Genomic DNA, 54,260 nt, shown 5'->3' on the forward strand with positions numbered 1-54,260 from the left:
GTGCATCCCGGCCCGGTCGTCGTCCGCGACGGGATCGACGGCCTCGGGGTCGAGGACGACGGCGTCCCAGCCGTTCTCCCGGTACTCGTCGGCGATCGCCGACGCGTCCGCCACCAGTTCGTCCCACTCCGGCGCAGTCGTCGGTGCGCGGTTCTCGTCGCTCATCGGGACCGCCCTCCGTTCGATCGGGTGTCCATACCCCACCAACGGGTCGAGGGCGAAAAACAGTGTTCACCGACGACCGCCGGACGGGGCCGACGATCGCGGGTCCGGATTCGCCGGTCACCGATCGTCGTCCGCGTCCTCGCCGACGTTCTCGACGGTGATCGAGCCGTGATCGTCCCCGACGAGGGCGTCTTCGATCGCGGTCCGGATCCGCGCTGGATCTCCGGGGCCGCCCGCGGCCTGCACGCTCCCGACGGTCGCCGGGGTCAGCGGAACCCCGAGCGCCCCGTAGACGTCGGCGAGGGCGCTCGCGAGTTCCTCTCGGCCGGCCACGAGCAGAATGCCGGCGACGAGGGCGGCCCCGCGCCGGACCCGCTGGGCGATCCCGACGAGTTTTCGCCGTCGGCCCTGTGCGTCGATCGCCGACAGCGAGTGAGTGCCCGGACAGAACGCGTCGTCGGGCTCACCCCGATCGATCTCGAGGCCGAACTCCTCGAGGACGCACTCGAGTGCGCCCGTGAGGCGATCGTACCGCTCGTCGGTCCCCTCCCGGAAGTCGTCGATCGGCTCGGCGCGGGCGAACGCGATGGTCGTCTCGCCGTCGTAGGCGACGGCCCGGCCGCCCACGCTCCGCTCGACGGGCGGGAAGCCGTGCTCCCGGGCGGCCTCCCGGGCGCGATCGTAGCCGTCGAGACGGGCGTCTCGGCGGCCGAACGCGACCTGCCGGTGGGGAACCCAGACGCGAACCGCGGGTTCGCCGTCGTCGGCGACCGAGAGGAGGTGCCGGCTCACGTCGCGATCCGCCTCGATCGTCCCCGCCCGTCCCCGGAACACGTGCATGCCGGGAGCGTTCGTCTCGATGCACCTAAACGCTCCCGGCACGTCCATGCGGACGACTGTGACGGCCGTCACGCTCCCCGCGTCGCTGTTGACCCAGTACGAGCGCTTCTCGCTCTACAACTCGCCCTACCGCGCCCACGAGGAGGGCCGCGCGATCGACCTGTACCCCGGGACCCTCCGCGACGGCAGGACGACCGCCGCGCCGAGTCCCGTCTCCGGGACCGTCCTCGAGACCCGGACCGTGACGGCACCGCCGAAACCCTACGCGCCCGCCCACGACCACCTGATCCTGATCGAGTGCGAGGGACCGGGGGATCTCGCGGGACTGACGGCCCGCGTGCTCCACGTCGACCCCGCGGTCGCGGCCGGCGATCGGGTCGCCCGCGGAGACTCACTGGGCGACCTCGTCCGGGCCGGTTTCTTCGCGCCGTGGGTCGACAACCACCTCCACGTCGGCTTCCGCCCGCCCGATCGGAACCCCCACCGAGCGTCGGGATCACTCCCGATCGATCTCGGGATCGACCTCGAACCGCTCCATTGGGACGGGACCGGCACCGTCGTCGAAACCGGCGACACCTACGCCGTCCTCGATGCGCCGACCCATCCCGATCCCGGCGAGGCGTTCGTCGGCGTCCGTGCGGAGGTGGGCGAACCGAGCGGCGCGAGGCGATCCAACGGCGGCGTCCTCGACGGCGGACTCCCGCACTACGACGGTGGCGGTCTGCTCGATCGGGGCCGCCCGGTTGCGGACGGCAGCCCGGTCTCCCTGAACGGCGATCGACTCGGCGTCGTCGACGGCCGGACGATTACGTGGGACGACGTGACCGTCACCGCGAACGGCGGCCCGATCACCGGCCTCTCGCTGTTTTGCGCCCGCGACGCCGACTTCGGCGCGAAACTGATCTGTCCCGATCGATCGTTCGACGTCGGCGAGTCGGTCCGGGTGCGGGTCGAACGCGATTCGGCGACGGGTGGCGATCGATAGTTCTGCCAGGTCCCGTTCTGTCCCGTCCTACTCCCGGCGCTCTCGATGGCGGTCTTTCGCCCGCTGGTAGGCCTCGTCCTCGCGAACGCGCTTCCAGTATTCCTCGAAGATGAGTGCCGCCGCCCGTTTGTCCTCGTCGGCCCACTGATGCGGTTCGCGCTCGGTTCCGTCCTCGTCGTACTTGCGACCACCCGGGTACTTCGCGTACCGCATCGCTCTGGTGTACCCCATCTGGAGGTATTTGCGGGCCATGTCCATCCCCGGGAACTCGCCGTCCTCGCGGTAGCCCTCGTAGCGATCGTAGATCGCTTCGGCCGACTCCTGGGCCGCCTCCTCGTCCGTGTACGACCACAGCGGCAGCAACTCGCTCTTGTACGGTTCGACCTTGAAGACGTCTTCTTCGCCGCGGCCGATCTCGTACGCGTCGGGGTTTTCGCGGAAGTCGACGTCGTATTCCGGATCTTCAGTCACGTCGACCACCGTTCGTCGCCGCGACCGAACGAAGCGAGGACGCAGTCTTTTTTGGTCCAGATTTTTTGCGTGAGCGGTGAGCTCGCGACGCGAGCGAACCCGAACGGAAAAAAGGTGGTTGCGAGACGCCTTCTTCGCCGCGGCCGATCTCGTATGCGCCGGGGTTTTCGCGGAAGTCGACGTCGTACTCCGGTCCGTCGTCCGTCGAGTCCGACATACGTGTTCGACGGGCGCCAGACGAATGAATCCTCGACAACGGGAAACCCGCGAAACGCAGGGATCAAGAGCGTCGCTAGCAGACGACGGGTCATGAGCGCGGACCAACCGGAGTCGCCGGACGGCTTCGACGACCTCGAGGAGTTGCTACAGGGATACATCAAGGAGTACCAGGAGTTTCTCTCGTGGATCGGGACGGAGGTCGACGACGTCGGCTCCGGGACGATGACGCTCTCGATTCCCTACGACGAGAAACTGACGAACGTCCGCCCCTACGTCGATTCGGACGCGCGCCCGGACATCCACGGCGGCATCGCGGCGACGCTCATCGACACCGCCGGCGGGTTCGTCCTCCGGACCGAACTCGAGAACCCGATCGCCGTGAGCATCGCGACGATCAACCTGAACGTCAACTACCTCCAGCCCGCGACGGGCGATCTCACGGCGACGGCCGACGTGATCCGCGTCGGCGGCACCGTCGGCGTCAGCGAGGTGACCGTCGAGAGCACGACCCCCGATGGCGAGACGCGAGCGGTCGCGACCGGGCAGGGCGCGTATCGGATTTTCCGACAGGAGTGAGCGGCGGACGGCGCGTGTCGACCGTCGGTCGCGCGTGACCCGTTCCGGCCGATCGGTCCGGCCCGGACGACCGTTCTGGACCGTCGGTCCGATCCGGAGCACGTTCCGGAGTGACTAGGTACTTCCTTCCCCCTCAGCGCTTCGACGAACATCTTCCCCACCTGTTCCATCTGAAGGGAATTTATACGCCCCTCTAATAACGCGCTGTTCCGAGCCCCGGGTGTAATCGGCGATCCGCTGCACAGAACCGCGATCGACGATCCACTTCCAGACCGATGACCGACACACCCACTTCGACCGATCGAGACCGGACCGAGACCGACGCGACGGCGGCCGACCGCGAGCCGCTGTTCGATCGCATTCCGCGACGCGACTTCATGAAGGCCGGCGTGGCCGCCGGCGCGATGGGGTCGTTCGCCGGCTGTACGGGGCTGCTCAGCGACGACGACCACCCGTCGGCGGCGGACGTCGATGCGAGCGTCGCGCCCGGTGAACACGACGAGTACTACGCCTTCCTCTCCGGAGGTCACACGGGCGAGATCCGCGTCTACGGCATCCCCTCGATGCGCCAGCTGATGCGGATCCCCGTGTTCAGTACCGAGAGTGCCCGCGGCTACGGCTACGACGATCGAACCAGCGAGATGCTGGAGGAGGCCGGCGGCTACACGTGGGGCGACACCCACCACCCGCGACTCAGCCAGACGGACAACGACTACGACGGCCGCTTCGCCTACGTCAACGACAAGGCCAACGGCCGGATGGCCCGGATCGACCTGAAGTACTTCGAGACGGACGCGATCGTCGACGTTCCCAACACGCAGGGGGTCCACGGAGCCTGTGCGCGCCTGCCCGACACCGATCTCATCTTCGGGGTCGGCGAGTTCCGCGTCCCGATGCCCAACGACGGCCGGGACCTGGACGACCCGGACGAGTACACCTCGGTCCTCACGGCGATCGAGCCCGAGTCGTTCGACGTCGCCTGGCAGGTGCTCGTCGACGGCAACATGGACAACGGCGACGGCGGCAAGAACGGGCGCTGGTTCTTCGCGACGGGCTACAACAGCGAGAACGGCGTCACCGAGAGCGAGATGTCGGGGTCGGACACGGACTACGTGAAGGCGTTCGACACCCTCGCGATCGAGGACGCCGTCGAGGCCGGCGAGTACGAGGAGATCGGCGGCGTCAAGGTCGTCGACGGACGCCAGGACAGTCCGCTCAACGGCGGCTCGGACCCGATCGTCCGGTACGTGGACGTACCGAAGAGCCCCCACGGGGTAAGCGTCACTCCGGACGGCGAGTACGCGATCGCGAGCGGGAAGCTCGATCCGACCTGTTCGGTGATCGACATCGAGATGCTGGGCGACGCCGCGGATCCGAACGACGCGATCGTGGGCCAGCCCCGCGTCGGCATGGGGCCGCTCCACACCGCCTACGACGGCCGGGGACACGCCTACACGACGCTGTTCATCGACTCGCAGGTCGTCAAGTGGGACATCGAGGACGCAGTCGAGGCCGACCTCGGTTCCGAGGAGCCGGTGATCGAGAAGATCGACGTTCACTACAACCCCGGGCACCTGATCGCCGCGGAGTCCTACACGGCCGATCCGCAGGGCGACTGGCTGGTCTCGCTCAACAAGCTCTCGAAGGACCGGTTCCTCCCGGTCGGCCCGATGCACCCGGAGAACGACCAGCTGATCTACATCGGCGACGACGACGCGGGGATGAAACTCGTCAAGGACACGCCCTCGTACGCCGAACCACACGACGCCTCGATCGTCAGTGCGGACAAGCTCGACCCCGCCACGGTGTACGATCCGGAGGACTACGACGAGGAGTTCGTCGGGCCGGAGGACAGCGAGATCGTCCGCGAGGACGGCCGGGTTCACGTGAAGATGTACTCAATGCGCAACGAGTTCGGCTACTCGGACGTCACCGTCCAGGAGGGCGACGAGGTGACGTTCACCGTCACGAACATCGAGGAGACCGACGACATCCTGCACTCGCTGGCGATCCCCGAGTACGACGTCAACATAAAACTCGCCCCGCAGGAGACCCGCGAGGTGACGATCACGGCCGACGAGCCCGGCGTCTACTGGATGTACTGTGCGTTTTTCTGTAGCGCACTCCACCTCGAGATGCGCTCGCGACTGCTCGTCGAACCCGCGGAGTGATCTCGATGACCCGCCTCACTCGGCTGCTCGAACTCAGGCGCTTCCTCCCGCTGACAGCCGCTGGACTGTTCGTACTCGCACTGACGATGCCGGTGTGGCGGATCGTCCTCACGGCGCCACAGTACATGGACCCGCTGGTCGTGGAACTCTACGCCTACCCGCGACTGGGTGGCGACTTCGGTGAGGTGCACTCCCTCAACAAGTACGTCGGGTTCTACTACCCCGATCCGGTGTACGTCGATCCGAACTACGACGTCCACGAGAAGGCCGTCGCCGTCCCCGAGTGGGTACTCGGTCCCGTCGTGTTCGTCGGCCTCGCGCTGGCCAGCGCCGTCGTCGCCTGTCTCCCCTCGGGCCGCCCGCTCCGTCGGGGAGTGACCGCCCTGGTCGCCGGGACGATCGCGATCTTCGGCGCGATGCTCGCGATCATCCAGTACCGGCTCTACCAGGCCGGCCACTCGCTCGATCCGGACGCGCCGCTGTCCGGGGTCGAGGGGTTCACCCCGCCGGTCCTCGGGACCTACGAGGTGGCCAACATCAGCGGCAACGCCTGGTTCGGTCCCGGCGGGTACGTGACGCTGATCGCCGTCGGCCTGCTGGTCGTCGCGTTCCGCTTTCGGGATTCCGGAGCGACGGTCCGGGACGTGCCGGCGCTGTTCCGGTCCGGTTCCGACCGCGTCCGCGCCCGGATTCGTGGCTGGTGCGATCGATCCGGGCCGGACGATCGATCGGGTACGGACGGAGGAGCGGGGACGAGATCCGACGAGACGCCACGCGCCGAATCGCGCGCTACTGATCCCACTCGCTCGACCCCGGAGGGTGAGTCCCCGTGACCGAATCCTGGTTCGCCGTCGCCGCCGCGGTGATGCTCGTCGGGTCGCTCGCGGGTGCAGCCGTCGCCGCGACGGACGACTCGACCGACGGAGAGAGCGTCGACGGCTGGAGCGCGACCGTTCCCGACGTCCACGACGTCCCGGAACCCGACGAAGACGGTACCGCGACCGTCGGCGATCGCGAGTACGACTCCCTGCAGGCGGCGATCGACGCCGCCGACCCCGGCGATACGGTGCTCGTCGCGGGACGGTTCGACGAGCGCGTGACCGTCGAGACGCCGGCCGTCACGATCGAGGCCGTCGAACGGGACGGCGCAGTGATCGACGGCGGCGGCGAGGGGACCGTCGTCGACGTCCGTGCCGACGGCGTGACGATCGCGGGGGTCTGGATCCGCAACTCCGGCACCGACCAGACCGACGACGACAGCGGCGTGGTCGTCAACGGCTCGAACGCCACCCTGTCGGAACTCCGGCTGACCGACGTCGACTTCGGCGTCTGGATCGGCGCAGTTGACGGCGTGACCGTCGAGGAGAGCATCGTCGCCGGTCGCGAGGACGTCACGGTGCCCGAACGCGGCAACGGCATCCACCTCTGGGAGACCACCGACGCCGAGATCAGGAACAACTACGTCACGACCGTCCGCGACGGGATCTACTACCAGTGGGCGGAGGGCGTCGCCGCCGAGGGCAACGTCATGTGGGAGATGCGCTACGGCGTCCACTACATGTACTCGAACGACAACGTACTCGCGGACAACGTCGCGTTCGACAACGACGTCGGGTTCGCCCTGATGGTCTCGCAGGAACTCACGCTCCGGAACAACACCGCGGCGAACAACGACGGCTCGAGCGGTCACGGCATCCTCGTCAAGGACGTCGAGAACAGCGAGATCGTCGACAACGACCTCGTCGGCAACGGCAACGGACTGTACGTCTACAACGCCCAGCACAACCGCATGGCGGACAACCTCGTCCTCGAGAACGACGTGGGCGTTCACATCACGGCCGGCAGCAGCGGCGAACTCGTGACCGGCAACAGCTTCGTCGCGAACGACGCCGCCGCGTTCGCGGAGACGAACGCGCAGGTCAGCTGGAACGACACCGATCGAGGCAACTACTGGTCGGACGCCCGCGCCGTCGACCTCGACGGCGACGGAACGAGCGAAGCCCGCCACCAGCCCGCCGGTACCGTCGAACGGGTGGTCCACGAGAACCCGCAGGCGGCCGTCTTCACCGAGAGTCCCGCGTTCGACGCCGTTCGACTGGCCGAGAGTTCGTTCCCGATCGTCGAGACGCCGGGCATCGTCGACCAGCGACCGCTGGCCGAGCCAGCACACGAGGACTGGAGGTCCTACTATGAACATCACGATCACTGACGTCCACAAGCGATACGGCGACGTCGTCGCCCTCGACGGCCCCTCCTTCGAGGTGCCCTCGGGGTCGACGTTCGGCGTCCTCGGGACGAACGGGGCGGGAAAGACGACGCTGTTCGAACTGCTGGTCGGCCACGACCGGCCCGACGAAGGCCGGATCGAGGTCGGCGGCCTCGACGTCGAGCGCGCGGGCCACCGCGTCCGCGAGCGCGTCGGTTTCCTGCCCGAACACAGCGGCTTCCCGGCGTCGATGACCGGCCGCGAGGTGCTCTCGGTGCACGCCCGTATCCGCGGGCTCTCCGGCCGCGACGATCGGATCGCGGCGTGTCTCGACCTCGTCGACCTGGCCGATGCCGCCGATCGGCCCGTCTCCGGCTACTCGAACGGGATGGGTCGACGCCTCGGCCTCGCGTCGGTCCTGCTCTCACAGCCGCCGGTGCTCGTCCTCGACGAGCCGACGGCCGGGCTGGACCCGCGCGGCGTGGCGGCGTTTCACCGCATCGTCGAGCGCATCGACGGCGAGACCGACGCCACGGTCGTCCTCTCCTCGCACGTGCTGAGCGAGGTCGAGCGCCTCTGTGACGAGGTCGCCATCCTCCAGGACGGCCAGTTGCGCGCCGCCGGGCCGATCGACGATCTCCGAACCGCGCCCGGCCGCGTGACGGTCTCGTTCCACCCTGCAGACGATCGCGAGGCGCTCCTCGCGGCCGTCCAGGGGCGGGGCGACGTCACCGACGCCGGCGACGGGATCGACGTCGAGTGCGACCGCGAGACGGCGTTCGATCTCGTCGCGGGGATCGACTCCGATCTCGTCGATCGGTTCGAGGTCCGCGAACCGGGTCTCGAGGCGGCGTTCCACGAGGCGATCGCCGGGGATCGGCCGGCGGCGGCCGGGGAGGTGGAGCCGTGACGGGTGACCTGCCCCGACCCGACGAAGATGCCAGCGTATCGGCCGATCGAGACCGACCCACCGATGGCGGCGGACCGACAGATCGCCGGCCCGACGGCGAACGCGGGGGCGAACCGCGACCCGACGGCGGCTACGAGGCCGAACCCGGGGCCGAGGCCGCGATCGGCACCGGGCTCGCCGCCGAGTCGGGGCGCTGGTACCGGCAACTGTTCGTCGTCGCCGAGACGGAGTATCGGCTGGCGGTCAGGAACCGGTGGGCGATCGCGCTCACGGCGATCTTCGCCGCGTTCGCGCTCGGGCTGACGACCTTCAGCGGCTCCTCGGTCAGCCCCCAGGGGTTCGAGCGTGTCGTCGCGAGTCTCGCCGTCCTCGCGGTCTACCTCGTGCCGCTGGTCGCGTTCGCGTTCAGCTACGACGCCGTCGTCGGCCGGGAGGAGAGCGGCTGGCTCCAGACGCTGTTCGCCCTGCCCGTCTCCCGGTCGTGGGTCGTCCTCGGGACGCTCCTCGGGCGGGCGACCGTGCTCGCGAGCGCGACGATCGTCGGGTTCGGCGTCGCCGGCGGCTTCCTCCTGCTCGAGTACGGCCTCGCCGGCTTCGACGCCTACGTCGGCTTCCTGCTCGCGACGGTCGGCCTCGGGCTGGCCTTCCTCGCGATCGGCGTCCTGCTGTCGACGATCGCGCGCGAGAAGACCCACGCGCTCGGGATCGCCCTGCTGGCGTGGGCGTGGTTCGTCCTCGTTCACGACCTGCTCGGACTCGGCCTGGTCGCCGCGTTCGGCCTCTCGGAGACGGCGATCTCGGCGATGGTGGTGGCGAACCCCACCGCGATCTTCCGGGCGCTGGTCCTCGGCGCGCTCGGTGCCGGCGGCGAGGCCGGCTTCGCCGCCGTGCTCGCGTCGGCCGGCCTCTCCGCGGGCGTGCTCGCCGCGGCCCTGCTCGCGTGGATCGCCGTTCCGACCGCACTCGCAACCGTCGCGATCCGGAGGCGACGACTGTGACTCGACGCGATCGCACGCACGACTGCGCACACGGGCACCCCGGCGGAGGGGCCGGGACCGATCGCTACTCGCGGCGTCGCCTGCTCGGTGGCATCGGGGCCGTCGCCGCGGCCGGACTGGCCGGCTGTCTCGGGAGCGCCGACGGCGGCGACGAATCGCCGGCCGAGCCGATCGCGCTGGACGAGGGCCAGACGTGTGACGTCTGCGGGATGACGATCGCGGACCACTACGGGCCGGCGGGACAGCTGTTCTACGCCGACGGGAAGCCCGGGGACCGCGACGGGCCGGCCCGGTTCGACAGTCTCTCGGAACTGCTGGCCTCCCACGAAGAGCGCGTCGCCCGCGGCTGGACGCTTCGCGACGCGTTCGTCACCGACTACTCGAGGGTCGAGTACGCCCTCCGGAAACGGGAGGGCGTGATCTACATCTCGAGTCACGTCGCGGCAGACGCCTTCGCCGACGCGACGACGCTCCACTACGTCGTCGACAGCGGCGTCGAAGGGGCCATGGGCGAGGCGATCGTGCCGTTCGGCGATCGGGACGACGCGGAAGCGTTCGTCGCCGCCCACGACGGCGAGATCCGGGGCTGGGACGACCTGCTGTGACTGGACGGAGGGTGGAATCGCTCTCGGCCACAGGAACCCGGTGTGCCATCGGCCACGGCGATCGAGTCCGGGAACCGCCACCCTCGTCGTGTCAGACCGTGCCGTCGTCGGTCGGTGACTCGATCGCCCCGTCGTCCGCGTATCCGGTGCGGCGGTACTGGTGCCAGAGCCGAACGTGAACGGAGAGTCCGATCGCCGCGACGAGGCCGAAGTAACAGTAGATGGCGAGTTCGACGTACGCGGGGACCGATTCGAGCATCACGTGACCGTTCCGCCGCGTCGCCGATAGCAATCGGCCTGAACGGGTCCACGCTCTTTATACGGGCTTCGGTTCGGCGTGCACCGCCGTGATCGCCGACCGGAATCCCGCTCGCCCGCCCTCACCGGTTCGAGAGCATCCAGAGGCGGAGTGTGAGGTACACCATGACGAAGCCGAACGTGGCCGCGAACAGGTACGCGCCGTCGAGCGCCGCGTACACGAGCGCGATCGCGTTCAGGGCGATCCCGAAGACGTAGATCGGTCGGAGTCGCCGGGTGTTCATTCGCGGTCGCCCTCGTCGGTCGCGTCCCCGTTCACTCCCGTCGCGTCGTGACTTCCGATCGCGTTACGACCTGAACCCGAGGGCCGATCGGCTCCTCGCGGGCGAATCGCCGTCGGACGACTCGGCTGGAATCCTGTCATACCGGGCCGTTAGAACCCGACCGTGAAAACAGTCGCAGTTCGCGGTCGCGGTGTCGACGCTCCTCGATCACGCCGCCTCGCTCCCGAACGTCAGGTCGTCGCTCTCGACGACCTCGCCGAAGAGGAAGTCGGCGTGTTCGAGCGCGTACTCCTGATGCTCGTCCTCGATCGCGCCGATGCAGTCCTCGACGAGCAGCGGCCGGAAGTCCCGCAGTCCCGCGCTGCCGGCGCTGTGGAGGACGCAGACGTTCGCGAGGGTCCCGACGAAGACGAGGTCTTTGATCCCGCGGGCGTTCAGCCACCCCTCGAACTCCGTCTTCTGGAAGGCGTCGTAGGTGTGTTTCTCGACGACGTGGTCGGCCGCCTCGACGGGGAGTTCCTCGACGATCTCCGCCTCCCAGGAGCCTTCGACGACGTGCTCGCCCCAGCGATCGAACTCGTCGTAGTAGTGGGCGTCCTCGAACTGGTCGGGCGGGTGGACGTCCCGCGTGAAGACGATCCGGACGCCCGCCTCGCGGGCCCGGTCGACGAGGTCCCCGATCGGTTCGATGACCGCCTCGCTCCCCGGTGCGTACAGCGAGCCGTCGGGGTGACAGAACCCGTTTTGCATGTCGACCACGACGACCGCAGTGCTGTCTGGTTCGAGGTGCATGTGTGATGCTACGGACACGTGCCCAAAAACGTTCGCGCCCGGTACGCGATCGGGCTGGCCGATTATCGGTCGGCAGATCTTCGCCCGCGTCCGTGATTCGTCCGACCGAGGCGCCGGTCTCGCGTCGGTTCGTCCGCGCCCCCGTCCGGCTCGGCCGGTGTCGCCCATCGGCGGTCTTTTTGTAGTCGCTTCCGTACTGGCCCCTAGCTACCGTTCATGAGATCGACACGTGTCCCGCTGCTCGTCGCGCTGGTCGTGTTGTCACTGTGTGCCGTCCCGCTGTCGGCTGCCGGGGGTGGCGGCGCACCGTCGGCGACGGCTGGCGGTATCGAGGGTGCGACGTCGCCCGCAGCCGTCGCCGCCGGCGACCACGCCGCGAGTGCTGGCGCGACCGGAACGCTCGATCGGGCCGCGTCGACGCCGGCGATTCAGGACCGGGACGACGATCACTCGACCGGGGACACGATCGGCTACGTCGAGGGCTACTGGTACGACGACGAGTTGCCCGTCGACGACCGCGAGGACGCCACCGTCGATGACGACGAACTCGACGCGGTCGTCTACCGGGCGATGGCTCGCGTCGAGGTGATCCGGGAGCGGACGTTCGAGGACGACGTCGACGTCGAGGTCCGCTCCCGATCGGCGTACCAGGCCGAACAGGACGACCTCTTCACCGACCTCGGGCCGGCGGAACGCCTCCAGGAGAACGTCAACTACGAGGCGCTGTTCATGATCGACGGCGAGACGAACGCGGTCGACGAGGCGGAGACGCTGTACGGCGGTGCGGTCGAGGGCTACTACGAACCGCAGTCGGATCGGATCGTCGTCGTCTCGAACACCCCCGACGAACCCGAACTGAACGAGGTGGTGCTCGGCCACGAACTGGTCCACGCCCTGCAGGACCAGCACTTCGACCTGACGAACTACGATCGGGAGTCGCTCGACGGGAGCAACGCCGAGAACGGCCTCATCGAGGGCGACGCCGTCGCGGTCGAGCGGGCGTACGACCAGCGCTGTGGCGCCGAGTGGGAGTGTGTCCTCCCCGCCGACGGGCCGACCGAACTCCCCGACGACGTCAACTGGGGCCTCTACTTCACGATCTACCAGCCCTACGCCGACGGGCCCGACTACGTCGCCCACCTGCGCGAGCAGGGCGGCTGGGACGCCGTCGACGACGCCTACGACGATCCGCCGGCCAGCACGTCCGAGGTGATCCACCCCGGCGAGGACCGCGAGCCAGTCGAGACCGACGTCGCGGACCGATCGAGCGAGGACTGGGAACAGCTCGAGATCGACGGCGAACCGGCGACCGAGACCGTCGGCGAGGCCGGGATGGCCGCGATGTTCGCCGACGGGGCGATCGACCGGGACCGGCCGTCGGTGGTCTCCAGGGACGAGTTCCTCGGGATGGGGCTGTCCGGGGGCGAGGACCTTCGCTACGACCAGCCCTACACCGACGGCTGGGCCGGCGACGAACTGGTGACGTACGTCCCGGCCGACGCAGATACCAACGGGAGCGACGACCCGATCGCCGCGGCCGACGACGCCGGCTACGTCTGGCAGACCGAGTGGGTGTCCGAAGGGGAGGCACAGGCGTTCGTCGACGGCTACCTGCAACTGCTCGAGATCAACGGCGCGAGCGCGGTCGCCGACCGCCAGGACACCTACGAGATCGCGGACGGGTTCGCCGGCGCCTACTACGCCGAGCAGGACGGCGAGACGGTGACGATCGTCCACGCGCCGTCGATCGACGCGCTCGACGAGGTGGAGCAGGGTGCCGCACCCGAGGGCGACGATCGGCTCGAGGTCGACGAGGGAGGCGACGACGGGGCCGACGAGACTGGCTCCTGGAGCGACGAGATTCCCGGGTTCGGCCTTTCGATCGCCGTGCTCTCGCTGGTGCTCGGTACCCTCGCGGTCCGGAACGGCCGACGCCGGTAACCGTGGCACTTATCATCCGTCGTTCGAAGGCCACAGTCGATGGGCCGGGCCAGACTCTTCGCGATCGTCGCTCTCGTCGTCCTGTCGGGGTGTACGCTGCCCGGCACGCCGGGCCAGTTCGATCCCGATCGGGACCCCGGTCACGTCGCGGGGTACGCACACGACGATACCTTCGCGTTCGACGGGAGCGACGGCCTCACCGAGCACCAGCTCGAGGCGGTCAAGTACCGATCGATGGCCCGGATCGAGGTCGTCCGCGGGCTCACGTTCGACCGCGACGTCGAACTGGAGGTGATCGGTCGAGACGAGTACCGCGAGCGACGAGGGGGGAGCGAACCGGCCTCGCAGTTCGACAACGAACTCTGGCGCGGCGCGTTCGTCGTCGACGGCGAGACGGACGTGAACGCGGCGTTCGACGACCTCTACGGTGACTCCGTCCAGGGCTACTACGTGAACGATCGGATCGTGATCGTCACCGACGACGCCGACGAGATCCGGATCGATCGGCGGACGCTGGTCCACGAACTCGTCCACGCGCTCCAGGACCAGCGCTTCGGGATCGATCGATCCGGGGAGACGATCGACGAACGCCGGGCGGAACTCGGCCTGATCGAAGGCGAGGCGAACTACCTGGCGCACCTGTACGACCAGCGCTGCGGCGCCGAGTGGCAGTGCCTGGCCGATCGCGAGCCCGCTACGTCCGACCCCCGCTCGTTCAATTTCGGCCTCTTCCTCTCGATCTACGCGCCGTACTCCGCGGGGCCGCCGTTCGTGGCCCACCTCCACGAGACCGGCGGCTGGGACCGGGTCGATCGCGCCCACGAGGCGCGACCGGCGAGCACGAGCCAGGTGCTCGCGCCCGAGACCTACCCGGACGTCGAACCGATCGACGTACCGATCGAGGACCGATCGAACGACGACTGGGATCCCGTGACGGACGACGACGGCGAGATCGAGTCGGACACGGTTGGCGAGGCAACCGTGTTCGCGACGCTGTGGGCCAACGGGGTCGTCGATCGCTCGTCGCTTACCGCCGGGGCGACCGATCTCTCGCCGTACAACTACTCCGCGCCCGCGACCGACGGCTGGGCGGGCGACACGTTCCGCGCCTACGCGGACGGGAGCGATCGAACGGGCCACGTCTGGCGCCTCGCGTGGGAGCGCGAGGCGGACGCCGAGGCGTTCGCCGACGCCTACCGCGACCTGCTCGCGGCCAACGGCGCCGGGCGGGTCGACGACGGCGTCTACCGGATCGACGACGGCGACCCATTCGCCGGCGCCAACCGCGTGTCCGTTGCGGGCGATCGGGTCACGATCGTCGGCGCGCCTACCGTTCCGGAACTCGACGAGATTCACGCCGAAGACGGCGCGTCGACCGAGACCCGTGCGGAGATCGGAGCGTCGGCAACGGCGTCGATCGGGTCCACGACGGCCGGCAGTGCGTCGCCGATCCCAGCCCCGTCCGGGGGAGCCGGATCGCCGATCCCCGCCGCGGCAGACGGGTAGCTTTTTTGCCTCCGGTCGGAAACCGCCGGTATGTCGAATCCGTTCGGAACCGTCACGCCAGACGCTATTCTCGAGGGGACTGCGACGGACGCCTACTTCGAGCGCACCCGATCGACGCTCGAGCACGCGGGGAAGAACCCCCACGTCGTCGCCGAGGTGACCGCCGACCAGTTCCCGACCGGTGACTTCCAGGTCCTTACCGGGATCGAGGACGTCGCCACGCTCTTCGAGGGCCGGGCCGTGGACGTCGACGCGCTCCCCGACGGGCAACTGTTCGACGGCGGCCCCGTGATGCGGATCGAGGGCCCCTACCTCGAGTTCGCCGAACTCGAGACGTCGTTGCTCGGACTGCTGTCCCAGCCCAGCGGCTTCGCGACCGCGGCGCTCGAGGCCCGCCTGGCCGCGCCCGACTCGCTCGTGCTCTCGTTCGGCGCCCGCCACGTCCACCCGTCGATCTCGTCGGTCGTCGAACGCGCCGCCCTGCTCGCCGGCCTCGACGGCTTCTCGCACGTCGCGGCGGGCGAGATCCTCGATCGCGATCCGGGCGGGACGATGCCTCACGCGCTCATGTTCTGCTTCGGCGAGGGGAACCAGGCCGACGCGTGGCGGGCCTTCGACGAGGCCGTCCCCGAGGAGACGCCCCGGATTGCGCTGGTCGACACCTTCTGGGACGAGGTCAGCGAGAGCCTGCTCGCCGCCGAGACGCTGGGCGACGACCTCGACGGCGTTCGCATCGACACCACGAGTTCGCGCCGCGGCGACTTCCGGCACATCATCCGCGAGGTGCGCTGGGAACTCGACGCGCGCGGCCACGAGGACGTCGACATCTTCTGTAGCGGCGGCCTCGGCCCCGACCAGCTCCGCGACTTGCGGGACGTCGCCGACGGCTTCGGCGTCGGCGGCCACATCACCGATCGCGACCCGATCGACTTCAGCCTCGACATCGTCGAGATCAGCGAGGGATCGGAAGATCCCTCGAGCGGCCGGACGCAGTCCGACGGCCCGAGCGAGCCGATCTCGAAGCGCGGCAAACTCTCCGGCGTGAAGGAGGTCTATCGTACCTCGGACGGCGGCCACCACGTCGCGCTGGCCGATCGGGACGGCCCCGAAGACGGCGAGGCGCTGCTCGAACCGCTCGTGCGCGACGGCGAAATCGTCCGCGAGTTCGACCTCGACGAAGCCAGCGATCGGTGTCTGGCCGACGCGGAGGCGGTCGGCTTCTCGGACCGCGAGTAGGTGTTCGTCGACTTCGATTGCGTTCCGGTTCTCGGCCGATCGATCTCGGGTGTGGGCCCCGTCCGATTCCGTTTTGTTCAGAGATGCGATCGGAGTCGACGTATCCCACCCTCCTCGAAAGCCCTCGATCCGCTCGAGTCGGGAGGCTTGGATATGCGACAGCCGTCGACGTATCCAGTCATTTCGAAAGCTATCGACCCCTTTCAGTCCCACCCACGGCCTCACCCTCCCCAGCCGACTCGTTCACTCACGGGTTCGCTCACTCGTCCCTCGCGGATCAACTCGGCGTCTTCGCAGTCGCTCGGACGCCTCGCCTGCGCGCCAAACAGCCACGAGTGTGCTCCGCTGGCCGCGAGTGCGGCTCTGCACACGAACGCGACGTGCGGAGTCGCGCGATCCGGGGGAGGAAGGCGGTGCGAACCTGGGTGCTGAAAGGACGACCCGCTGAGGGCTTTCGGTATCCGGTTGACTGAGGTATATACTCATACTCCCCCACCGATCGACCCGGGGCCGGAGCGATGCGCCGCGGTGTCGGGGGTAAGACGATCGACGGCCGCCGGACTCAGTTCAGGTCCGCGCCCTCGAACCGCCAGTAGCCGATCGCCAGCGGGATCGCGATCCACAGGAGCAGGATGGGGACGGCGGTCCACTCCTGCAGGTAGAGCGGCAGGTCGCCGCCGAGCCGGTTCGAGAGCATGAGGGCGTTCGGCTCCTGGAGGGTCTCGGCGGGGATATCTTCGACGACGCCCTGCCAGCCGAAGATGCCCCAGATGAACTGGTCGGCAAGTTCGCTCGAGACCTGCGTGTACGCCTCCAGCGGGTTCAGCCGGAGCAGGAAGAAGTACCACCCGGCGGCCTCGTAGCCGGGCAGGCTCCCCTCGACGAGGTAGTGGACGCCGGCGACCAGCGGGTGCCAGCCCAGCGTGAAGAGGACGTAGCTCCCGATCGCGCCGGCCATCGCCTGCATCCGCGAGGCCGACATCGCCGAGACGGCGACGGCGATCGCGGTGAAGACCATCCCGAGCAGGACCGTCAGGAGCGAGAAGGCGAGCAGGGTTCGGGCCGGAAAGCTGTCGAACATCGCAACGACCATCCCGAGGGCGACGAGGCAGGCGACGGCGGTCGCGACGACGATGACCCCCAGTCGGCTCGCCAGTTTACCGAGGAAGACGTTCCAGCGGCTGTGCGAGAGCCCAAAGAGCACGCGCAGGCTGCCGGACTGGCGCTCGCCGACGATCGCCATGTAGCCGACGAGCAAGGCGAGCACCGGGATCATGAGCTGACCGCCGATGTTGGCGACGAGGGGGATGATCTCCGTCGGTTCGGCCTCGGCGAGGCCGTTGGAGGCGGCCCCGGCCGAGATGACGACCATCAGGAAGACGAAGACGCCCATCACCGCCCAGATCATGCGGGAGCGGACGGCGTCCTCGAAGTCCTTCCGCGCGATCAGCGTGGAACTCATCGGTCCACCTCCCCGCCGGCGTCCGCGGCGGTCGATCCGGTAGCCCGGCCGCCGTCGGCAGCGGAGGGCGGTTCGGTCCTCGCCGCCGCGTTCCGGTTCGAGTCGCGGCCACGGCCTCCGCCCGGGTCCGCGTCCGCGCCCGTCTCGGCGTCGGTCCCGGTGAACGCGGCGAACAGGTCGTCCAGCGTCGGCTCGACGACCTCGAAGTCGTGGACCGTCGCTCCGCTCTCGACGAGCCGGTGCAGGGTCCGCGCTTTGGCCCCCGGATCGGTGTAGGCGACCCGGAGGTGATCGCCCTCGGGACGGACGTCGACCACGCCGTCGATCGCTTCGAGGTCGGCCGTGGGGGTCCCGGTCACGTCCGCCGCGTCCACGACGAGACTCGAGCCGACGCCGGCCGTCTCGCGCAGTCCGGCGATCGTATCGACCGTGACGAGTTCGCCCTCGTCTAAGATGCCGATCCGATCGCAGACCGCCGACACCTGGCCGAGGATGTGACTCGAGAAGAACACCGTGGTTCCGGCGGCGGCCTCCTCGCGGATGATCTCCTGCATCGTCCGGATCCCGTGGGGATCGAGTCCCGACGACGGTTCGTCGAGGATCAACAGGTCCGGCTCGCCGGCCAGCGCCATCGCCATCGCGAGGCGCTGGCGCATCCCCTTCGAGTAGTCGCCGACCGCCCGCTCTGCGTCGCTTCGATCGAGGTGCACCCGATCGAGCAGGGCGTCGGGATCGCCGTCGACGCCCGTCGAGTCGAGCGCGAACTCGAGGTGCCGATAGCCCGACGAGCGCTCCCACAGGTCGAAGCCGTCGGGGAGGATCCCGACCCGATCGCGGACGGCATCTGTCTCGTCCTGGGCGTCGTGGCCCAGGACCGTCGCCGAACCGCTCGTCGGCCGGATGAAGTCGAGCAGGAGGTCGATCGTCGTCGTCTTCCCGGCCCCGTTCGGCCCGAGGAAGCCGAAGACCTCGCCCGATTCGACGGCCAGGTCGAGGTTCGCGAGGGCCGTCTCGGAGCCGTACGTCTTGGTCAGGCCGGTCGTCTCGATCGCGGTCACGAGTCACACCTCCGTCGTCGTCCGAACGATCGGTCGGTTGCCACAGCGTGTCTCGACCGCGCTGGTCGATTCGATACGTGTTCGATGCACCGATCGGGGCGGCGATATCGGCGCATCGATCGGACTGGTGACGTCGACGCGTCGTTCGGGCCGGCCGTCACGCGGCCGCTGTCGATCTCGAACTGTCGGTTCGTCATCACGGCTGGATCGTCGATCGAAACCATCGTATAACTGGACTCACAGTTGTCCAGCCGACAGTCCTGCCGAAGATTTATATACGGGACGTCGAATCGGCGCGGTTTTTCGGGGTCCAGCGCCGCCGTGGGCTACCGGCCGATCCGATCGGTCGGGTCCGCGATCGGCCCTGGAACGGATTGTCCCAGCATCAATCGGCTGAACTGGCCGAGAATTCGGGCGACGACGTTGCAGATCGCGAGCGAGACCGCGAGGAAGAGGACCCCGACGATCGACGTCGCGAGCGCTTCGGGGAGGGTCGTCACCTCCCACTCCGTGAGCGTGACGGCGACCTCGACACCGACGAGGAGGCCGTCCCACGGCAGTTGGAGCGACGGCGTGAGAAAGACCGGCTCGCCGTCGGTGATGAAGCCGACGGAGACGTTCGGAGAGTCGTAGAACAGCGGCGTCAGGACCATCGCGGCCGCCGTCGTGAGCAACGTCGTCAGGAGCACGAACGACGCGATCCCGACGACGAACTTGCTCAAGAGAAAGCACACCGACGCGTACGTCTCGCGGCCGAGCAGGAGCGATCGGAGCCGGTCAACGACTCCTTCCCGTTCGAGAAACGGATAGCCCGGCGAGTCGATCTCGACTGACAGGAGGTATCGCGCCATCGCCCGCTCGAACGCCGCGAGGGCGTGTGTGGCGAGCAACACGACGAGGAGGATCGGCGCACCGATCACCAGGATAAGCAACGAGAGGCCGAACGAGAACCCGACGGTCAGGACGACGAAGTACGCTACCCCGAGCGGAAACGCGAGCGCGAGGTACAGGAGATTCAGATACGTCTGCGGACGGAACGGACTCAGCACTGTCGTCCGTATCGATCGCACGACGGCGTCGATGCCGGGGACTCCGACTCGAATACCCACTGTGACATACTCTTCGATACGCTAACATAAGTCTTGACGAGCGGCGCCGCGCTCGCGGCCGGATTGGCGGATTTCGACCCCGCCGTCGGAACTCGTCATAGATCCGAACGGTTTTGTCGCTGTCGGACGGATTCGAGACAGACGTGTCGGCTCGCCGATCGAACTCCGGTGACGGGTCGTGGCCCGCTACCGACGGGTGTGTCACCGCGTCGGTCGCGACGCGATCGAGGGTTGCAGGACCAGTCCGTGCCGCGTTGCGGGGGATGCGCCGATGACGACCGTCGTCGATCCCGACACCGAGGCGGTGCTCGCCCTGCTCGACGACGAGTACGCGCGGACGATTATCATCGAGACCTACGACGAGGCGAAATCCGTCGAGGCGCTGAGCGCGGCCTGCGACGCCGATCCCTCGACCGTCTACCGGCGCATCGATCGACTCCAGGAGCACGATCTGCTCGCCGACCGGCAACGACTCGACCCGGGCGGCCACCACTACAAGGTCTACGTCGCCCGTCTCGAGGGCGTCGCGATCGACGTGACCGACGACGGCTTCGACGTCGAGATCGACTACGCAGAAGAAGAGGCCGCGGACACCTTCACACGACTCTACGAGGAACTCTCCGGATGACCAGCACGATCGACCTCCCGGCGCGCGGGTTCGCGACCGCCTGCAGAGCGGTCGGTTCGATCGATTCCCCCGGCGTGGCCGGCTCTATCGCGGCCAGCGGGTCGCCCGGTCCGGCCGGCTCGATCGCAGCCGCGACGTCGGTCGCCCACGAACTGCTCGTCCCGTTGCAGGTCGACGTCGAGGGCGGCTCGCCGCTGGTCGTGTTCGCGGCGCTCGCAACGTTCCTCGTCGCGCTGGTGCTCGCCATCGTCGTCACCTACCGGTTCGTCGAGGGCTACCGCCGAACGAAGGCGCGCCCGATCCTGTTGCTCGCGATCGGGATGTTCCTGCTTGCGCCAGCGCCGATGTTCATCCGCCTGCTGGTCGGCAACGTCGCGGCGATCCCGCTGTCCGTCCAGTTGCTGGCGACGACGCTGTCGGAACTGGCCGGCCTGCTGGTCGTCCTCTACGTCGTCTACACCACCTGACCATGCAACCCGAAATCGACGCACCCTGATCATGCCACTCGAACCCATCACCACGGTCGCGTCCGCGCTCACGGCAGTGCTGGGGCTGTTCGTCGCGTACCTCGCCTACCGGGGCTACCGCCGCAACGACAGTCCGACGATGCGCGCGCTCTCGATCGGGATCGTCTGTATCGCCGTCCTCCCGTACCTGATCCTCTACCTGCTCACGCCCGCGTTCGGGCTGGCAGACGCCGAAAGCCTCTTCGCGATCACCCTCTCGCACACGATCGGGCTGGCCGTCATCTACCGGACGTTCGATTGAGTCCCCGGCGGATCAGTGTACAAAACCCTTTCGCCGGGCTGGCGGCTCGCCAACTCGCTGCCCCGCTATACGGTCGTCCCCGTTCTCGGTTCGAGTATCCACATGACCACGACGTCACTCGCGACGACGACTGCTCGCGACGAGTCCGACGGCCCGCGCGATCGACCGCTGCGCTGGTTCGTCGGCGTCCCGTTTCGACTCCAGACGTACCGGAACCTGCTGTACCTCGCCCTCGCGTTTCCGCTCGGAGTGACGTACTTCGTCGCGATCGTCGCCGGCGTTTCGATGGGGATCGGTCTGGTCGTGACGCTGATCGGCGTGCCGCTCCTCCTGGCGACGATCGTCGCGGCGACGATCCTCGCGGGGTTCGAGGCGCAACTGGCGACGGTACTCCTCGGAACTGACGCGCCGCTCCCCGAAGCGCTCCGTTCGGAGCATCCGGCCAGCCTGTCCGGCGGCGATGGCGGTCTCGTCGACACGGTGTCGGCACTGTTGACTGCCCCGACGACCTGGACCAGTCTCCTGCTGGTCCTCCTGAAGTTCGGCTACGGTATCGCCGCGTTCACCGCGCTCGTCACCGCCACCACGCTCGTCACGGCGTTGCTCCTCGCACCGTTCGTCTACGCCGATCCGGCGGTCCACTACACCGTCGGCTCGGTTGCGATCGACACGCCTCCCGAAGCCGTCGCCGCCGCCGGCGCCGGCCTCCTCGTCGGACTGGTGTCGCTCCACCTGCTGAACGGACTGGCGATCGTCGGCGGCCTGCTCACCGCGAGGCTACTCGAGGTCGCCACCGAGGACGAGTCGAACGGAGACGACGCGGTAACCGCGAACGGAGGCGACGCGGCGAATGCGGACCGGGACGGCGACGTGGACCCGAACGAGGACGAGTGAATCGCTCGTTCGGACTCACATCGACCGAGCTCTTGCGTGCCGACGAGCTGCGACAGGGACGCCGGAGGCAGTATCGCGAGACTTCCGTCTCCGACCGGGACCAGTATCGATACTGTGAGGCAAAAACAGCGGTCGCTACACCTGTTCGACGCTCCCGTCGGGGTCGCGCTCGCGGAACACCTGCCCTTCGAACAGCGTGACGACCACGTCGTCGTCCTGCCAGGCCGTCGGCGGGAGGCCCGCCTTCCGGCAGGTCCGATCGAGGTACTCGCGGGCGCTCCAGCCGTTCTCGACCGGGACGGTCGGGTAGAGCCAGCCGTTCTCGCCGCCGCCGTCGATGGCGACCCCGTGAGTGCCGAGGTCGATATCCGCCAGCGGATCGTCCGTCAGGACGACGTTCCTGACCGCACAGACGGAGACGGTGAGGTTCGGGAGCTCCGACGGACTGACTTCCGATCCACACGAGTCCTCGCTCGCGGCCTCGATCGCCGCGTCGACGATCACGTGACCGAGCTGTTCGCCCGATCGATAGCCGCCGGCACAGCCGCGCAGGCTGCCGCGGCCGCGGGTCGATTCGAGGCGCACGAACGCACCGGTGCGCTCGTAGAAGGCTTCGCGCATGCTGCCCGGTTGTTCTCGTTGCCCGTGTTCTACGTAGGATTCGACGGACTCGCGCGCGAGTTCGACTGCGCGCGCGCCGTCCTCGAAGGAGAGGTCGACGCCCTGTCGCTGGGACATACAGGTATACATGGGAATGGTCGTCCTAAAACGCTTCCATTCGCTTCCCGATCGGCCCACGACGCCGCTCGGGGGATTAATTCGCCGCCGCCGCCGTCGAGAACTGGCCGGGGGAACGGACCTCGACGGAGTCGCGTCGGTACTCGCGAGCCACGGCGACACCTCGGGCGACCACTGCTCCCCGGATCGGTCCCGGTGCGTGCGGGGCCGACCCCTGTCCGTCGTTTCTGGCGCGTCCCGTTCGATCGGGGGACTTATTCCGCTCACGCCCCTATAATCGATGGGAGAGAGAGCCTGGCTGCCGCGATGATCGTGCCGGCAACGGCGCGATCACCGAGCGTGGTCCATCTCTTCGAGATGCGCCACGCGCCAACGTTGCCCGACTCTCCGAGTCGCGCAACGCTCACAACGTGAACCGTCCCTCCGGGACGCTTCACGCTCGCGAGGAAAGTCCCCCCACCTGTTCGGGCAGGTGACCGGGCGCAAGTCCGGAGCGGGAGACCGCTGGCTCTGGAACAGAAACGACACGTCTCGGCCCGATCGATGACGCGTGCGAACCCGACCGCGAGGAAGGGGAGTTGACCCGCAGAGAGCCCGTAGTCGAGCCTCGTGGTTCGACGCCACGGACCGTGTTTGTCACGGTCGGCTACGGAGAGACGGCCGAGGATCGATGGAACGGCGAACCCTCACCGGTGCAAGTCCGCGCCGTGGTAGCCCGAACGCTCCGCGGCCTCGCCGCGGGCGGCGCGGACGCTCAGCCGAATGCCGGGACGAACAGAAGGGGGCTTACTCCTCTCACCCGTTTTCAGTACGCGAGTGGCATCGATGCCGAGGAGGTGTTTTCGTCTGGAGGGCATTTCGTACGAATCGTTGACGTCTCGAGATGGGGTTTGTGATCGGGGATTCCGCCGAAACGTCTGTGGCGAGACCCGTCCTTCTCTGCTCAAATCTCCGCGTTGGAGTTTCGTCGACACCAGCCGCTCGCTTCGCTCGCGGTTTGGTGTCGACAGAAACGTCCTGACGGAGATTTGAACTCCGGTCCCTGGCTCCGCAAGCCAAGAGGATAGTCCACTACCCTATCAGGACTCATCTCTTCATACCCGCGTGGACATTAAAGCCCTTTCGAAAGCATCCCGATCGCGCCCCGCGAATTCGATCGTGTGAGACACTGACGAACGGGTCACGATCACTCGGGGTTCGTGTGCTCGGTGAACGCGCCGCCGTCCCAGCCGCGGTAGCGAGCACGGAACCGCGTCTCGAGTAGTCCGACGATCGCGAGAACGATCGCGTACAGACCGAGCGCGAGGATATGGACGTAGCTATCTGTCGTCAGGAATACTTCCACGAGCAGGAATCGCGGGACCACGAGCGTGAACAGGAACAGGGGAACGAGCGCTCCCTCGCCCAGCAACGCGGCGAGCGGAACCGCGGTGACCGCGGCGACACAGGCGAAGACGACGAGGGCGCCGTCGACGCCTAACGTGGCCGATTTCTGGACCAGGAGTACCGTCGCCACACCGACGAAACCGGCGACGCCGACCACGACGCCCGCGAGGGTACGACGCCTCAGCGGGAGGTCGGGGAGGTTCCGGAGCCGATCGGCTCCGGGCCCGTAGCCGCGCCGGAGTCCGTACTCGGCGACGCCGGCGACCAGCAACAGCGAGAGCAACAGGGCCCAGTTGTCGGCGTAGTGGTAGACGTGGAACGGTCCCTCGACGATGTCGTGGCCGCCCAGTTCGCCCACCGTCTGGGGATCGGGCGAGGTCAGTTCGACGTACGTGACGCCGACCAGTAGCGCGACGGACCCGATCGCGGAGAAGTACAGCCGCGTGTGGGCGGTGACGAGAAACGCCACGAATCCCAGCAGAAACGCGCCCGCCGCCAGCGCCGCGAGTCCGGCGGTCGAGTCGACCAGCGGATAGTCGATCCGCGTCAGGAGCGTGGACACGACGGCTGCGTGTGCGAGTCCACCGAGGGTGGCGATCGTGATCGCTGACGCGACTGCGCGTCTCGGTCGGGGACTCATGTCACGGACCACGGTGCTGTGACCACTGGCCGGAGAGTGCGGGGAGCGGAACGGACCATGCGAAACCCAGTACGCGTGACAGGAAATACGTTGTCCATCCGACGAGTGGGGCGGAATTCGACGTCGATCGGCCCCACGATGACCGCGCCGTCGATTCCCGTCGGTCGAGCACCCGTCGGTGGACTGCGATCGCCCGGACGTTTAAATACGGAGGGGCGCTCAAACCGGGCATGCGCTCCCGCTGGAGCCCCGTCGAGGGCCGGACCGGATGCGACGTGACCGTGACGCCAGTTTCGGTTTCTGTAGCCCCTACGACGGCTGTCGAGAGCGATCGCGGTGCGACGTCACGACACCGAATGGACAACGCTTATGCGCGGGCTATGCATGCACGAGCATAGAATGAGCGACATCGAGGGTGTCTACGAGGATCTCGAGGCCGACGTCTCTCTCGAGGAGTTTCGCGAGGCGGTCGAGGCCAAAGTCGAGCAGATGGGGGGACTGGCGGACGAGGAGACGGCGGCGATGCTCGTCGCTCACGAACTCGGCGAGAGCGAGGTCGGCGGCGTCGCCGACGTCGAACCCGGCATGGAGGAAGCCAAGTTCGTCGCCAAGGTGACGAGCATCGGTGATGTCCGGACGTTCGAACGCGACGGCGAGGACGAGGACGGGCGCGTCGTCAACGTCGAGGTCGCCGACGAAACCGGATCGGTTCGTGCGGCCTTCTGGGACGAGCACGCCGAGGCCGCCACGGAGGAACTCGAGGAGGGCGACGTCCTGCGGATCAAGGGCCGCCCCAAGGACGGCTACAGCGGCGTCGAGGTCAGCGTCGACGACGTCGAACCGGACCCGGACACCGAGATCGACGTCGCGGTCGCGGACACCCACACCGTCGAGGACCTCTCGCTGGGCCTCTCGAACGTCAACCTCGTCGGACTCGTCCTGGATACCGACGCCGTGCGCACGTTCGATCGGGACGACGGCTCCGAGGGAAAGGTCTCGAATCTCACGCTCGGCGACTCGACCGGTCGCGTGCGCGTCACGCTCTGGGACGAGCAGGCCGACACGGCCGAGGATATCGAGGCCGGCACCACCGTCGAGGTCGTCGACGGCTACGTCCGCGAGCGCGACGGCTCGCTCGAACTCCACGTCGGGAACCGCGGGGCGATCGAGGAAGTCGACGAGGACGTCGAGTACGTTCCCGAAAGCACGCCGATCGAGAGCCTCGAGATCGGCCAGACGGTCGACATCGCAGGCGTCGTCCGGTCCGCCGATCCCAAGCGCACGTTCGATCGGGACGACGGCTCGGAGGGGCAGGTCCGCAACGTTCGCGTCCAGGACGCGACGGGCGACATTCGCGTCGCACTCTGGGGCGAGAAAGCCGACGTCGACGTCGGGCCGGGCGACGAGGTCGCGCTGGCCGACGTCGAGATCCAGGACGGCTGGCAGGACGATCTCGAAGCCTCCGCCGGCTGGCAGTCGACGGTTACCGTCCTGGATACCGACTCGGGCGGCGACGAGTCGGCAGCCGAGAGCGGCGGGGACGGCGCGAACAGCGGTCTCTCGGCGTTCGCGGACGACGGAACTGGCTCGGAGTCGCCGACCGCCGACGACGCGGACGAGTCCGATCCCGCGGCCGGATCGACGACCGACGACGGCGCGAGCGACGCCGACGACCCCGCGGACGGCGAGGAGATCGAGTTCACCGGGGTCGTCGTCCAGGCCGGCGACCCGGTCGTGCTCGACGACGGCGAAACGACGATGAGCGTCGTGACGGACGCTGACGTCGGTCTCGGCGAGGAGATAACCGCCCGAGGGATCGTCCGCGAGGGTCGTCTCGAGGCGAGCGACGTGTTCTGAGGGCGCGAGCAGGCCGATCGGCCGATTAGGAAAAGCGTTAAGGGACTCAGCTTCGCGTATCTGTACATGAACGTCGAACTCCCGTTCGCCCCGGTGGATACGATCATCCGGCGGAACGCGGGCGATCTTCGGGTGAGTGCCGACGCGTCGAAGGAACTCGCAACGCGGATCCAGGAACACGGGAGCGAGCTCGCCATCGAGGCCGCCGAGCGAGCGACCGCAGACGGGCGCAAAACGTTGATGGCGGAGGACTTCGAGGTCGAACAGGTCGTCGACAAGGACGACCTCGAACTCCCGGTCGCCCCGGTCGACCGGATCGCACGGCTCGAGATCGACGATCGGTACCGCGTCTCGATGGACGCCCGCGTCGCGCTCGCGGACATCCTCGAGGACTACGCGGACAACGTCGCCCGCGCGGCGGCGACTCTCGCCCACCACGCCGATCGGCGGACGATCACCGAGGCCGATATCGAGACGTACTTCTCGCTGTTCGAGTGAGATGCGCTTTGGCTACAGCGAGCTCTGTCTCGCACACGATCCCGGTTCGCGCCACCCCGAGTCGCCGGACCGGCTTCGCGCGATCCGCGAACGGCTGAAGCGGAAACACGGCGTCGAGTACGTCGACAGCGACCCCTGCGAGATCGATCGGCTGGCGACCATCCACGACCGCGACTACCTCGAATCCGTCGAGGAGTTCTGCGCCGAGGGCGGCGGGAGCTGGGATCCCGACACGAGCGCCGTCGAGGAGACCTGGGACGCGGCCCGCAAGAGCGCCGGGCTGGCCTGCTGGGCCGTCGACGAGGCGCTCGACGGGGCGACCGGCCGGGAGACGCCGTTCTCGATCGGCCGACCGCCGGGCCATCACGCGATCGAGGACGACGCGATGGGCTTTTGCTTCGTCAACAACGTCGCGGTCGCGGCCCAGTACGCGCTCGACCACGACGACCACGACGTCGAGCGGGTCGCGATCGTCGACTGGGACGTCCACCACGGCAACGGGACCCAGGACATCTTCTACGACCGGGACGACGTCTTCTTCGTCTCGCTCCACGAACAGGGGCTGTATCCCGGCACCGGTGCCGTCGACGAGACGGGCGAGGGCGACGGTGCGGGGACGACGATGAACCTCCCGATGCCGGCCGGAACCGACGACGTCGAGTACCTCGCCGCGTTCGAGGGGCCGATCCACGATGCGCTCACGGCGTACGATCCCGACCTCCTGCTCGTCAGCGCGGGGTTCGACGCTCACCGCCACGATCCGATCTCGCGGATCCGCCTCACGACCGAGGCCTACGCCCTCATGACCGATCGGCTGCGCACGCTCGCCGACGAGACCGACGCCGCGTTCGCGTTCGTCCTCGAGGGCGGCTACGGACTGGACGTGCTCGCGGACAGCGTGGCTATCGTCCACGAGACGTTCGACGGCCGAGAGCCGATCGAACCCGGGGCCGACGTGAGCGAGAAGGCCGAGGAGGCGATCGAAGCGGTCGTCGAGGAACACGATCTCGACGTCGACCTCGAGTGATACGGACGACGCGATCGAGTATCCGTTTCAGGGCTCCGGTTGGAAGTAGGCCGCGAGTTCCGACTCGAACTCCGGCAGCAGTGCCGTCACCTCCTCGTCGACCAGCACGTCGTACTCGTCCTCGAGCGTCGTCTCGACGTGGGCTCCGAGGCCGACGTCGAAGAGCCGATCGCTCGCGACGAACGCGCGGGCGGTGGTGAACTCGCGAGGCCGTTCGGTGACGTACCGATCCTCGGCGATGAACGGTCCGTAGGCCTCCGGATCGTCGGCGTAGGATTCGTAGAATCCCTCCGCGTGGCTGCGAACGTGGACCGGTGGCCCGCTGTGGCGCTCGACGGCTGGCCGCCCGGCGACGGCGAGTTCGACGAGAAGGACGGCCGTCTCGTCGGCGAATGTCGCGGCCCGGAAGACGTCGAAGCCGCGGGCGTCGAGGCCGTCGGTGACGCCGGCGAGGGACTTGCGCAGTTGCGGATAGAGTTGATCTTCAACGAGATCGGGGGCCTCGAACCGGATCGCGATCGGCGTCGTTCCCCGACGGTCGACGTGTGCCCGGAGGTCGGCGGCGTCGATCGGGTCCGGCGTCGTGGGTTCGAAGTGATCGACGGACGGGTCGGCGAGGAACGCGCGGGCGTAGTGCTGGAGTCGGGCGACGTTCTCGGCCGCGCAGACCGCCGCGACGTTGCGCTCGGGATCGGTCGGGTCGATGACGACGAGCGGATCGTCGAACGGGCGGTCGGCGTCGCCGCTCGCCCGCCCGTGGTTCTCCGGGTCGAGTTCGACCGGCGGTTGCCAGTCGGCCGCGGCCTCCAGCAGCGATCGGAAGCCGCCGTACTCGAGAACGAGCAGTTCGGTCAGGTAACCGCTGAATCCCCGGGTCCGGAGGTCGCTGCCGTACGCGCCGATCCCCTTCAGGAACTGCTTCGCGAGTCGCACGTCGTCCGCGAGAGCGTCGTCGAGGCGCTCCTGGAGGTACTGTGTGTGAAACGGGGTGCGATCGACGGCCGATCGGATCTCGGTCGCCGACCCGAGCCGGAAGCAGGGGACGACGTCGACGTCGAACCCCTCGACGGTCCCTTTCACGTACGGGTGTTCGGCGTACTCCTCGTGGCCCTCCGGGAGGGTCTCGTGGCCGACCGCGAGGCCGTACCGTTCGAGAGTTTCCCGATCGAGGTCCGGCGGGAACCGCACGAAGATGTCGATGTCGCGATCGCCGCTGATCCACGTGTTCCGGGCGGTCGAGCCGACCTGGACGACGTCGGCGTCCGGACAGCGCTCGGTCGCGGCGGATTCGGCGCGCTCGAGCAGTCGATCGGCGACCGATCGTAGCCGGCTCCGCTCGTCCGGGTCGGGGTCGATGCGATTGCGCACCGTGGCGACGACCGACTCGACGTCGGCCGGGGCCGACTCGGCGTCGTCGCGATCGGCGTCTCCGTCGCTCTCGTCACTCATTGGTCGCTGGTAGTCGCGCACCGAGGGAAAGTGTGTCGAACACGGGCACGGGGCGGGGAAAACGAAAGCCCTATCAAATACACCCCACTACCAAAAGATGAGCCGAAGTAGCTCAGATGGTAGAGCACCTCGCTGTTACGGTGATTCAGGTCATCTGATCGCCGCAGATACGAGGTTGTCCCAGGTTCGAGTCCTGGCTTCGGCGCTTTTAGGGAAACAACAGCCCGCGAAGAGCGATAGCGCCGAGCGAATCCAGTTTCCGTAAACGCGAGACGAGGCGGACTCGAACATGCGAGTCACACGCGGCCGAACGGAGTGAGGACGACCGTCTCGCACCTGTTCGAGTCCTGGCTTCGGCGCTCGAAAATTTCTCCGAAATTTTCGCGCGAACGGGAACGCTACGCGTTTCCGTTACGGTGTTTTTCAAACACAACTCGCGAGGAGCGGTCGCTCCGAGTCAATCCGGTTCACCGATCCGAAATCGACGGATACCCAGGCATTCGTGTGAGTGCGTCCCAGACCACGAGTAGCTATATGCCGAACTGGCGATGACTGAGTTACATGTTTCCGGATCGAATCGAGACGGAACGGCTTCGACTCGAACGACTCTGCCACGAGAACGTGGACGTGTTCGAGTTGTACGAGAGCTTTGCCCGGAGACACGCCGACGCTCCCGACGAGGTATTCGAGCACGTCCCGCAAACCCCGTACCGAACCATGAAAGATGCCCACGATCAACTCGAGGATGCGGAGGAGCGGTGGGAAGACACCGACGGTGCCGAGTACGCCGTCCGGCCGAAAGCGGGCGAAGACGGCGCGGGCGAACTCGCAGGAATGACGGTACTGACCTGCCAGTGGGAGCGACGGACCGGACAACTCGGGTTGCTCCTGGGAAAGCCCTTCTGGGGGCGGGGCTACTCGGGCGAACGGGCGCGGGCCCTGATGGAACTCGCCTTCGATCGACTCGACCTCGAACTCGTCACCGCGGGCCACAACGACGGGAACGAGAAGTCGCGGCGTGCGATCGAGACGTATATCGAAGCCCACGGCGGACAGTACGACGGCGTACTCCGGAACTGGGTACCGATGGACGGGGAGGTTGCCGACCTCCACCGGTACACCGTTACGCGAGCGCAGTACGACGAGGCGGTTCGAGAGAAGTGAGCGCGAGGTCTTGCACACTTCCCGCTCGCCAGTTTCTCTCCGATCGGGCGAGCACCCCCTATGGCCGATCGAACGGAACGGTATCAGGAACACGAACGGCTACAGAAGCGCGGGCAGCCGACGGAAGCGATTGCCGTCTCGCGTGAATGCGGACCACGGGGGCCGGTCTCGAGGCGAGTGCGTCGATACGGGGGAGCTATTATCGCCTTTCGGCGACGACGTACGCCCATGGCAACGGATCGACGCGATCGACGGAGTACAGACGACCACGGACACGACGTCATCGACCCGCTCTACGTCGGGATCGTCACCGTCTCGACGTCCCGCGCCGCCGCCGATGACCCGGACGACCCGGGCGGCGACACCATCCAGGAGTGCTTCGAGGCCGAGGGCCACGAGGTCCGTGAACGCGTGCTGGTCCGGGACGACTACTCCTCGATCCGGACGGCAGTCCGGAGTCTCGTCGCTCGCCGGGACATCGACGTCGTCCTGACGACGGGCGGCACCGGGGTGACGGCCGACGACGTCTCGCCCGAGGCGACGTCGTCGCTGTTCGAGCGCGACCTGCCCGGCTTCGGCGAACTGTTCCGATCGCTCTCCTGGGAGGAGGTCGGCACCCGAGCGATGGCTTCGCGCGCGACAGCCGGTATCGCCGTCGACACGCCGGTCTTCTGCCTTCCCGGGAGCACAGGCGCTTGCGAGACCGCCTGCGAGGAGCTGATCGTTCCCGAAGCGCCCCACCTCGTGGGACTCGCGACCCGACACCAGCAAGACACGACGGATCAGTCCCTCTCGGCCTACCAGTCGGAGTAGCCGGCCCGATCGAACGGACTCGGGAGCCGATCGCGGGGCCCAAAGCACAGTCTGGGCGGTCGTCGTTTCGCTCGTCCGGACCGTCCATCTGCGCCGCACTGGCTTTTATTGATACTGCGGGGCTAGGTACGCCCGTCATGTGCCACTGCTTCGAGGACGTCCGAGACCTGTCAGCGGAGGAGCGAGAAGACGTACTCGATTCCCACACGCGCGAGGAACTCGAGGCCGAACTGTCCACCGCGGAACTGGACGCGATCGAGGGACGGGCGTAGATCGATGGCGATCGGCGGACAGTAAGCGTTAATTATCGTTCGGCGTGTTCGTATTTCGTACGGGCCCTTAGCTCAGTCTGGTAAGAGCGCTCGGCTCATAACACGGTCGCACGATCGTGAGTCCGTGTGGGATACCGAGTGGTCGATGGTTCGAATCCGTCAGGGCCCATCCGCAAAAAACCCGAAGCGTGGCCGAAACGAATTCGGTCGGTAATCGGGCCCTCATATGCTCGAGGGCCTTATTTTCTCATTCGGGAACCCTCGTCCCAGAACCAGAACCGAACCAGTCACTGGTTCGCTGTGTTACGAAACTGTTCGGCGGCAGGTCGAACCCTCGAAACTCCTCGCCGCCCCAGGACGTTCGAACTCGTCGACGAGATCAACACCTACCTGCGATCACCGCTTCGTCGATCGCGTAGTGTAGAACAGGGGGATCAGCAGAACGAGAAAGACTGTTCCCATCGCGGCGATCGCGATCCAGATGGTCGACAGCCACGCTTCGGGGATGATTCCGGCGAGTTCCGCCACCCACAGCAGGCTGTAGGCACCGATGACGAGCAGACTGACGATGTAGATCCGCAATCCCCAGCGGACGATGTGATACAGCGTCGTTTTGGTAATCCGTTCCGGCAGGTACTCGTCCAGGACGCCGATCATATCGTCACCTCCGTCGAGAGAATGCGGGCACTGTGATCGCCGTCTGCCCGGTGTGCGACGGCCACGATCTCGACGGCGACGTCACCGTTCGGCGGTGCGTGCTGTCGAAACGTGACCGACTCGTCGACGGTATCGATCTCCTTCGTGACCCGGAACGTACCGTTGCCGCTCGCGTCCTCGAGCGCGTCCGTGCCATCTGCCACGGTCGCTTCGACGGCGATCTGATCGGCGCGTTGCATCGAGATTCCCGTGACCGTGACGAACCCGTCCGTGTCGTCGGTGACGACGGTACTCGTCTCGACTGCCGCCTGGGTCCCACCGTTGAGATCCGAACTCAGTCCGATGAGGAACGTCCCGATCGCCGCCGAGAGGATCACCGCGACTCCGATGAGGAGAACGATACCGATGACAGGATTCGTAGCGCGGTTTTCCTCGGTGAACCGGAACACGAATATCGTCTAGTGACTATTCAACTGTCTTGAACATTTCTGCCGGAATCGGCTGGAAAAGAGTCGAGTCAGTGGTCCGGTACGGGTCTGGTTCGATACCGTGACTGTTCGATTGGTTTCCCAGGCCACGGATACTCGGCCGGGTCCATGTTACCCTCCCCCTCGCTCCGGGTCAGATCGCCGCCGGGGGAGCCATCGACGAGTACGACGTCGGAACGGTCGTGGCGACGCCAGCCGAGCGATCGCCCGTGCCGGTTTCGCGCTCGAACAGCGCTTCCCCGGTCGCGTTCGATCGGGATACGTGCCAGTACTGGACGGTCGTGTCCGAGGAAACGGGGACCGATCGGATTCAGTTCGAGAGACCGAGCGCCGCGGCGACGTCGAGCAGGCCGCTCCCCTGCTCGGTGTCCGCGAGGCCGATGTCCTCGGCCGTGTCCGTCAGCCGCTGGCGGGCTTCGACGTTCGTGTAGCCGTTCGCCATTAGCTGGCCGCCCGCACCGGAAACGTGCGGACACGCCATCGACGTCCCCGAGAACGTGTCGTAGCCGCCGGGGATCGTCGAGTAGACGTCCTCGCCCGGGGCGGCGATCTCGACTTCGGGTCCGGTCGAGGAGAAATTCGCCAGCGAGTCGTCCTCGCTGGTCGCGCTGACGGCGATGAACTCCGAGTAAGCGGCGGGGTAGCCGACGCAGTCGGAACAGGGCCCGTCGTTACCCGCGGCGGCCACGAGCAGAACGCCCTCGTCGTAGGCGTACTGACCGGCGTCCTTTACGGTCTGTGACCCGGAACTCGCGCCGAGGCTGAGGCTGGCGACGTCCCAGCCCTGGTCTGCGACGTACTCGATGCCGGCCGCGATGTCGGAGAACGACCCGCTGCCGCGCTTGTCGAGTACCTTGACCGCGTGAAGCGTCGCCTCGGTGGAGACGCCGACGACGCCTTCGCTGTTGTCGACGGCGTCGGCGGTCCCCGCACAGTGGGTGCCGTGGTCGTTGTCGTCGTCCCAGGGTTCGCGACAGATGTTCGGATTCCCCTTGCACTCCACGAACGCCTTGCCGGCCCCCAAGTTGGCCTGCAGATCGGGGTGGTCGGAATCGATCCCCGTGTCGAGGATCGCGATGTCGGCACCGGCCCCGGTTTCGCCGCCGTCGTGGGCGACGTCCGCGTCCACGCGATCGATACCCCACGGGAGGGTCTGGGCGAGCGCGTGCATCTCGCCGTTCTCCTCGACGTAGCGCACGTTCGGGTTCTGTCGGAGCCCGGAGACCGCACGCTTCTGTGTGCGGATCGTCACTGCGTCGAACGCGAACTCGCGAACCGTCTCAGATGCCGCGTCGAGTGCCGCGGATCGTCCGCTGGCGTTGGCGAAACCCACGTTGACTTCGACCGCGTCACCCGGTTCGGCCGCTGCCAGCCCGGTCGTGCCGACGGTGGCGAGCGCGCCACCAGCCGCTTGCAACACTGTTCGCCTGTTTACTGGATGGGGGTTCTCTGACATCCGTTCCCACGTGACATTCTCTGATACGTGAATGTTTGGGTAGAAGAATATAAAATAATTAACATCTGTTGGCGGGCAATAATGCGTGCGGCTACGTTCGGCTGTCGAGGGCCGCACGCGCCAGACCGGAATGCTCAGGCTCGGGACTTAGGGCCGATCCGATCGACGAGTCGGTCATGACCGCCGCCCGCGCAGGCGACCACGACGGCTTCTACGTCACGGCCCTCGGAACGGGTGCGTCGGCACTGGACAACGAGCGGGCGTCCGTCGGGTACGTCGTCCACGTCGACGGCGATCCGACGCTGCTGGTGGACGCCGGCGGCGGGACTGCCGCGCGACTCAGCGAGGCCCGGATCGACCCGACTGCGCTCGACGCGGTCTTTCTCGGCCACCTCCACGTCGACCACACGGCCGACGTCCCGGCGATCGTCAAGGCGGCGTCCCAGCAGGGTCGTGGCGATCGGCCTCTGGCGGTGTACGGTCCTGCGGGAAACGCACAACAGCCAGGAACCGAACAGTGGCTCTCGACGCTGTTCGACGAGGGCGGGGCGTACGGCTACCTGTCCGACTTCGTCGAGCGGTACACGGACGGCGAACTGGCGCTTCCGGCCACCGAGGTCGACGCCACCGTCGGCGAGGACGACGAACCGGAGCGGATCTACGAGGGCGACGGTGTGGCCGTCGACGCGATTCCGGTCGTCCACGGCCGGGTCCCGGCGCTCGCCTACCGGGTGTCCTCCGGGGGGCGATCGATCACGTTCTCCGGCGATTACGCCGCCGAATCGGGGAACGTGCCGACGATCGCCCGGGGAACCGACGTCCTCGTTCACCATCGCGTACTCGCGGACGACGCGGACGGGCCGAAAACGGCGCTCCATCCTTCCGCGAGCGCCTGCGGGCGAACCGCCCGGGCGGCCGACGTCGGCACGCTCGCCCTGTCCCACGTCGGCCGTGACGACCCCGCCGACCTCGAACCGGCGATAGAGACCGTCCGCGACGAGTACGACGGCCGAGTGGTCGTCCTCCGGGATCTGGTCGACGTCTACCCCGACGGCACCGTCGTCGACGCGCGATCGAACCCGGAGACCGGACCGGGAACGATCGACCCGGACGACGCCGGGCCGGACGTCGTCTACGACGATCGGTCGGATTCGTAGCGCGGTACCGGAGTCGCTGGCCGTCCGCTCGGCGGCACCGTCCGGGAGTCTGGTCTCGACCGGCCCACGACGGACGACCGTCCAGCGGGCTGTGTGAGCAAGGGAAACGATGGTTTCGGTCGCGGCTGTAGTCTCCACCGTGACCGATCAGCACTCGATCGACTGGTCGTTCCGGACCGTGTTCGCGGACGTTCTCGAGGCGGTTCCGGACGACCAGCGCGATCCCGATCGGTTCGTTCCCGGCGTCGGCCCGCTGTCGGCCGACGTGATGCTCGTCGGTGAGGCGCCGGGCGAACGCGAAGTCGCCGAGGGCGAGCCGTTCGTCGGACAGGCCGGCGCGCAACTCGATCGGGCGCTCGAATCGATCGGCCACGATCGGGGGGAACTGTACATCACCAACCTCGTCAAGGTGCGGCCGCCGGAGAACCGCGATCCCCGCGTGGCGGAGATCGAGGCGTGGTGGCCGGTGCTTGCGGCCGAGATCGAGCGCGTCGACCCGACCGTCGTCGTTCCGCTTGGAAGCTTCGCGACGGCCGAGATCCTCGACACCGACGAGACGATCACCGATCTGCACGGGCGAACGTTCGAACACGAGGTGGGGGAGACCTCGAACGGGACCGACTCGCGAGCGCACGCCGAGCGGATCGTCGTCCCGTCGTTTCACCCGGCCGCGGCGCTGTACGATCGGAGCAAGGTCGACGCGATCGAGGCCGATCTGGCGGCGGCGCTGGAGCGGGCGTGACGACGTCGTCGCCTCGAAAGGGGCCACTCCCGGGGCCCGGAGACGACCAGTTGCCCGCCGAACACCGGTGCATTTTAAGAGTGACACCTGATATCAGTAGGCATGGAACTCGACGAACTCCTCGAGGGGGAATCACTCACCGGGCGTCAGGCAGTAATCATCTTCTTTACCTTTTTGATCCTCATCGTCCTGGCCGGGCTGTTTCTCATCACCTTTAGCGATTTATTCCGGAATCTCATCGCGTTCGCGTGATCGGCGGCCGTCGCGTGGTGTCCCGGGTCCGTCACGGGCACCCGGTGGACCTATCGGGGCCGAGCTAGCTGTCCGGTAGCCGCGGCCCGGCCGATACTCGTCGAACGGTATCGACGCCGGATCGGTGCGTTACAGGTCGTCGAGGTACTGTGATTCCCACTCCCGGCGCTGTTCGATCTGCTGACGGCCCTCGTCGCTGATCGCGTAGTAGTTCGTTCGGCGATCGAGTTGTCCCTTCTCGACGAGTCCCTTGTTGACGAGGGTGTCGAGGTTCGGATAGAGTCGGCCGTGGTTGATGTCGCTGCTGTAGTACGTCTCGATCTCGTCTTTTACGTCCTGGCCGGACGGCTGGTCGGCCCCGGCGATGACGTACAGGAGATCTCGCTGAAACCCGGTCAGATCGTCCATGGTTCACCCATGTAGTCACACCAGTATTCTGATTGTTTGTTATCGATTACGTATCGGCGGTTTTGGTGTCGCTTTCGAGGTCCTGATCGGCGGAACGACTGCAATCGTGGTGGCGCTAGACCGTAGGGCCCACCTACCCTGGCCGACAGTCCTGTCGTCGTGATCGCCGATCGGGGCCGGAATTCCGTCGCGAGACGCCGTGAACGATCGTTGTAATGACTGCCGACTCGCGTAATGGTCTCGGTAGCACACCCGGTCGTGACGATTCCGTCCACGTCGGAGCGTGCGGCGATCCGCCGGTGGGCATCGGCGCGAGCCCTGCCACACAGCGGCGGCTCCTCGAGCGGGGTGTCGCGTCCCGGTGGACACGTCGCCGTCGCTCGTCGAGTAGTGTGCTGAAGAATTGCTAATCGAATGTGAACCCGTTACCGAACGTGAGAAGCCGTATTACAGGCGGGTGACGTTGGTGGCGCGGGGGCCCTTGGGGGCCTGTTCGATGTCGAATTCGATGTCTGTGCCTTCTTCGAGGTCCGGACCGCCAACGTCTTCCATGTGGAAGAAAACGTCATCGTCCGCGTCGTCCGTCGAAATGAAACCGTAGCCGCCTGTGTCGTTGAAGAAATCAACGTTTCCTTTCGCCATTGCAATTCAACGAAACCCCGCCACACGTATAACAGTTGTGTTATAGTTATTCTATCGAAAGGAAAATAATTCGAGGTAGAATCTGCTATACGCGGAACGATCGGCTCAAATACGCTGGATCCGGTTTTCACGAATCTCGGACAATTATTTTCTCGACTGGTCGAAATGACGATCGGTACACCGCCGGAGCAACGCGTACAGCACCGCTCGTCGACTGTCCGTGCGCGGCTGCATTCGCCTCGGCGTGCGACACGACGGCCCCGATCGCGCTCGTCGGTCGCGTTCGACGCCGACCGATCGTCCAGAACGACCCCATCTCTGCCGTGCGTCCGCATCACACGGGGCATGTTTACAGTCCGCCGCCCCTCACTCGCGATCACCCAGCGCATACTCGAATCGGACTCGAATAGTATCGTTTAGGTGGATCCGCTAACTACGCGGGAGGTATGACCCAGCATCGCGGTGCGCCGACGATCGCACAGGTGGCTCTGATCGGGCTGTTCGTGGCGGCGCTCGTCACGGCCCAGTTGACCGCCTCGAAGGTGCTCGCGTTCGACATCCCCGTGGCGCTCCCGATTACGGGGGCACAGCTCGCCCTCCCCGGGGCCGCGCTCGCGTACGCGTTGACGTTCCTCGCGAGCGACTGTTACACCGAGCTGTACGGCAAGCGCGCGGCCCAGATCGTCGTCAACGTCGGCTTCGCGCTGAACTTCGTCGTGCTGGCGCTCGTCTGGTCGACGATCGCCGCGCCGGCGGCGGATCCCGACGGAGCCGGGCAGTTCGCGACGGTGCTCGGCGCGTCGACGAACATCGTCCTCGGCAGTCTCCTCGCGTACGTGATCAGCCAGAACTGGGACGTGCTCGTCTTCCACCGAATCCGGGAGTACACCGGCTCCGAGAAGCTCTGGCTCCGTAACATCGGCTCCACGGCGAGCAGCCAGGCGATCGATACCATCGTCTTCGTCGCCGTCGGCTTCGTGCTCGCACCGGCCGTCCTCGACGTCGGCATGGACCCGCTCCCGTTCCAGGCGGCGCTCGGCCTGATGATCGGCCAGTACCTGCTGAAGTTCGCGATCGCGGTGCTCGACACGCCGGTCGTCTACGCCATCGTCTCGCTCGTGCGCTCGCGCGAGGGTGCAGAAACCGGCGAGACCCACATGGCCTGAACCGGTTCGCGATCGATCGGAGACCGTTTTAGTACCTCGCGGGCGAGCCACCGGTATGGACGAACGCGTTCGCGAACACGCGGCAGTACTGGTCGACTGGAGCGCACGGGTCGAGGAAGGGGACGACGTCGTCCTTTCGGTGGGGCCCGACGCCCACGAACTCGCCGTCGCCGTCGCCGAGAAACTCGGCGAGCGGGGCGCGAACTTGCTCGCGACCTACGGTTCCGGCGAGGTCACGCGCGCGTATCTCCGGGCGCACGAGGGCGACTTCGACGAGAATCCGGCCCACGAACGCGCGTTACTCGAGGAGAGCGACGTCTACCTCTCGATCGGCGGCGGGCGGAACACGAGCGCGACCGCCGACGTGCCGGGCGAGACGCGCCAGGCCTACCGCAGCGCCCGGACCGAGATCCGCGAGGCGCGCTACGACACGCGCTGGGTCTCGACGATCCACCCGACCCGATCGCTCGCCCAGCAGGCGAACATGGCCTACGAGGCGTACCAGGAGTTCGCCTACGACGCCATCCTCCGGGACTGGGAGTCGCTGGCGGCGGAGATGGCCCGACTGAAGGAACTACTCGACGAGGGCTCGGAGGTCCGCCTCGTCTCCGACGACACCGACCTCACCATGTCGATCGAGAATCGAACGGCGGTCAACAGCGCGGCCTCGGTCGCATACGACTCGCACAACCTGCCGAGCGGCGAGGTATTCACCGCACCCGCGGCCACCGAAGGCGAGGTCGCGTTCGACGTGCCGATGACGCTGCGCGGCGAGGCGGTTCGCGACGTCCACCTCACCTTCGAGGACGGGGCTGTCGTCGACTACGCGGCCGAACAGGGCGAGGACGTGATCGGCGACATCCTCGACACCGACGAGGGCGCTCGCCGACTGGGCGAACTCGGGATTGGAATGAACCGCGGGATCGATCGGTACACGGACAACATCCTCTTCGACGAGAAGATGGGCGAGACGGTCCACCTCGCCGTCGGCCGCGCCTACGACGCCTGTCTCCCCGAGGGCGAGTCGGGCAACGACTCCGCCGTTCACGTCGACATGATCACCGACGTCAGCGAGGGCTCCCAGCTGGAGATCGACGGCGAGGTCGTCCAGCGGAACGGTCGGTTCCGGTGGGAGGACGACTTCGAGCAGTGAGGTCCCGCCACGGACCGTCGACCACCCGATCGTCGGGTTAAGCACCGGTTACGCCGCTTCTCGTGCGAATTCGTCGATCGAAACGACCGCATAGTAATGGACGATTCCCCCGTCGGTCTCGACACCGCCATGACCGGTGGCGGCCAGTAACCGGTCGGGGCGATCGCTGCTCGTCGCCCCCTACCCCGCTTCCACAGTTGTCTGCCCGCCCTGCCGGAGGCGGTAGTATCCGGCGATCACCGTTTCTTTATTCGGATCGAGAGCCAACGACCCCTATGCGCGATCGGCTTCGGGCGGGCGTCGCCATCTACAACGACGGGTACTATCACGCCGCCCACGACGCCTGGGAAGACTACTGGCTCGATCTCGAGAGCGGAACCGACGACGAGCGCCTGTTACACGGGCTAATCCAGTTCACCGCCGCCGTCTACCACGCTCGCGATCGCAACTGGGCGGGTGCCGTCGGCCTCGCGAATAGCGGTCGGGACTACCTCGACGGCTTGCCGGCGGACTATCGCGACCTGGGACTCGATCCGATCCGATTGGCGCTCGGAACGATCGCAACCGATCCCGAGGTCGCCGAGCGCCGACCGCCGATCCCGATCGAACACGAGGGAACGGTCCCCACGCTCGCGGATCTCGGCGTCGAACCGACCGCGATCGCGGCGATCGTTCTCGCGGAGGAACTTGGATTCGACGAGGACCCGATCGAGCGGGCGCGAACGTACGCGGAACGCGATCTGACGGCCGGAGGCGACGACAGTCGGTTCATCACGCTGCTGTTCGATTTCGTCCGCGAGGACGAGCATCGGGGACTCGTCTACCAGCGGTTGACGGGCCACGTCGATCGCCGCCGATCGCGCGAAAAAGACGTCGAAGGGCTGTTCTGACCGCCCGATCAGTCGGGTCGGTCGCGCCGGGTCTCGATCGCCGTTCGCCGACTTGATTCGTGGCTCGTCGCCGACACTGACGCTCGTCGATCTAGTCGCTCGCGTCGGACCGGATGGGAGTCCCGTCGGGTCCGAGGACCCACCAGATGTCGTTGCTGCCCTGTCCACGAGCGTCTCCCGGAGCGTCGTCCTGGGCGAAGCCGTACAGCGGCCAGCCGTTGGCTATCACCTGCATCTCGCCGGTCGCCCGCTCGAAGGTGTCTAACTCTGCCGTGACGTCGTCACCAGCGACGGCCGTGTCGGCGGTGAGCGGCGGCCAGGCATCGGCGCAATCCCCGTCGCAGGCAGTCTCCGGCGCCCCCTGGGTGTCCTGATCAAACATGTACAGCGTCATTTCGTCCGCGTCGACCAGGATCTCGCCGTATTCGGCGTGATCGCGGACCTGAACGGTCGGCGCTGTCTCGTCGGCTTCGTCATGGTCCGGGAGTTCATCTGCGAAGCGATCGATCTCGGCGAGGACGTCCTCGAACGGAACCGTTCCTCGATCTCGAATCGTCATCGGGTCGAGCGTGGGGGCGTCGAGGATCTCCTGCGGTGTCAGCCATGCCCACTCGCAGTCCTCGTTCCCCTCGGTCGTCGCGTTGAGTTCGTGTTCGAGGAACGCCTTGCTAAACGGGGCAAGGAGCGGCGGTTCGTCGCTCCCCTCGAACGTGTCCTCGTACTCCGGCACGTCCTCCTCGGCGAGGTCGCCGACGACGATTCGCATGCTCATTCCGAGAACGTGGTGTGGGCCACAGTACACGTCGTACACGCCAGGTTCGGTGAACTCGTAGAGCCAGGCGCTACCGAGGTTGAGCACCGGCGACGAGAACGGCGGGACCCCGTCGGGCACTCGCTGCTGGAATCCCTGTGCGGGATGATAGGCCGTAACCGTGTGATCGGGCGATTCAGGGGTGAACTGCACGACGTCACCCCCACTCACGTGAATGCCGATCGGATCGAAGTGGAAGAACGGCGGCCGGTCCGGGTTCTCCGGGTCGTCCGGTTCGACCGTGTGGAGTCTGACTTCGTGGTCCGGGTCGAGCGTCTCGGGCAGTTCCTCGACGTCCGGCACCGCAAGGCCGTACTGCGGATCGATCCCTGCCGCGTCGGACCCAGTAGTATCGGTCTCCTCTGTGCCGGAGTCGTCATCGTCGCGAGCGGTTGCGAGACCACTGCTCAGCGAGAGAGCGACCCCTGCGCCCAGCGTTTTCAGCAACGGTCGCCGCTCGAAGTCGATCCACCCGGCGATCGATTTGTCGAACGATTCGTCGGTCCTCTCCGCCTCGGGTGATCGCATCGTATCACTCCCCCAGTTGCTGCCGCCTGCGTCGAACACGTGCACTCACCGAGGAATATAGCGACGGGATCGTTTCATCTCGATAATATCAGTTACCCAATATTTATTCACCTGCAGATTGTGAGCCGACCCCTGTTGCCCCTACCATGGTAATATATAGCATATCTCGGAGTTACAGACGAAATGGCTCGCTGACGTATAATTCCGTGTAACTACGTGTTGGTGGAATGGGGCGGACGATCCCGATTCTGTCCACAGTCGTACGGTCGACGTCAAAAATCCGGTCAGTCTCCGTCCGAGTACAGACACCCCGATCGATGGGCGTCTCTTGCCGAGATGCCGTGCCCATAGCGGGAGGAGAGATTACCCACATCGAGCGTTTCGTGGGCCGTTCGCGTGATTTCGGAATCCGATCGCCGTCAGTCGTGTCGCGCCGAGTTGTCCTGTGGCTCGTAGCCCAGCACCTCGCGGGCCCGATCGATCGAGTAGTACTTGCGATCGTTGTCGGAGATGCCGTAGACGATCTCGTACTCGTAATCGGCGCGGATGCACCGATCGAACAGGTGCGCACAGTCGCGGTAGGAGAGCCACATGGCCTGCCCGCGCTCGTAGTCGATCGGCGGGTGGCCCTCGGTGAGGTTGCCGATGCGGACGTTGACGACCGAGAGGCCGTACTCGTCGTGGTAGTAGCGCCCGAGGGTTTCGCCGGCGGCCTTCGAGACGCCGTAGAGGTTGCCGGGGCGGGGCAACTCGGTGCCGTCGAGCAGGTAGTCGTCGTGCGTGCGGTACATGTCGGGGACGCGTTCCTCGGTCTCGTAGGCCCCGACGGCGTGGTTCGACGAGGCGAAGGCGACCTTCTCGACGCCGGCGTCGACGGCGGCCTCGAAAATCTTCTGCGTGCCGTCGATGTTGTTCGTGAGGACGCTGTCCCACGGCGCCTCCGGTCGCGGGTCGCCCGCGAGGTGAATCACGACGTCGATACCCGCCATCGCCTCGCGGACGGCGTCCTCGTTCGTGATGTCCGCGACGACGAACTCGCCTGGATGGTCCTCCGTCGGCGGGTCGCGATCCATCAGACGCCACTCGTGTTCGTCGCCGATACCGCCGAGAATCGCCTCTCCGACGCGCCCCGCAGCCCCCGTGAGCAGGACCGACTGTGCCATTCGTTCGGTGTGAAGGCAGGGGTCGATAAGTAACGTGCGATTCCGTGCCGGTCCGATCGTCGCTGACATACGTTTCCCGGATGATACGACGCCCGAGCGGGATCCGGGGACGGACCACCGTTTGCGATCGGTGCCGCGGACCGGAATCCCCTTCCCGGTCGTGCACGTGAACTCGCTCATGTCGCCCGATTCGACGCCGACCGACGCCGAAGCCGCCTGTTTCGAGGCCGGCATCAAGTTCGGCACGCTCTACCACCAGTTCGCCGGGACGCCGGTCTCGCTCGAGAGCGCGCCCAGTCTCGCGACCGCGATCGGGGAATCGATCGAGAACCAGCCCCACTGCACCACGGTGACGGTCGACGTGCGGGAGGACGAACTCGCCGCGGCGCTCGAGGCGGGACCTGCCGACTACACCGAACTGACGGGCCGTTTCCTCGAGGTCGAGATCGTCGTCGACTACGAGGGCTGCGAGGTCGTCACGCGCATGGCGATGGAGGATGGCTACCCGCTGATGCGACTGGAGGAGGTCCACGGTCGCGAGTAGCGCCCCGATCGGTTCGTCCCGTCACGCGGAGCCGGAACCGTCGTCTTCGAGTTCGGGATCGAACAGGTCCTCGATCGAGGCGTCGAAGTGAGCCGCGAGTTCGAACGCGAGTTCGAGCGACGGGTCGTACCGATCGCGCTCGATGGCGTTGATCGTCTGGCGGGAGACGCCGACGGCCGCCGCGAGGTCGGCCTGGCTCTCGCCGCGTTCTTCGCGCCGATCTCGGATGTCGCACTTCATCGGCGACGGTAGTAGCCGATCGCGACGCCGTAGGTCACGTAGACGGCGGCCGTCGTCCAGGCGAGCGTGACGCTCGCGGTCCCCCACGAGAAGTACCGGGTCGACGAAAGGACGACGAGCGACGGGAACACGATCGCCGCCAGCCACCCGAACAGCGTCAGTGTGAACCCGCTGGCGCGTCTGTGGATGGTGTCGTCCCGCTCGTCGAACAGCGTGTAGCTCGTTGCGGACGGGATCGCCACGGCGGCGATCATGCCGACGGCGTAGAGTCCGACCGCGACGAGCGGTCGCTGGAGCGCCGAGCCCACGCCGAGGGCGACGCCCGCGAATACGCAACAGGCGAGCATCAGTCGTTTGTACGTCTCCGGTGCGCCGGTTCGAAGGAGTCCGGTTGCAGGTTCCGTCATGGGTGTATCGAGTTCGAGGGTCGTACCGCGCTCGTTCCGTAAAGGACGCTTTACAGTAAAGTGTGCTTTACACACCCACTTAATCCTGTCCGTTCGTTGCCAGCAGTACCGTGCCGAATCTATCCGCTCGCCGTCCTCCCGCGGGTGTCGAACCGATCTCCCGCCGCGGGTCTCGACGATTCCAGCCTTTCGAAATCTCTCCGTCGATCGGCCGATGTCGGCTCGCTTCGGCCGATTTTCACTTTCACTTTCGGGCTACCTTTTAACCCCAGTCCCGGTGAACGTGGTGACATGAGCCAAGCGACACTCGGCGACGACGACGAACTGTTCGGCGAAGCGGCCAACGAGATGCGCGAGGACGTCGAATCCTCGCTCGCGGAGGCCTGGGACGCACTGCCGGCGGCCGACGACGTCTGGGAGACCGACGCGGACAACGTCCTGGGTGTGCTCAACGGACTCAACTCCGCGCTGGACGCCGGCGACGCCGAGGACCACCTCCGGGACGCCAAGAAGTGGTTCACGATGGGCCAGCGTGCCGACGCCTTCGACGACGCCGACGACCTTGAGGAAGAGATCGGCGATCTCGAGGACGCCATCACGGACATCTCCGCGGCGGGCGAGCAGGTCGGCGACCTCACGTCGACGATTCCTGCACTCCGGAGTACGCTGGAGGACGCCGGACCCGACGCGGAAGAGGAGGAAGAGGAGGAAGAGGAGGAAGAGGAGGAAGAGGAGGAAGAGGAGGAAGAGGAGGAAGAGGAGGAAGAGGAGGAAGAGGAGGAAGAGGAAGAAGAGGAAGAAGAGTAACGACCGGATCGTCTCGGTCCCTTCGCCGGCATCCGGGAGCCGTCTTTCTTCGTCAGGCCCGGACTACGATCGGTCTTCGGGCCGGGCGACGTCGCGTTCGGCGATCGTCTCGAGGAGTCGAACGAGCGCATCCGCAGCCAGGTCGAGCAGTTCTTCGCCGCGTCGGGCGTCGCCGTCGGCCGGATCGCCGACGACGCCGTTGTCGGTAAACTCCGCGGCGTCGTAGGCCAGATTCGTGTGACTCGTCCATTCTCCCCAGCCGTCGGCTCGCCCCGCCCGTGCCTCGTCGATCCGATCCTCGCGGACGAGGTCCGGGTCGACGTGGCGCAACAGTGCCGTCTCGAGCGGGCCGCCGTGGCCCATGTCGGCCGAGTGGTCGCCGACGGCCTCGAACCACGTGAACGGGACGGCGTAGGCCGTTCCCGATCGGATCAGGGTCCCCCCGACCTCCCGCAGGGCGTCGACGTTCCCGCCGTGGCCGTTGACGAGGACGACCCGGTCGAGGCCGTGGTGGGCGAGGCTCTCGACGGCCTCGCCGACGTAGTCCCGGAACGTGTCTTCGGAGACCCACATCGTTCCGGGGAACTGGCGGTGTTCCGCGGCGATCCCGACCGGGATCGCGGGTGCCCGGACGACCTCGCGATCGGTTCGATCGAGGGCGGCGTCGGCGACGGCCTCGGCCCCGATCACGTCGGTCCCGAGCGGCGCGTGGGGGCCGTGCTGTTCCGTGCTCCCGACGGGGACGACCGCGAGTTCGGTGTCGGCGTCGCGCACGTCGGTCCACGTCGCATCGGAGAGGTCCATGGATGAGTCCTCCGACCGTGTGGACATGAAACTCTCGGTGGCCGCGTCGGGCGTCGCCGGTTACGGCGACGACTATAGCGGCTCGATCGGGGCCGATCGAGCGGCCTCCCTGGCGATGCGGGAAACGGTGCGTACGCAGGGCCAACCTGTTTGGGTGTGCTGGCGCAGTATCCTCCCATGAGTAACGAGGATCGCGAACTCGGCGTCGAACTCGGTGACCTTCAGGCGGAACTCGAGAGTCAGGAGTATCCCGTCAGTCAGGACGACCTGCTCGACGAATACGGCGACGAGCGGATCGGCATGGGCGAGGAGACGATGACCCTCGAGGAACTCATCGGGCCCCTGAACGAGGACGAGTACCGGGACTACGGCGAGGTCGAGCAGGCGATCATGAACATGGTCAGCGACGACGCGATCGGGCGGAAGAACTACAGCGATCGGACGCCGCCGGCGGCGGGCGAAGACAGGCAGGACGAGGGGGCACCGGAACAGGAGGGGCAGCGCGAACAGGAGTCGTTCTGAGCGTCCGACCGATCGGGTTGGACGGATTCTGTGCAATCGAGTTCGAGAGGCCTTCGTGACGCCGCTGTTCGGTAGCGACGGCTCAGTCGTCGTCGGCGTCCGCGTCGACCTCCGTCCGCGCCTGGCGGCGCTGGGCGCGCTCGATGAACTCCTGTGGTAACTCGTCGATCTCGCCCGCCTGGACGCCCCAGAGGTGCGAGTAGAGTCCATCGTTGGCCAGCAGGTCCTCGTGTGTCCCTCGTTCGACGATCTCGCCGTCCTCGAGGACGACGATCTGGTCGGCGTCCCTGATCGTCGAGAGCCGGTGTGCGATCGCGAACGTCGTTCGATCGGCGGCGAGTTCGTCGATCGATCGCTGGATGAGCATCTCGGTCTCGGTGTCGACGTCGCTCGTGGCCTCGTCCAGGATCAGGATGTCGGGATCCTTGAGGATCGCGCGGGCGATCGAGATACGCTGGCGCTGGCCGCCCGAGAGTTTGACGCCGCGTTCGCCGACCTCGGTGTCGTACCCCTCCGGCAGGTTCTGGATGAAGTCGTGTGCCTCGGCCATCTTCGCCGCTTCGATCACGGCATCGCGATCGGCCTCGAACGTACCGTAGCGGATGTTCTCCTCGACGGTGCCGTAGAAGAGGAACGTGTCCTGGCTGACGTAGCCGATCGACTCGCGCAGACTCTCGAGCGTGACCTCGCGGACGTCCTGGCCGTCGATCCGGATCGCGCCCTCGTCGACGTCGTACATCCGAAGGAGGAGTTTGAGGACCGTCGACTTGCCCGCGCCGGTGGGGCCGACCAGCGCCAGCGTCTCGCCGCCTCCGACGGTGAAGTCGATGTCTTCGACGATGACCTCGTCTTCGTCCGTCTCCGCGGCGTCCGACTCGTCGACACCCTCGTGGCCGCCGTAGCCGAACGTCACGTGATCGTACTCGACGCGCCCCTCGCGCACCTCGAGGTCGGTGGCGTCCGGCGTCTCCGCGACCCGACTCGGTTCGTCCATCAGGCCGAACATCCGTGCGGAGGAGGCGCGGGCGCGCTGGTACATGTTGATGATCTGCCCGAATTGTGCCATCGGCCAGATGAACCGCTGCGTGTAGAGGATGAACACGACGAACTCGCCCTCGCTCAGCGTGCCGGTGAAGGGACCGGGCGGCCCCTGGAAGACCCACAGGCCGCCGACGAGGAACGTGACGACGAAGCCGATGCCCGCGAGGACGCGCAGTCCCGGGAAGAACTTGATACGCGTCTCGATGGCGTCCCAGTTGGCGTCGAAGTAGTCCTGCGAGACGTCCTCGACCCGATCGGACTCGTAGTCCTCGGTCGTGCTGGATTTGATCACCTGGATCCCGCCGAGGTTGTTCTCGAGGCGGGAGTTGACCTTCCCGACGGTCGAGCGGACGGCGGCGTACTTGGGCTGGATGATCCGGACGAACAGGTAGGTGAAGCCGGCGATCAGCGGCACCGGGAGAAGGGCCACCAGCGCCAGTTGCCAGTTGTACGCGACGAGGATGGCACCGATTCCGACGACCATCACCGCCAGTCGGAACAGGGAGTTCATCCCGTCGTTCAGGAATCGCTCGAGGCGGTTGACGTCGTTCGAGAGGATCGACATCATCTCCCCGGTCTGCTTGTCCGCGAAGAAGTCCATGTTCAGCCGCTGCATCTTGTCGTAGGTGTCGGTCCGGATGTCGTGCTGGATGTTCTGGGCGAACGCGTTGAACCCCCAGTTGCGAATCCAGTGAAACGCGGCGCCGAGGAAAAAGGCGCCGGCGATGACGCCGACGGTCAGGTAGAACTGCTCGAGTTGCGTCCCGGGAACGTACGGTGCGACGATCTCGCTGCCGAACGGGAGCGCCTCCGCGTAGCCGATTTCGTCGCGAAACACCGCGTCGAGTGCCACCGCCAGCATGATCGGCGGCAGCAGATCCAGCACGCGAGCGGAGACGCTCGCGAGGATGCCGACGACCGCGTGAAACACGTAGTTACGACCGTACTCGACGAACAGCCGCTTCATCGGGTTCTCGATCTCCTCGCGCTGTTCCTCGAACGGGTCGTCGTCCTCCCAGTCGACACCGCTCATTACTCCCGCCTCGGGGTCCGGGGCCAATAAGGGTTTGCTACGAATCGAAATACGTCTGCTCGCCGATCGGGTCGGCCACGGCCGACTCGATCGCGTCCGCTCGCGGCTCCGACGGGGCGACCGCCGTGACGCTCACCTCGTTCGACTCGAGGTCGATCTCGACCTCGTCGCCGACCTCGATCCCCGTCTCGTTCGCGTAGCCGCGTGGCACCTCGAGAACCCACTTCGCCTCCCCGCTATACTCGAGGTCCTCGCCGTCCTCGCCGGGTTCGGGGGCCCGCGCGTGCGCGATCGTCGTGATCTCCCGATCGGCGTCGATGAAGATGATGTCGATATCGAAGTCCATCTCCCGCATGACGTACGTGCGATCGCCCTCGCGTTCGTGGACGAACAGCATCCCGGTCCCCGGTTCGAGCGAGTCGTGATCGCTCAGCCCGGTGTAGCGCTCGCTCCGCGTGTCGGCGACCTCGACCTCGACGACTGCCTTGGGTTCCTCGTCGTCTTCGTCGTCGACCACGCGCACCTCGCCCTCGTCCGGGCTCCACGGGGCGGAGACGACGCCGCCCTGCACGAGGAGCACGAGGACGATCGAACAGGCTCCGATCACGAGCAGCCCCTTCCAGACGCGTTCGAGGGCCATGGCGCATACCTGCCACGCGAGAAAGTAAAGGTTATTCGGACGGGGCGACTCAGTCGGCATGCGGGCTCGTGGTCTAGCTGGTCATGACGCGGCCTTTACAAGGCCGAGGTCGGTGGTTCGAACCCGCCCGAGCCCATTTCTCTGGCGAACAACTCCGTGAGCCAGAGAAATGTACGCGAGTGGCGGTTCGAACTAGACCGAGGTTCTGCGCCCGTGGCGCAGGTTCTCGGGCGTAGTTCGAACCCGCCCGAACCATCCATTCCGCCCGAGCCGCCGATCGCTCCGATCGTCCTCGCGTCGTCTCTCGATCGGGTTCCACCCGCGCACCGATCGGCGTCTACCGTAGCGATCGTCGACGGACAAGCCCCTCCCCCGCTCGAGTAGCCGCCGCGCCGCAATCGGCCGTCACATCGACCGACCGGCCATCGATCGCGAGCGTCGTTCTCTGCCCCTGTACCGTTGCCCCACGTTGATATGCGATCCCCGCGTCCAGTGACACGTGACCCAGCAGCGGCTCACCGCGGCTGACGTCCGGGGATGGGATTCGCTCCGGGAGATCGCCGAGTCGTTCGCGGCGCGTGGTCTCGAGGTTCGATCGACGCCCGGCGAACGGACGCGCTTTGCCTGCCGGTGCGACGACGAGGCGCTCGGTCTCGTCGTGGCCGGACCGAACGAGTCGGCGACGGCGTTCGGTCCCGACCGGGGCGGTCGGCGGACGAATCTCGTCGCGGCCCACGATTTCGAGCGGTTCACCGTCGTCGCGCGCGATCGGCGGCGGACCGACCAGCGCCACGGTCGATTCGGGATCCGGACGCTCTCGTTCACGAAATCGGGGTTCGGGCGGGAGGCCGAGCGCGCCGACGCGATCCTCGAACGACTCAACGCGATCGGAGAGGGTTCGACGAGACTCGCCGAGACGCTGTTCGACACGCGCGCGGTCGTCGAGGAGTTTACCCGGGAGTTCGAGGCGCTGCGGACCGACCTCGTGGAGGCGGTCTCGGGGATTCCGGACGATCGCGGCGACGCGAAACGGCGGTACGTCCAGGTGGTCCTCGATCGGTTGCTCTTTCTCGCCGTCCTCCAGGCGAAGGGGGTGCTCGACGGGTCCGAACGGTATCTCCACGATCGGCCCGCGACCGTCGTCGACGAGGGGACGGATCGGTACGAGGCGTTCTTCCGGCCGCTCTTCGACTGCCTCGCCGGCGACGAGCACGACCCCGCGTTCGGACGACTCCCATCCATCGACGGCGGGTTGTTCGCCAGGGCGTCGGTCGAACGGGCGTTCGACGACGTTGGGCTGGGCTCGTCCCCGACGGAGACGAACGCGCTCCTCGACGAGGTGCTCGCGTTCCTCTCCGAGTGGAACTGGGCGGTCGACGAGCGGGTCGCCGCCGCCGGCCCGAAGACGCTCACCCCCGCGATTCTGGGACGGGTTTACGAGCGGACGGTTACCCAGAAGGAACTGGGCGCGTACTACACGCCCGACGAAATCACCGGCTTCGTGGCACGCCGGACGATCCATCCCGCCCTCCTCGATCGACTCTCGGAGGCCGTCGACGCGGCGTACGAGTCGATCGACGAGGTGTTCGGCTTCACCGGAGAGGCGGCCAGTGACGCCGATGTGACCGTCGACGGGGGAGCGACGACGCCCCCAGTTCCGATCGAGCACGTGACGACGACTCACGTCGAGACGCTCTATCACGACGTGCTGTGGGAGACGCGGGTCCTGGATCCGGCGGTCGGGAGCGGCGCGTTCCTCCTCGCTGCACAGGACGTCCTGCTCGACGTCGCCGTCCAGTGTCTCGAGTTCTTCCGGCGCCTCGAGCGCGAGGGGCGCGGCGACGCGCTCGAGCCCCGGACGCGGGACGAACTGGCGACGATCGATGCCGACGGCGGCACCCCCTCGTTGCACGCGAAGCGCGCGATCGTTCGCCACTGCCTCCACGGCGTGGACGTCGACGACGGGGCCGTCGAGGTCTGCAAACGCCGTCTCTGGCTGTCGATGGTCGCCGACGTCGAGGGCGCGCCGGGGGAGATCGAGGCCCTGCCCGACATCGATGACAGCATTCGGCAGGGAAACGCCCTCGTCGGCGTCACCGATCTCGCCGAGCGAGAGGGGGACGCGTCGGCCACGATCGATGGGGGCGACGGCGACGGGAACGAGGAGCGCGAAGCGGCGGGCGATCGGCCGTCTCCCTCACGCGCCGAACTCGACGGGCGGGTGCTCGCGGACTTCCACGACGCGGGACTCGAGGACGTCACCCGCGCGGACCTCACCGATCACTCCCCGTTCCACTGGCCGCTCGAGTTCCCGGCGGTGGCCGCCGCGGGTGGCTTCGACGTCGTCGTCGGCAACCCGCCCTGGGACGTCGTCGCACCCGACCGCGAGGAGTACTTCGCGAGGTTCGACGAGGGGTTTCGAACCCGATCGCCGTCCGAGAAAGACGCCGTCCAGGAGCGACTCCTGGACGATCCCGCGGTCACCGACGGCTGGGCGGCCTACCAGGAGCGACTTGCGACCCGGGCGGCCTACTTCAACGGCAGTTCGCAGTACGTCCTGCAGAACCCCGACGTCGGCGGTACCGCCGTCGGCACCGACAACGACCTCTCGATGCTGTTCCTGGAACGCGTCTTCGAGGTGGCGAGCGACGAGTCGTACGTCGGCCAACTCCTCCCGGGAACCGTCTTCGTCGGGGCCGCGGGGGCCGACCTTCGTACGCACCTGCTCGAGGAGACGTCGCTCCGGCAGGTCGTCCTCTTCGAGAACCGAGGCATCTTTCCGGACGTCGACAGCCGGTACAAGTTCGGTATCGCCGTCTGCGAGACCGGCAGCCGCACCGATCGATTCGAGTCGATCTACCGGAAAGGCGACCTCGACGTGCTCGGGCGCATCGAGGAGTCGGCAGTCACTGTCCCCCGGTCGGTCCTGACCGAGTACTCGCCGAACGCGGGGCTGTTCCCGCTGGTCGAATCGGAGACCCAGGCCGCCGTCCTTCGCAGCCTCGTTGCCCATCCGTCACTCTCCGACGACGCCCCGGGGTGGAGGGTGACCCCGTACCGGGAACTCGATCGCAACAGGGACCGTGACCGCTACGTCGAATCCGAAGCGGCGGGCGCGTATCCGGTCTACGGCGGATCGAACGTCTACCAGTACAGCTATTCCCCCGACGTCGTCGCGGACCTGGCGTCGCCGACGCTGTGGAGCGTCGCCGAAGACCGCGACCCGGAGCGAAGCGCCAAACGCCGAATTCGGGAGAAAGCGCTCCGGTCCCGGGACCCCGAGCTGGGCCTCAAGAAGGCACTCTACGAGGCGTTCGACGGAACGGGGCCACAGCGGGCGTTCGTGGACGCCCTCCTCGAACGGGAACGCGGACGGCCGCTCTCGCTCGACGACGTCAAACTCGACTGCAGCGCGTATCGCCTCGTCTTCCGGAACATCACGAACTCGACGAACGAGCGAACGATGATCTGTGCGGTCGTTCCGAAGGGGGTCGTCTGCCACCACGGGCTCAACACGATCCGCCCGTACACGTTCGACATCGATCGGGACGCCCTTTCGGAATCCCCCCTGCACTCGGTCTACGAGCGCGTGTTCACCGATCGCGAACTGTTTGTCGCGCTCGGACTCCTGAACAGTCTCCCCTTCGACTACCTGATGCGGACGAAGATCGAGGAGAACCTCGTCTCGTACAAACTGACCGAGTCACAGGTGCCGCGTCTGACCGCGAGTAACGACTGGTTCGAGTACATCTCGGAGCGCGCCGCGCGCCTCAACTGTTACGGCCCGGCGTTCGCGGAGATGCGTGACCGTCTCGGGGGTATCGACCCGGTAACCGATCGCCGGGGCCGCACCGAACTGCAGGCCGAGATCGACGCGGCGGCCTGTCACGCCTACGGCCTCTCCCGGCGCGAGGCGGCGGTCGTCCGCGATTCCTTCCACCGGGTGTCCGACCCACGGATCATGACGGACGCGTACTTCGACCTGGTGGGGACGACGTACGATCGCCTCGCGTCGGCCGGGCCGTTCCCCTGAGTGGCGTGAATCGAGGATGTCTCGGGCGTCACGATCGGACGGAGCCGGTGGCCGACCGTAGCCGGCGATTGCAAGTGGTAGTCTGATAATAGCCGCGATCAGTCAGTGCTTGAGTCGCGCGACGTTCTCGCGAATCTGGCCGAGGAGCCCCTCCTCGGATTCTGCTTCGAGGGCGGCGTGCAGCGTCGAGTTTTCGGGTTCGTCCTTGACCACGACGCGAAGGTACGGTTCGAGCTGTTCGAAGTTGTCCGAGAGCACGACGGTGTGGTTCTCCTCGTCGTGATCGACGACGCCCGCGTCGGCGAGTTTCGGGACGTGGCACTGGACGGACGAGACGTAGACGCTCTTGTACTCGTTTTTCGCGACTTCGTCCGGCGGCACGTCGTGTTCCCAGCCGGCGACCTGTTCGGCGATCGTCGACAGCTCGATCGGGCCGTCTTGCCCCCTGAGGGCGTAGAGGAGATATCGCCGGCGGCGGTTCGCCAGGAGCTCCAGAATGGTGTCGGCCGAGAGTTCTGTCTCCCCCTCGTCCGAGGCAAGTGCTTCCATAACACGATGTTACCCTCCAGCGCAGAAAAGCGTGTCTTGAATATCCAACATTCCAACCAACGAACGTCAGGCACTCCCAAACGCGATGGTAGCCATCCCGTTACTGAGTCGCGATTACCCTACTGGATTCTGCTGACGGGAAACGTGTCGTTCCGCCTGCCCTTCTGCCGGCGATTAGATTCGAAATCCTTTTTTATACCA

Annotated in this window: 56 protein-coding genes, 4 tRNA genes and 1 other RNA gene (1 of these 61 only partly in view); 35 read left to right on the forward strand and 26 right to left on the reverse strand. The window is 66.9% G+C overall.

Annotation, left to right across the window (positions count from 1 at the left end):
• Together MUN73_RS04850 and MUN73_RS04855 are read right to left on the reverse strand one after the other, a co-directional pair.
• A protein-coding gene (locus MUN73_RS04850; protein ID WP_250139311.1) for a DUF7529 family protein crosses the window boundary here: on the reverse strand, positions 1 to 165 show its 5' portion. The gene continues 327 nt to the left of window position 1, outside the view; the window shows 165 of its 492 coding nt (coding positions 1-165); its start codon is at positions 163 to 165; the stop codon falls past the left edge of the window.
• Positions 166 to 282: 117 nt separating this feature from the next.
• Entirely contained in the window at positions 283 to 1,005 is a 723-nt protein-coding gene (locus MUN73_RS04855) for a lipoate--protein ligase family protein (RefSeq protein WP_250139312.1), read from the reverse strand.
• 46 nt (positions 1,006 to 1,051) lie between these two features.
• Here MUN73_RS04855 and MUN73_RS04860 point away from each other — a divergent pair, with 46 nt between their 5' ends.
• Positions 1,052 to 1,990 (forward strand): DUF8155 domain-containing protein, encoded by a 939-nt coding sequence (locus tag MUN73_RS04860; protein ID WP_250139313.1) that lies wholly within the window; start codon positions 1,052 to 1,054, stop codon positions 1,988 to 1,990.
• Positions 1,991 to 2,017: 27 nt separating this feature from the next.
• Here the strand turns inward: MUN73_RS04860 and MUN73_RS04865 are convergent, their stop codons facing one another.
• Positions 2,018 to 2,461, reverse strand: a complete 444-nt coding sequence (locus MUN73_RS04865) for a DUF4385 family protein (protein ID WP_250139314.1) — start codon at positions 2,459 to 2,461, stop codon at positions 2,018 to 2,020.
• A 309-nt stretch (positions 2,462 to 2,770) separates the two neighbouring features.
• On the opposite strand from MUN73_RS04865, the gene MUN73_RS04875 reads away from it, so the two are divergent.
• The 7 genes from MUN73_RS04875 (at position 2,771) to MUN73_RS04905 (ending at position 10,146) form a co-directional block, all read left to right on the forward strand.
• Complete coding sequence (locus tag MUN73_RS04875; protein ID WP_250139315.1) at positions 2,771 to 3,256, forward strand: PaaI family thioesterase; 486 nt, start codon at positions 2,771 to 2,773, stop codon at positions 3,254 to 3,256.
• Positions 3,257 to 3,531: 275 nt separating this feature from the next.
• A complete protein-coding gene (gene nosZ, locus MUN73_RS04880) occupies positions 3,532 to 5,427 on the forward strand; it encodes a TAT-dependent nitrous-oxide reductase (protein WP_250139316.1) in 1,896 nt (631 codons plus the stop codon).
• A 5-nt stretch (positions 5,428 to 5,432) separates the two neighbouring features.
• On the forward strand, positions 5,433 to 6,260 hold the full coding sequence (locus MUN73_RS04885) for a hypothetical protein (RefSeq protein ID WP_250139317.1): 828 nt from the start codon (positions 5,433 to 5,435) through the stop codon (positions 6,258 to 6,260).
• Positions 6,257 to 7,636 (forward strand): nitrous oxide reductase family maturation protein NosD, encoded by a 1,380-nt coding sequence (gene nosD / locus MUN73_RS04890; RefSeq protein ID WP_250139318.1) that lies wholly within the window; start codon positions 6,257 to 6,259, stop codon positions 7,634 to 7,636. Before MUN73_RS04885 ends, nosD begins: the two co-directional genes overlap by 4 nt.
• Positions 7,617 to 8,543: an ABC transporter ATP-binding protein gene (locus MUN73_RS04895; RefSeq protein ID WP_250139319.1), complete on the forward strand. Its 927-nt coding sequence runs from the start codon at positions 7,617 to 7,619 to the stop codon at positions 8,541 to 8,543. The genes nosD and MUN73_RS04895 overlap by 20 nt, the downstream gene beginning before the upstream one ends.
• Positions 8,540 to 9,541, forward strand: a complete 1,002-nt coding sequence (locus MUN73_RS04900) for an ABC transporter permease (protein ID WP_250139320.1) — start codon at positions 8,540 to 8,542, stop codon at positions 9,539 to 9,541. Before MUN73_RS04895 ends, MUN73_RS04900 begins: the two co-directional genes overlap by 4 nt.
• Positions 9,538 to 10,146, forward strand: coding sequence for a nitrous oxide reductase accessory protein NosL (locus MUN73_RS04905; protein WP_321575755.1), 609 nt, complete (start codon positions 9,538 to 9,540; stop codon positions 10,144 to 10,146). The genes MUN73_RS04900 and MUN73_RS04905 overlap by 4 nt, the downstream gene beginning before the upstream one ends.
• A gap of 91 nt (positions 10,147 to 10,237) precedes the next feature.
• Here the strand turns inward: MUN73_RS04905 and MUN73_RS04910 are convergent, their stop codons facing one another.
• The 3 genes from MUN73_RS04910 to MUN73_RS04920 all read right to left on the reverse strand — a co-directional run bounded on the left by MUN73_RS04910 (position 10,238) and on the right by MUN73_RS04920 (position 11,480).
• On the reverse strand, positions 10,238 to 10,405 hold the full coding sequence (locus tag MUN73_RS04910; RefSeq protein ID WP_250139321.1) for a hypothetical protein: 168 nt from the start codon (positions 10,403 to 10,405) through the stop codon (positions 10,238 to 10,240).
• Positions 10,406 to 10,526: 121 nt separating this feature from the next.
• A complete protein-coding gene (locus tag MUN73_RS04915) occupies positions 10,527 to 10,688 on the reverse strand; it encodes a hypothetical protein (protein ID WP_250139322.1) in 162 nt (53 codons plus the stop codon).
• A gap of 207 nt (positions 10,689 to 10,895) precedes the next feature.
• On the reverse strand, positions 10,896 to 11,480 hold the full coding sequence (locus tag MUN73_RS04920; protein WP_250139323.1) for a cysteine hydrolase family protein: 585 nt from the start codon (positions 11,478 to 11,480) through the stop codon (positions 10,896 to 10,898).
• Between the two features lie 216 nt (positions 11,481 to 11,696).
• Here MUN73_RS04920 and MUN73_RS04925 point away from each other — a divergent pair, with 216 nt between their 5' ends.
• Genes MUN73_RS04925 through MUN73_RS04935 form a run of 3 tightly spaced genes read left to right on the forward strand, consistent with a single transcriptional unit; the run spans position 11,697 to position 16,163 of the window.
• Positions 11,697 to 13,421 carry an Hvo_1808 family surface protein gene (locus MUN73_RS04925; protein WP_250139324.1) on the forward strand — a complete coding sequence of 575 codons (1,725 nt, stop codon included), beginning with the start codon at positions 11,697 to 11,699 and terminating at the stop codon, positions 13,419 to 13,421.
• A 39-nt stretch (positions 13,422 to 13,460) separates the two neighbouring features.
• Positions 13,461 to 14,927: an Hvo_1808 family surface protein gene (locus MUN73_RS04930; protein WP_250139325.1), complete on the forward strand. Its 1,467-nt coding sequence runs from the start codon at positions 13,461 to 13,463 to the stop codon at positions 14,925 to 14,927.
• 30 nt (positions 14,928 to 14,957) lie between these two features.
• A complete protein-coding gene (locus tag MUN73_RS04935; protein ID WP_250139326.1) occupies positions 14,958 to 16,163 on the forward strand; it encodes a nicotinate phosphoribosyltransferase in 1,206 nt (401 codons plus the stop codon).
• Between the two features lie 562 nt (positions 16,164 to 16,725).
• On the opposite strand, the gene MUN73_RS04940 is transcribed toward MUN73_RS04935, so the two are convergent.
• The 3 genes from MUN73_RS04940 to MUN73_RS04950 form a co-directional block, all read right to left on the reverse strand.
• Positions 16,726 to 17,625: an ABC transporter permease subunit gene (locus MUN73_RS04940; RefSeq protein ID WP_250139327.1), complete on the reverse strand. Its 900-nt coding sequence runs from the start codon at positions 17,623 to 17,625 to the stop codon at positions 16,726 to 16,728.
• The gene (locus tag MUN73_RS04945; RefSeq protein WP_250139328.1) at positions 17,622 to 18,683 is read right to left on the reverse strand and encodes an ABC transporter ATP-binding protein; all 1,062 of its coding nucleotides are present in this window, start codon (positions 18,681 to 18,683) and stop codon (positions 17,622 to 17,624) included. Before MUN73_RS04945 ends, MUN73_RS04940 begins: the two co-directional genes overlap by 4 nt.
• A 326-nt stretch (positions 18,684 to 19,009) precedes the next feature.
• Positions 19,010 to 19,792 (reverse strand): sensor domain-containing protein, encoded by a 783-nt coding sequence (locus tag MUN73_RS04950; RefSeq protein ID WP_250139329.1) that lies wholly within the window; start codon positions 19,790 to 19,792, stop codon positions 19,010 to 19,012.
• Between the two features lie 271 nt (positions 19,793 to 20,063).
• Between MUN73_RS04950 and MUN73_RS04955 the strand changes: the two genes are divergently transcribed.
• The 4 genes from MUN73_RS04955 to MUN73_RS04970 all read left to right on the forward strand — a co-directional run bounded on the left by MUN73_RS04955 (position 20,064) and on the right by MUN73_RS04970 (position 22,082).
• On the forward strand, positions 20,064 to 20,420 hold the full coding sequence (locus MUN73_RS04955; RefSeq protein WP_250139330.1) for a helix-turn-helix domain-containing protein: 357 nt from the start codon (positions 20,064 to 20,066) through the stop codon (positions 20,418 to 20,420).
• Positions 20,417 to 20,887 carry a DUF7521 family protein gene (locus tag MUN73_RS04960; RefSeq protein ID WP_250139331.1) on the forward strand — a complete coding sequence of 157 codons (471 nt, stop codon included), beginning with the start codon at positions 20,417 to 20,419 and terminating at the stop codon, positions 20,885 to 20,887. Before MUN73_RS04955 ends, MUN73_RS04960 begins: the two co-directional genes overlap by 4 nt.
• A gap of 31 nt (positions 20,888 to 20,918) precedes the next feature.
• Positions 20,919 to 21,188: a DUF7521 family protein gene (locus MUN73_RS04965; RefSeq protein ID WP_250139332.1), complete on the forward strand. Its 270-nt coding sequence runs from the start codon at positions 20,919 to 20,921 to the stop codon at positions 21,186 to 21,188.
• 102 nt (positions 21,189 to 21,290) lie between these two features.
• Positions 21,291 to 22,082: a sensor domain-containing protein gene (locus tag MUN73_RS04970; RefSeq protein WP_250139333.1), complete on the forward strand. Its 792-nt coding sequence runs from the start codon at positions 21,291 to 21,293 to the stop codon at positions 22,080 to 22,082.
• Between the two features lie 135 nt (positions 22,083 to 22,217).
• On the opposite strand, the gene MUN73_RS04975 is transcribed toward MUN73_RS04970, so the two are convergent.
• Complete coding sequence (locus MUN73_RS04975) at positions 22,218 to 22,820, reverse strand: TIGR00296 family protein (RefSeq protein WP_250139334.1); 603 nt, start codon at positions 22,818 to 22,820, stop codon at positions 22,218 to 22,220.
• A gap of 425 nt (positions 22,821 to 23,245) precedes the next feature.
• On the opposite strand from MUN73_RS04975, the gene rnpB reads away from it, so the two are divergent.
• An RNA gene (rnpB, locus tag MUN73_RS04980) (RNase P RNA component) lies at positions 23,246 to 23,621 on the forward strand.
• Between the two features lie 212 nt (positions 23,622 to 23,833).
• On the opposite strand, the gene MUN73_RS04985 is transcribed toward rnpB, so the two are convergent.
• Positions 23,834 to 23,906, reverse strand: a tRNA-Arg gene (locus MUN73_RS04985).
• A 100-nt stretch (positions 23,907 to 24,006) separates the two neighbouring features.
• The gene (locus MUN73_RS04990) at positions 24,007 to 24,846 is read right to left on the reverse strand and encodes a hypothetical protein (RefSeq protein WP_250139335.1); all 840 of its coding nucleotides are present in this window, start codon (positions 24,844 to 24,846) and stop codon (positions 24,007 to 24,009) included.
• A gap of 399 nt (positions 24,847 to 25,245) precedes the next feature.
• On the opposite strand from MUN73_RS04990, the gene MUN73_RS04995 reads away from it, so the two are divergent.
• The 3 genes from MUN73_RS04995 (at position 25,246) to MUN73_RS05005 (ending at position 28,228) form a co-directional block, all read left to right on the forward strand.
• Positions 25,246 to 26,703: a single-stranded DNA binding protein gene (locus MUN73_RS04995; protein WP_250139336.1), complete on the forward strand. Its 1,458-nt coding sequence runs from the start codon at positions 25,246 to 25,248 to the stop codon at positions 26,701 to 26,703.
• A 66-nt stretch (positions 26,704 to 26,769) separates the two neighbouring features.
• Positions 26,770 to 27,201, forward strand: coding sequence for a histone (locus MUN73_RS05000; protein ID WP_250139337.1), 432 nt, complete (start codon positions 26,770 to 26,772; stop codon positions 27,199 to 27,201).
• Between the two features lies 1 nt (position 27,202).
• Entirely contained in the window at positions 27,203 to 28,228 is a 1,026-nt protein-coding gene (locus tag MUN73_RS05005; RefSeq protein ID WP_250139338.1) for a histone deacetylase family protein, read from the forward strand.
• Positions 28,229 to 28,255: 27 nt separating this feature from the next.
• Here MUN73_RS05005 and cca read toward each other — a convergent pair whose 3' ends face one another.
• A complete protein-coding gene (gene cca / locus MUN73_RS05010; protein WP_250139339.1) occupies positions 28,256 to 29,677 on the reverse strand; it encodes a CCA tRNA nucleotidyltransferase in 1,422 nt (473 codons plus the stop codon).
• A gap of 101 nt (positions 29,678 to 29,778) precedes the next feature.
• Between cca and MUN73_RS05015 the strand changes: the two genes are divergently transcribed.
• From MUN73_RS05015 to MUN73_RS05030, 5 genes are all read left to right on the forward strand, one after another.
• Positions 29,779 to 29,882: transfer RNA gene (locus MUN73_RS05015), tRNA-Asn, on the forward strand.
• Between the two features lie 356 nt (positions 29,883 to 30,238).
• Complete coding sequence (locus MUN73_RS05020; RefSeq protein WP_250139340.1) at positions 30,239 to 30,841, forward strand: GNAT family N-acetyltransferase; 603 nt, start codon at positions 30,239 to 30,241, stop codon at positions 30,839 to 30,841.
• 228 nt (positions 30,842 to 31,069) lie between these two features.
• Positions 31,070 to 31,654 (forward strand): MogA/MoaB family molybdenum cofactor biosynthesis protein, encoded by a 585-nt coding sequence (locus tag MUN73_RS05025; protein WP_250139341.1) that lies wholly within the window; start codon positions 31,070 to 31,072, stop codon positions 31,652 to 31,654.
• Between the two features lie 137 nt (positions 31,655 to 31,791).
• Complete coding sequence (locus MUN73_RS22550; protein ID WP_265339099.1) at positions 31,792 to 31,926, forward strand: hypothetical protein; 135 nt, start codon at positions 31,792 to 31,794, stop codon at positions 31,924 to 31,926.
• 61 nt (positions 31,927 to 31,987) lie between these two features.
• A tRNA-Ile gene (locus MUN73_RS05030) sits at positions 31,988 to 32,095 on the forward strand.
• A gap of 227 nt (positions 32,096 to 32,322) precedes the next feature.
• On the opposite strand, the gene MUN73_RS05035 is transcribed toward MUN73_RS05030, so the two are convergent.
• The 3 genes from MUN73_RS05035 to MUN73_RS05045 form a co-directional block, all read right to left on the reverse strand.
• A complete protein-coding gene (locus MUN73_RS05035; RefSeq protein WP_250139342.1) occupies positions 32,323 to 32,583 on the reverse strand; it encodes a hypothetical protein in 261 nt (86 codons plus the stop codon).
• Positions 32,580 to 33,032: a type IV pilin domain-containing protein gene (locus MUN73_RS05040; RefSeq protein WP_250139343.1), complete on the reverse strand. Its 453-nt coding sequence runs from the start codon at positions 33,030 to 33,032 to the stop codon at positions 32,580 to 32,582. The genes MUN73_RS05035 and MUN73_RS05040 overlap by 4 nt, the downstream gene beginning before the upstream one ends.
• 349 nt (positions 33,033 to 33,381) lie before the next feature.
• Positions 33,382 to 34,527, reverse strand: a complete 1,146-nt coding sequence (locus MUN73_RS05045; protein WP_250139344.1) for a S8 family peptidase — start codon at positions 34,525 to 34,527, stop codon at positions 33,382 to 33,384.
• A 176-nt stretch (positions 34,528 to 34,703) separates the two neighbouring features.
• Between MUN73_RS05045 and MUN73_RS05050 the strand changes: the two genes are divergently transcribed.
• From MUN73_RS05050 to MUN73_RS05060, 3 genes are all read left to right on the forward strand, one after another.
• On the forward strand, positions 34,704 to 35,684 hold the full coding sequence (locus MUN73_RS05050; RefSeq protein WP_250139345.1) for an MBL fold metallo-hydrolase: 981 nt from the start codon (positions 34,704 to 34,706) through the stop codon (positions 35,682 to 35,684).
• Positions 35,685 to 35,793: 109 nt separating this feature from the next.
• A complete protein-coding gene (locus MUN73_RS05055; RefSeq protein ID WP_250139346.1) occupies positions 35,794 to 36,426 on the forward strand; it encodes a uracil-DNA glycosylase in 633 nt (210 codons plus the stop codon).
• Between the two features lie 102 nt (positions 36,427 to 36,528).
• Complete coding sequence (locus MUN73_RS05060) at positions 36,529 to 36,678, forward strand: hypothetical protein (RefSeq protein ID WP_250139347.1); 150 nt, start codon at positions 36,529 to 36,531, stop codon at positions 36,676 to 36,678.
• Positions 36,679 to 36,807: 129 nt separating this feature from the next.
• On the opposite strand, the gene MUN73_RS05065 is transcribed toward MUN73_RS05060, so the two are convergent.
• On the reverse strand, positions 36,808 to 37,086 hold the full coding sequence (locus tag MUN73_RS05065) for a PadR family transcriptional regulator (protein WP_250139348.1): 279 nt from the start codon (positions 37,084 to 37,086) through the stop codon (positions 36,808 to 36,810).
• Between the two features lie 447 nt (positions 37,087 to 37,533).
• Entirely contained in the window at positions 37,534 to 37,728 is a 195-nt protein-coding gene (locus MUN73_RS05070) for a cold-shock protein (RefSeq protein WP_006087767.1), read from the reverse strand.
• A gap of 446 nt (positions 37,729 to 38,174) precedes the next feature.
• On the opposite strand from MUN73_RS05070, the gene MUN73_RS05075 reads away from it, so the two are divergent.
• From MUN73_RS05075 to MUN73_RS05085, 3 genes are all read left to right on the forward strand, one after another.
• Positions 38,175 to 38,894 carry a queuosine precursor transporter gene (locus MUN73_RS05075; RefSeq protein ID WP_250139349.1) on the forward strand — a complete coding sequence of 240 codons (720 nt, stop codon included), beginning with the start codon at positions 38,175 to 38,177 and terminating at the stop codon, positions 38,892 to 38,894.
• 55 nt (positions 38,895 to 38,949) lie between these two features.
• Positions 38,950 to 40,047, forward strand: coding sequence for an aminopeptidase (locus tag MUN73_RS05080; protein WP_250139350.1), 1,098 nt, complete (start codon positions 38,950 to 38,952; stop codon positions 40,045 to 40,047).
• A 275-nt stretch (positions 40,048 to 40,322) separates the two neighbouring features.
• A complete protein-coding gene (locus tag MUN73_RS05085; protein ID WP_250139351.1) occupies positions 40,323 to 40,937 on the forward strand; it encodes a DUF309 domain-containing protein in 615 nt (204 codons plus the stop codon).
• A 91-nt stretch (positions 40,938 to 41,028) separates the two neighbouring features.
• Here MUN73_RS05085 and MUN73_RS05090 read toward each other — a convergent pair whose 3' ends face one another.
• The gene (locus MUN73_RS05090; RefSeq protein WP_250139352.1) at positions 41,029 to 42,276 is read right to left on the reverse strand and encodes a plastocyanin/azurin family copper-binding protein; all 1,248 of its coding nucleotides are present in this window, start codon (positions 42,274 to 42,276) and stop codon (positions 41,029 to 41,031) included.
• A 419-nt stretch (positions 42,277 to 42,695) separates the two neighbouring features.
• The gene (azf, locus tag MUN73_RS05095; protein ID WP_250139353.1) at positions 42,696 to 43,439 is read right to left on the reverse strand and encodes an NAD-dependent glucose-6-phosphate dehydrogenase Azf; all 744 of its coding nucleotides are present in this window, start codon (positions 43,437 to 43,439) and stop codon (positions 42,696 to 42,698) included.
• Between the two features lie 178 nt (positions 43,440 to 43,617).
• On the opposite strand from azf, the gene MUN73_RS05100 reads away from it, so the two are divergent.
• Complete coding sequence (locus MUN73_RS05100; protein WP_250139354.1) at positions 43,618 to 43,983, forward strand: dihydroneopterin aldolase family protein; 366 nt, start codon at positions 43,618 to 43,620, stop codon at positions 43,981 to 43,983.
• A gap of 21 nt (positions 43,984 to 44,004) precedes the next feature.
• Here the strand turns inward: MUN73_RS05100 and MUN73_RS05105 are convergent, their stop codons facing one another.
• Both MUN73_RS05105 and MUN73_RS05110 read right to left on the reverse strand, forming a co-directional pair.
• Positions 44,005 to 44,223 carry a helix-turn-helix transcriptional regulator gene (locus MUN73_RS05105; RefSeq protein WP_250139355.1) on the reverse strand — a complete coding sequence of 73 codons (219 nt, stop codon included), beginning with the start codon at positions 44,221 to 44,223 and terminating at the stop codon, positions 44,005 to 44,007.
• Positions 44,220 to 44,630 carry a DUF2178 domain-containing protein gene (locus tag MUN73_RS05110; RefSeq protein ID WP_250139356.1) on the reverse strand — a complete coding sequence of 137 codons (411 nt, stop codon included), beginning with the start codon at positions 44,628 to 44,630 and terminating at the stop codon, positions 44,220 to 44,222. Before MUN73_RS05110 ends, MUN73_RS05105 begins: the two co-directional genes overlap by 4 nt.
• A gap of 291 nt (positions 44,631 to 44,921) precedes the next feature.
• Between MUN73_RS05110 and MUN73_RS05115 the strand changes: the two genes are divergently transcribed.
• Positions 44,922 to 45,437, forward strand: coding sequence for a DUF5790 family protein (locus MUN73_RS05115; RefSeq protein ID WP_250139357.1), 516 nt, complete (start codon positions 44,922 to 44,924; stop codon positions 45,435 to 45,437).
• A gap of 63 nt (positions 45,438 to 45,500) precedes the next feature.
• Here MUN73_RS05115 and MUN73_RS05120 read toward each other — a convergent pair whose 3' ends face one another.
• Positions 45,501 to 46,241: a creatininase family protein gene (locus MUN73_RS05120; RefSeq protein WP_250139358.1), complete on the reverse strand. Its 741-nt coding sequence runs from the start codon at positions 46,239 to 46,241 to the stop codon at positions 45,501 to 45,503.
• Between the two features lie 177 nt (positions 46,242 to 46,418).
• On the opposite strand from MUN73_RS05120, the gene MUN73_RS05125 reads away from it, so the two are divergent.
• The gene (locus MUN73_RS05125) at positions 46,419 to 46,763 is read left to right on the forward strand and encodes a DUF5789 family protein (protein WP_250139359.1); all 345 of its coding nucleotides are present in this window, start codon (positions 46,419 to 46,421) and stop codon (positions 46,761 to 46,763) included.
• 82 nt (positions 46,764 to 46,845) lie between these two features.
• Here the strand turns inward: MUN73_RS05125 and MUN73_RS05130 are convergent, their stop codons facing one another.
• Positions 46,846 to 48,837, reverse strand: coding sequence for an ABC transporter ATP-binding protein (locus MUN73_RS05130; RefSeq protein ID WP_250139360.1), 1,992 nt, complete (start codon positions 48,835 to 48,837; stop codon positions 46,846 to 46,848).
• Between the two features lie 37 nt (positions 48,838 to 48,874).
• Positions 48,875 to 49,477, reverse strand: coding sequence for a DUF192 domain-containing protein (locus MUN73_RS05135; protein ID WP_250139361.1), 603 nt, complete (start codon positions 49,475 to 49,477; stop codon positions 48,875 to 48,877).
• A gap of 62 nt (positions 49,478 to 49,539) precedes the next feature.
• Between MUN73_RS05135 and MUN73_RS05140 the strand changes: the two genes are divergently transcribed.
• Together MUN73_RS05140 and MUN73_RS05145 are read left to right on the forward strand one after the other, a co-directional pair.
• Positions 49,540 to 49,613: transfer RNA gene (locus MUN73_RS05140), tRNA-Val, on the forward strand.
• A 363-nt stretch (positions 49,614 to 49,976) separates the two neighbouring features.
• Complete coding sequence (locus MUN73_RS05145) at positions 49,977 to 53,510, forward strand: Eco57I restriction-modification methylase domain-containing protein (protein WP_250139362.1); 3,534 nt, start codon at positions 49,977 to 49,979, stop codon at positions 53,508 to 53,510.
• A gap of 102 nt (positions 53,511 to 53,612) precedes the next feature.
• On the opposite strand, the gene MUN73_RS05150 is transcribed toward MUN73_RS05145, so the two are convergent.
• Entirely contained in the window at positions 53,613 to 54,059 is a 447-nt protein-coding gene (locus MUN73_RS05150) for a DUF7344 domain-containing protein (protein ID WP_250139363.1), read from the reverse strand.
• Positions 54,060 to 54,260: the final 201 nt, after the last annotated feature.

This window comes from Halosolutus amylolyticus (genome assembly GCF_023566055.1).
In the GTDB taxonomy this organism is placed as follows: domain Archaea; phylum Halobacteriota; class Halobacteria; order Halobacteriales; family Natrialbaceae; genus Halosolutus; species Halosolutus amylolyticus.

Excerpts from the sequence above, each read along its gene's own strand:
- MUN73_RS04855 (WP_250139312.1), bottom strand. The coding sequence starts at position 1,005 with ATGCACGTGTTCCGGGGACGGGCGGGGACGATCGAGGCGGATCGCGAC.
- MUN73_RS04860 (WP_250139313.1), top strand. The coding sequence starts at position 1,052 with ATGCGGACGACTGTGACGGCCGTCACGCTCCCCGCGTCGCTGTTGACC.
- MUN73_RS04875 (WP_250139315.1), top strand. The coding sequence starts at position 2,771 with ATGAGCGCGGACCAACCGGAGTCGCCGGACGGCTTCGACGACCTCGAG.
- nosZ (WP_250139316.1), top strand. The coding sequence starts at position 3,532 with ATGACCGACACACCCACTTCGACCGATCGAGACCGGACCGAGACCGAC.
- MUN73_RS04885 (WP_250139317.1), top strand. The coding sequence starts at position 5,433 with ATGACCCGCCTCACTCGGCTGCTCGAACTCAGGCGCTTCCTCCCGCTG.
- MUN73_RS04895 (WP_250139319.1), top strand. The coding sequence starts at position 7,617 with ATGAACATCACGATCACTGACGTCCACAAGCGATACGGCGACGTCGTC.
- MUN73_RS04910 (WP_250139321.1), bottom strand. The coding sequence starts at position 10,405 with ATGCTCGAATCGGTCCCCGCGTACGTCGAACTCGCCATCTACTGTTAC.
- MUN73_RS04915 (WP_250139322.1), bottom strand. The coding sequence starts at position 10,688 with ATGAACACCCGGCGACTCCGACCGATCTACGTCTTCGGGATCGCCCTG.
- MUN73_RS04920 (WP_250139323.1), bottom strand. The coding sequence starts at position 11,480 with ATGCACCTCGAACCAGACAGCACTGCGGTCGTCGTGGTCGACATGCAA.
- MUN73_RS04925 (WP_250139324.1), top strand. The coding sequence starts at position 11,697 with ATGAGATCGACACGTGTCCCGCTGCTCGTCGCGCTGGTCGTGTTGTCA.
- MUN73_RS04930 (WP_250139325.1), top strand. The coding sequence starts at position 13,461 with ATGGGCCGGGCCAGACTCTTCGCGATCGTCGCTCTCGTCGTCCTGTCG.
- MUN73_RS04935 (WP_250139326.1), top strand. The coding sequence starts at position 14,958 with ATGTCGAATCCGTTCGGAACCGTCACGCCAGACGCTATTCTCGAGGGG.
- MUN73_RS04940 (WP_250139327.1), bottom strand. The coding sequence starts at position 17,625 with ATGAGTTCCACGCTGATCGCGCGGAAGGACTTCGAGGACGCCGTCCGC.
- MUN73_RS04955 (WP_250139330.1), top strand. The coding sequence starts at position 20,064 with ATGACGACCGTCGTCGATCCCGACACCGAGGCGGTGCTCGCCCTGCTC.
- MUN73_RS04960 (WP_250139331.1), top strand. The coding sequence starts at position 20,417 with ATGACCAGCACGATCGACCTCCCGGCGCGCGGGTTCGCGACCGCCTGC.
- MUN73_RS04965 (WP_250139332.1), top strand. The coding sequence starts at position 20,919 with ATGCCACTCGAACCCATCACCACGGTCGCGTCCGCGCTCACGGCAGTG.
- MUN73_RS04970 (WP_250139333.1), top strand. The coding sequence starts at position 21,291 with ATGACCACGACGTCACTCGCGACGACGACTGCTCGCGACGAGTCCGAC.
- MUN73_RS04975 (WP_250139334.1), bottom strand. The coding sequence starts at position 22,820 with ATGTCCCAGCGACAGGGCGTCGACCTCTCCTTCGAGGACGGCGCGCGC.
- MUN73_RS04990 (WP_250139335.1), bottom strand. The coding sequence starts at position 24,846 with ATGAGTCCCCGACCGAGACGCGCAGTCGCGTCAGCGATCACGATCGCC.
- MUN73_RS04995 (WP_250139336.1), top strand. The coding sequence starts at position 25,246 with ATGAGCGACATCGAGGGTGTCTACGAGGATCTCGAGGCCGACGTCTCT.
- MUN73_RS05000 (WP_250139337.1), top strand. The coding sequence starts at position 26,770 with ATGAACGTCGAACTCCCGTTCGCCCCGGTGGATACGATCATCCGGCGG.
- MUN73_RS05005 (WP_250139338.1), top strand. The coding sequence starts at position 27,203 with ATGCGCTTTGGCTACAGCGAGCTCTGTCTCGCACACGATCCCGGTTCG.
- cca (WP_250139339.1), bottom strand. The coding sequence starts at position 29,677 with ATGAGTGACGAGAGCGACGGAGACGCCGATCGCGACGACGCCGAGTCG.
- MUN73_RS05020 (WP_250139340.1), top strand. The coding sequence starts at position 30,239 with ATGTTTCCGGATCGAATCGAGACGGAACGGCTTCGACTCGAACGACTC.
- MUN73_RS05025 (WP_250139341.1), top strand. The coding sequence starts at position 31,070 with ATGGCAACGGATCGACGCGATCGACGGAGTACAGACGACCACGGACAC.
- MUN73_RS22550 (WP_265339099.1), top strand. The coding sequence starts at position 31,792 with ATGTGCCACTGCTTCGAGGACGTCCGAGACCTGTCAGCGGAGGAGCGA.
- MUN73_RS05035 (WP_250139342.1), bottom strand. The coding sequence starts at position 32,583 with ATGATCGGCGTCCTGGACGAGTACCTGCCGGAACGGATTACCAAAACG.
- MUN73_RS05045 (WP_250139344.1), bottom strand. The coding sequence starts at position 34,527 with ATGTCAGAGAACCCCCATCCAGTAAACAGGCGAACAGTGTTGCAAGCG.
- MUN73_RS05050 (WP_250139345.1), top strand. The coding sequence starts at position 34,704 with ATGACCGCCGCCCGCGCAGGCGACCACGACGGCTTCTACGTCACGGCC.
- MUN73_RS05055 (WP_250139346.1), top strand. The coding sequence starts at position 35,794 with ATGGTTTCGGTCGCGGCTGTAGTCTCCACCGTGACCGATCAGCACTCG.
- MUN73_RS05060 (WP_250139347.1), top strand. The coding sequence starts at position 36,529 with ATGGAACTCGACGAACTCCTCGAGGGGGAATCACTCACCGGGCGTCAG.
- MUN73_RS05065 (WP_250139348.1), bottom strand. The coding sequence starts at position 37,086 with ATGGACGATCTGACCGGGTTTCAGCGAGATCTCCTGTACGTCATCGCC.
- MUN73_RS05070 (WP_006087767.1), bottom strand. The coding sequence starts at position 37,728 with ATGGCGAAAGGAAACGTTGATTTCTTCAACGACACAGGCGGCTACGGT.
- MUN73_RS05075 (WP_250139349.1), top strand. The coding sequence starts at position 38,175 with ATGACCCAGCATCGCGGTGCGCCGACGATCGCACAGGTGGCTCTGATC.
- MUN73_RS05080 (WP_250139350.1), top strand. The coding sequence starts at position 38,950 with ATGGACGAACGCGTTCGCGAACACGCGGCAGTACTGGTCGACTGGAGC.
- MUN73_RS05085 (WP_250139351.1), top strand. The coding sequence starts at position 40,323 with ATGCGCGATCGGCTTCGGGCGGGCGTCGCCATCTACAACGACGGGTAC.
- MUN73_RS05090 (WP_250139352.1), bottom strand. The coding sequence starts at position 42,276 with ATGCGATCACCCGAGGCGGAGAGGACCGACGAATCGTTCGACAAATCG.
- azf (WP_250139353.1), bottom strand. The coding sequence starts at position 43,439 with ATGGCACAGTCGGTCCTGCTCACGGGGGCTGCGGGGCGCGTCGGAGAG.
- MUN73_RS05100 (WP_250139354.1), top strand. The coding sequence starts at position 43,618 with ATGTCGCCCGATTCGACGCCGACCGACGCCGAAGCCGCCTGTTTCGAG.
- MUN73_RS05105 (WP_250139355.1), bottom strand. The coding sequence starts at position 44,223 with ATGAAGTGCGACATCCGAGATCGGCGCGAAGAACGCGGCGAGAGCCAG.
- MUN73_RS05110 (WP_250139356.1), bottom strand. The coding sequence starts at position 44,630 with ATGACGGAACCTGCAACCGGACTCCTTCGAACCGGCGCACCGGAGACG.
- MUN73_RS05115 (WP_250139357.1), top strand. The coding sequence starts at position 44,922 with ATGAGCCAAGCGACACTCGGCGACGACGACGAACTGTTCGGCGAAGCG.
- MUN73_RS05120 (WP_250139358.1), bottom strand. The coding sequence starts at position 46,241 with ATGGACCTCTCCGATGCGACGTGGACCGACGTGCGCGACGCCGACACC.
- MUN73_RS05125 (WP_250139359.1), top strand. The coding sequence starts at position 46,419 with ATGAGTAACGAGGATCGCGAACTCGGCGTCGAACTCGGTGACCTTCAG.
- MUN73_RS05130 (WP_250139360.1), bottom strand. The coding sequence starts at position 48,837 with ATGAGCGGTGTCGACTGGGAGGACGACGACCCGTTCGAGGAACAGCGC.
- MUN73_RS05135 (WP_250139361.1), bottom strand. The coding sequence starts at position 49,477 with ATGGCCCTCGAACGCGTCTGGAAGGGGCTGCTCGTGATCGGAGCCTGT.
- MUN73_RS05150 (WP_250139363.1), bottom strand. The coding sequence starts at position 54,059 with ATGGAAGCACTTGCCTCGGACGAGGGGGAGACAGAACTCTCGGCCGAC.